This window comes from Buchnera aphidicola (Formosaphis micheliae) (assembly GCF_039403185.1).
Classification (GTDB): domain Bacteria; phylum Pseudomonadota; class Gammaproteobacteria; order Enterobacterales; family Enterobacteriaceae; genus Buchnera_C; species Buchnera_C aphidicola_B.
Window position 1 is genome coordinate 461,374 of record NZ_CP135047.1, and the last position, 57,671, is coordinate 519,044.

Genomic DNA, 57,671 nt, shown 5'->3' on the forward strand with positions numbered 1-57,671 from the left:
TGATTTAGACATTTTTTTATTTTTTATAATTACCATCCCTGAATGTATCCAATAATTAGCATAAATACTTTTATTAACACAAGTAGACTGAGATATTTCATTTTCATGATGAGGAAATAATAAATCTGATCCACCACCATGAATATCTAACGTTTTACCTAATAGATACCTGCTCATAGCAGAACATTCTATATGCCATCCAGGACGACCTTTCCCCCAAGGAGAACACCAATACGGTTCATTTTTTTTAGATACTTTCCATAATACAAAATCTAATTTATTTTTTTTGATAATCCCTTTATTACATATACGTTTACCAGATCTTAAATATTTCAAAAATTGTCCAGATAATACACCATAATTAATATCACTATCAACAGAAAAAAATACATTTCCTTCTTTTGATATATAAGCATGATTAGAATTTAATAATTCAGTAATCATTTGAATAATAACTGGTATATAATTAGTTACTCTCGGTTCTTTATCTGGTGGTAATATATTAAGTTCTGTAAAATCTTTATGCATTTCATTAATCATACTATTAACAAAAAAATTCATACATTTATGTTTCTTATAAGAAACATTAATTATTTTATCATCAATATCAGTAATATTACGTACATATGTAACTGTATATCCACAATATCTTAAATAACGCGCAATTAAATCAAATATAATAAACGTTCTTCCATGCCCAATATGACATAAGTCATATACAGTTACTCCACAAACATACATATTAACATGATTCAAAAAAACTGGTTTAAAATTTTCCTTTTTTTTAGTTAAAGAATTAAAAATTTTTAACATAAATAAATCTCTTCAAAAAAACTAATAAAAAATAAAATATGTAAAAGAACACCATAAATAATATATAAATTATTTGTATAAATAATTTATATATTATTTATTCATATAAAAAATAATCAAATATGTTAAATTGATTATTTTTTTATCTATTCTAATTTAATACTATTCCACTTATCATTTATATTATAGGATAATAAAAAATATATTTTAAAATAAAAATAGAGAAAATATGTCAAAAAAATCTTTTAATATAAAAATATGTAATATATTACATTTAGTAAAAGATAAAAACATTAGTAAGTTTTTATTATAAAATAAAATATTATCACGTTGTAATAAAAAGAAATTTTAATAGTATTTTTTATTCTAAAAAATACATAACAAGAGTCTTAAAAATGAAAACGAAATTAGAAAAAATGTTAAAATTTCCTTGCTCCTTTACTTATAAAGTAATAGGATTAGCTCAACCAGAGTTAGTAGATAAAATCGTTAAAGTAATTCAATTAAGACTACCAGGAGATTATGCCCCTAATATTAAATCAAGCAATAAAGGTAATTATTTATCTATTTCTATTACAGTATTCGCTAAAAATTTTTCTGAAATAGAAATTTTATACCATGAATTAAGTAAAATTAATTTAGTAAGAATGGTGTTATAATATTTTTTTGTAATAAAAGAGGTAACATATATTTTAAAAAATAAAATAAATATATAATATATTTTTATTAGTAAAATAGATTATATAATCTAATCAACCATACAAAAATAATAGTGCAGCACTTAATAGAACTGCACTATAAATTTTGCATTTGAAATAATAAATACATTATTCTTATAAGCTAACTACATTAGCAGCAGAAGGTCCTTTAGCTCCTTCAGTAATTTCAAATTCAACACTTTGACCTTCTGTTAACGTTTTAAATCCATTACTTTGAATTGCTGAAAAATGAACAAATACATCTTTACTTCCATCTTCAGGTGTTATAAAACCAAATCCTTTAGACTCATTAAACCACTTTACATTACCTTTAATCTTCGACATCTATATTACCTTTACATGAAAATATAAACTAACTCATTCAATAAGCTAGTAAAAAAAATTTTATTAAATTTAATCAAATTTTATTTAAAAAAATAATTTATTTTTTAATATGACTAATAAATTATAAGTATTGTACCTGATTAATCAAGATTTTAAATTATTAATAATAGTTTTAATAACTGTTAATTTATTTATAATATAATAAAATTTACATATTTAAAACATATACCTATTAAAACTTATCAGGCAACATATAAAAAACAACCAAGGATAAATTTATCCTTGGTTGTTTTTTATATGTTGCCTGGCAATGTCCTACTTTTACACGGAGAAACTCCGTACTATCATTGGCGTTGAAATGTTTCACTTCTGAGTTCGGAATGGTTTCAGGTGGTTCCATAACACTATTTTTACCAGGCATTATTAAACTAAAAATAAATATGTTTAAATTTAGATAATAAGAACAAAATTTATTCTTATTAATAAAACATCTCTGGTGTTGTAAGGTTAAGCCTCTCGGGTCATTAGTACTAGTTAGCTCAACATATCACTATGCTTACACATCTAGCCTATCAACGTCGTAGTCTACAACGTCCCTTCAGTAAACACACAATAATGTTTCAGGGAAGACTTATCTTGGGGCAAGTTTCGTGCTTATATGCTTTCAGCACTTATCTTTTCCGCATATAGCTACCGGGCAATGCCATTGGCATGACAACCCGAACACCAGTGATGCGTCCACTTCGGTCCTCTCGTACTAGAAATAGACCCCCTCAATCTTCCTACGCCCACGGCAGATAGGGACCGAACTGTCTCACGACGTTCTAAACCCAGCTCGCGTACCACTTTAAATGGCGAACAGCCATACCCTTGGGACCTGCTTCAGCCCCAGGATGTGATGAGCCGACATCGAGGTGCCAAACACCGCCGTCGATATGAACTCTTGGGCGGTATCAGCCTGTTATCCCCGGAGTACCTTTTATTTGTTGAGCGATGGCCATTCCATACAGAACCACCGGATCACTAAGACCTGCTTTCGCATCTGCTCGCGTTATCACGCTTACAGTTAAACTGGCTTATGCCTTTACACTAACATTACGATTTCCAACCGTAACTAGCCAATCTTTGTGCTCCTCCGTTACTCTTTGGGAGGAGACCGCCCCAGTCAAACTACCCACCAGACACTGTCTCTATACCGGATAACGGTATTAGATTAGAACACTAATGTTTAAAGGGTGGTATTTCAAGGGTGGCTCCAATTAAACTAGCGTTTAAAATTCATAGCCTCCCACCTATCCTACACAGTAAAAATCAACATTCAGTATCAAGCTATAGTAAAGGTTCACGGGGTCTTTCCGTCTTGCCGCGGGTACACTGCATCTTCACAGCGATTTCAATTTCACTGAGTCCTAGGTGGAGACAGCCTGGCCATCATTACGCCATTCGTGCAGGTCGGAACTTACCCGACAAGGAATTTCGCTACCTTAGGACCGTTATAGTTACGGCCGCCGTTTACCGGGGCTTCAGTTCAGAGCTTTAGGTTTCCCTTAACCCCTTCGATTAACCTTCCGGCACCGGGCAGGCGTCACACCGTATACTTCCACTTTCATGTTTGCACAGTGCTGTGTTTTTAATAAACAGTTGCAGCCAGCTGGTATCTTAGACTGAATTCAGCATTAGGAGTAAAATCCTGTTACCTACATTTCAGTGTGCCTTCTCCCGAAGTTACGGCACTATTTTGCCTAGTTCCTTCACCTAGGTTCTCTCAAGCGCCTTAGTATTCTCTACCTAACTACCTGTGTCGGTTTGAGGTACGATTTAATATTACCTGATGCTTAGAGGCTTTTCTTGGAAGTGTGGTATAGATTACTTCGTTACCGTAATAACTCGTCATCACGCCTCAGATTAAAAAAGACCGGATTTGCCTAATCTTTATACCTACACGCTTAAACCAGGAAAACCGTCTCCTGGATAATTTAACCTACTCCGTCCCCCCTTCGCAGTAATATCAAGCACAGGAATATTAACCTGTTTCCCATCGATTACGCCTTTCGACCTCACCTTAGGGGTCGGCTTACCCTGCCCCGATTACCGTTGGACAGGAAACCTTAGTTTTTCGGCGAACAAGTTTTTCACTTGTTTTATCGTTACTCATGTCAGCATTCGCACTTCTGATTCCTCCAATGCACTTCACAATACATCTTCAATGGTTTACAGAACGCTCCCCTACCCAGCAAAAAAATATATCTTCTTATTTGCTGTCGCAGCTTCGGTGTATAATTTAGCCCCGTTAAATCTTCCGCGCAGGCCGACTCGACCAGTGAGCTATTACGCTATCTTTAAATGATGGCTGCTTCTAAGCCAACATCCTGGCTGTTTATGCCTTCCCACATCGTTTCCCACTTAATTATAACTTAGGGACCTTAGCTGGCGATCTGGGTTGTTTCCCTCTCCACAACGAACGTTAGCACCCGCTGTGTGTCTCCCGTGATAACATTCTATAGTATTCGGAGTTTGCATCGGTTTGGTAAGCCGGGATGGCCCCCTAGTCGAAACAGTGCTCTACCCCTACAGATGAATTCACGAGGCGCTACCTAAATAGCTTTCGGGGAGAACCAGCTATCTCCCGGTTTGATTGGCCTTTCACCCCTAGCCATAGGTCATCCGCTGATTTTTCAACATCAGTCGGTTCGGTCCTCCAGTTAGTTTTACCTAACCTTCAACCTGCCCGTGGCTAGATCACCGGGTTTCGGGTCTGTATCCTGAAACTTAACGCCTATTTAGGACTCGGTTTCCCTTCGGCTCCCCTATACGGTTAACCTTGCTACAGAATACAAGTCGCTGACCCATTATACAAAAGGTACGCAGTCACTCTTTTAAATAATTTAAAAAAAGCTCCTACTGCTTGTACGTATATGGTTTCAGGTTCTATTTCACTCCCCTAACCGGGGTTCTTTTCGCCTTTCCCTTACGGTACTAGTTCACTATCGGTCAGTTAGGAGTATTTAGCCTTAGAGGATGGTCCCCCTATATTCAAACAGGATTTCTCGTGTCCCGCTCTACTTGTTGAACTCACAAAAAAATTTTTTTAATATACTGGGCTATCACCATGTACCGCTATTTTTTCCAAAATATTCTACTTAAAATTAATTTGATTCTAGTTCTAGGCTGCTCCCCTTTCGCTCGCCACTACTTAGGGAATCTCGGTTGATTTCTTTTCCTCGAGGTACTTAGATGTTTCAGTTCTCTCGGTTTGCTTTATTAATCTATAGATTCAATTAATAATGATACAATTATGTACCGGGTTTCCCCATTCGGATATCGTCAGCTATAACGTGTCATATCAACTTACCGACGCTTTTCGCAGATTAGCACGTCCTTCATCGCCTCTAACTGCCAAGGCATCCACCATATACGCTTATTTGCTTAACCTTACAACCCACAGATGTCTTAATTATAAGATTTTGAACTTATTTTCCAAATTTTTAAAGAACTTTATTCATAATTTATTTTTATATCAAAACCAAATTAAGAATAACATATAAATAAAATATAGTACAGAAATAATTTATTTTTTTTGGTGTCCCCTAGGGGATTTGAACCCCTGTTGCCGCCGTGAAAGGGCGATGTCCTAGACCTCTAGACGAAGAGGACTAAAAATTAAAATATAGTACACCATATAATATTATATATCTCTATGTTACAGAACAAGTTAAAAGAGTCAAGTTTTTTTTATTAATTTTATTACTTTAATATAAGTTTAAACTGCAAAATACAAACAAATATCTCAATATATATTATCTCAATAAATACATCCAAAATAAAAAACATTTACTTACTTTTTATATTTTATTTTTATTACATCAATAACCGAATTTATATCAGGTAACTTACCAAACCAAAGAAAAAAAGAATATGCAGCTTGTATTACTAACATACCTATTCCGTCAGAAATACCTGCTGATCCTATTTTTTTACACCACCGTAAAAATGGAGTTAAATTTAATTGATAATACATATCATAACAATATGTTGTAGGACAAATAATTTTTTCTGGTAAAATAGGTAATGTATTCTGTAATCCACTAGATGTAGCATTAATAATTAAATTAAAATGAATTTTATGTAACTCATTATTAGTAATCAATATAATATTTCCAAAAATTTTAAATTTATCTACTATGTTTCTTGCTTTATCCATATTTCTATTAGTAATAAAAATAGAACAATTTAATGACAATAAAGATAATATTATACCTCTTGCAGCACCACCTGCACCAACTAATAATATGACATCATTTTTTTTAATAAATCGTAATCTTTTTAAATCTTTTATTAAACCTATACCGTCAGTATTATCTCCTAATAATTTACCATTCTGTAATTTTTTTATAGTATTTACTGATCCTGAAATTTTTGCTCTTTTTGTTAAAATATCACATATATTGACCACTTCTTCTTTAAATGGTACAGTAATATTACATCCCATCCCACCTTGAGAAAAAAAAAATTTAAATATGATGTTAACTTACCTATAGGAACTAAAATAGCAATATAATTACTTTCTATTCCAATTTGTTTATAAAATAAACTATGAATTTTAGGCGATTGAGTATGATGAATAGGATTACCAAAAACTGCATATCTACTTTGTTTTATTATTTTCATAATAGTAATTACCTAATGAATATTTATAATATATCTAAAAAATATATTTAAATTTAAAATATAAACATTTAATAAATAATATTGATTAAATATAATTAAAAAAATAATAAAATATCTATTTATTATTTTAAAAAATATAAAAAATAATAAATTAATGTAATATAGACGAATTACTGACGTTAAATAATAAGTGTTCTAATTTATTATAAGCATCTTCACAACTAGGTATATTAAATAATACCATTAATACTACCCACTTCAGTTCTTCTATATTAATTTTTTGTATTTCAAGCGCCATTATACGTTCTATAACAATTTCTCTTGTTTCTATATTTAATACTTGTAAATGTTCTAAAAATAACAAAAAACCTTGACAATCAACATTCAATCGTTGCAATTCTTCTTCAGTATAAATTCTTATTGGTAATGGATTAGATAATACAGATACCGAAAACACTGATTTAATTTGATAATCAGCTAATTTTTTTAACCAAATTAACGCATTATAAATATCTTTTTTTTGAAATCCAATATCAAATAAATCATTTGCTAATCTATCATGATCAATAAAAACCTCTATAGCACTATGAATATACGTTTCAAATAAATATATTAATACGTCAAACATTATATCCTCTATTAAATATTTCTTATATAATATTATATATAACATTATAATATACATAAAAAATGCTAATTTAAATATATCTAATAAATATTAGTAATTAGTTCAGATTAATTTATACAAAAACTTCTATATATAATAAAAAATTAGTAAATTTAAAAAAATATATATATTTAAATAATATTATATATTAAAGTATATCAATTTTAATTTAATAAAATAAAATTCTATACATTTTTTATATAAAAAAACAACTAAATTAATGAAAATAAAATTATTACAAATATAAAAAATATAATTAATATAAAAAGATATGAATTATTTTAAAAATCAATATAATAAAATTTATATTACATTATCATACTAAAAATATAATAAATTATGACTATTTTAAAAATACTAAAATATCCCAATGTAAAATTAAGAAAAATCGCAAAACCAGTAAAAAAAATAAATAAAAAAATTCAAAATATAGTAAACGATATGTTTGACACAATGTACCATGAAGATGGAATTGGTTTGGCAGCAACTCAAATTGATATTCCATTACAAATAATTGTAATCAGTAAAATTACTGAAAAAAATAATCCTTTAGTCCTAATAAATCCAAAAATTATAAATCAATACGGAGAAAAAAAAGTAGAAGAAGGTTGTTTATCTTTACCAAAACAATATGCAATTATAAATCGATATGAATTTATTAAAATACAATATTTAGATTATTACGGAACCCATAATATAATCGAAACAAATTCTCTTTTATCTATATGTATTCAACATGAAATGGATCATCTTATTGGAAAATTGTTTATTGATTATCTATCTACACTTAAAAAAAACATCATTATAAAAAAAATCAAAAAAATGGCTAAAAAAAATGAATTACTATCTAGAAAATACATATAATAAAATAAATTCATCACTTAAAATTATTTTTGCTGGTACACCTAACTTTGCAGCACAACATTTACATGCTTTATTATCTTTAAACTACAATGTCATTGCTATATTAACTCAACCAGATCGCCCTTCTAACAGAGGTCAAAAAATTAATTCATCTCCAGTTAAAATAATTGCTAAAAATTATTCTATCCCTATACTACAACCTACTTTACTAGATTCCACTAAAATAATAAATCAATTAAATCAATTTCAAGCTGATATTATGTTAGTTATAGCTTACGGACTTATTATACCAGAAAAAATTTTAAATTTATTTCCATTAGGTTGTATCAATGTACATGCCTCTTTGCTTCCTCGTTGGAGAGGTCCAGCTCCAATTCAATGGACAATTATAAATGGAGATAAAGAAACTGGAATTAGCATAATTAAAATGAATAAAGGTATCGATACAGGAGACATTTTATATGCTATGAATTGTACTGTCTCATCTAATGATACTTATACAAGCTTAGAAAAAAAACTAATATTAATTGGAATAAAAGCAATATTAATTGTATTAAATAGATATAATAAAGAAAAAAATATACTTATTAAACAAAATAATATAAATAGTACCTATGCTTCCAAAATAAACAAAAAACAAGCAAAACTCGACTGGTATTGCCCTGCAAAAAAATTAGAACGATTAGTTAGAGCATTCCAACCTTGGCCAATAGCTTTTTTTTCTATTAAAGATATTTTAATTAAAGTTTGGAATGCAAATGTGATACATCATAATATAAATACAAAAAAAAAAATTGGAGAAATTATATCTGCTGACAGAAAAGGATTACAAATTAATACTATACAAGGTATACTAAATATAACAAAAATACAAATACCAAACAAAAAAATAATGACTGTTCAAGAATTTTTAAATTCTAAAAAAAATAGTTTATTATTCGATACAACTTAATACGTTATAAAAAATAAATATTAATATATTTTATATTAAACCGTTATATATTTTATGCCATCAATAATACATAAAAATAATATTTATATATTAAACAATACTATAGTTATACAACATTTAACATAAAATACTATTATATTATATTAATATGTTAATATTTAACCTAAATATTAGACAATGTATTAAATATTTTATCTAATTATTAATTAACAAAAATTATACTAATTACATAAAAAATATAGTAATAATTATATTATAATAATAACTATATTAAACTCATATTTATTCCATAAATATCATCATCTATATATTAACGACATAAATAAAATTACTTAATTTCGTAAATAATATCAAAACACTTATTAAAAATAATTTTTTATTGCATTAATTTTAAAAATATTATATCTCACGATATAAATTTATATTGTTACTAAAAAATATATATTAAAAAATAAATAAAATAAAATATTTTTTTTGTTTACCTCATATTTAACATCATTGGATTCTTTTCAATAAAAAAATATTTTTTATGTTACTATCACATATAATAAGTAACCTAATAATTTTATATATAACACATAGAGATCATTAATACGTGAATAACGTTAATAAAATTAAGTTAATTAAAACATATTAAAAAATATAAACTATCAAATAATTTATTTATAAAACAGAACGGCAATATATGCCGTTTGTTTATTGTAATAAGCAAAAAAAATATTTTTTATTTTCATAAAAAATATATTTACTTTTTTTCTATTTTTAACACATTATTTTTCAATCTATCAACAAATTGCATATAAGCAAGAGGAGCATTATCTCCTTTTCTAAAACCACATCTTAAAATTCTAATATAACCACCAGAACGATTAATAAAGTAAGGCGCAATATCTGTAAATAATTTTGAGACTATCTCATTATTTCTAATTTTAGAAAAAATTAATCTACGATTACCAACATTATCTATTTTAGCTCTAGTAACAAAAGGTTCTACTATACGACGTAATTCTTTTGCTTTAGCAACAGTTGTTTTAATTAATTCATAACGTAATAATGTACAAATCATATTCTTAAACATTAATTTAGTATGATCTGAATTTCTATTTAATCGACGACCAATTTTTCTATGACGCATTATACTCTCCTAACACACAAAATAATACAAAAAATCATATTACATTAATCATCTAAAATATTGTCTGGAGGCCAATTTTCTAAACGCATACCTAAAGATAGATCTCTAGCTGCTAAAACATCTTTAATTTCAGTTAAAGATTTTTTACCTAAATTAGGCGTTTTTAATAATTCAACTTCTGTTTTTTGTACTAAATCACCAATAAAATGAAGATTTTCAGCTTTCAAACAATTTGCTGAACGAACAGTTAATTCTAAATCATCAACTGGACGTAACAAAATTGGTTCAAATTTAGGTTTTTCTTCTTTTAATACTAGTTCCTTATTTGTATCACTTAAATCAACAAACGCTTCTAACTGTTCTGACAAAATAGTAGCAGCACGTCGAATAGCTTCCTCTGGATCAATAGTACCATTAGTCTCCATTTCAATAATTAATTTATCTAAATCAGTTCTCTGTTCTACACGAGCAGCTTCAACATTATATACAATTCTATCAATAGGACTATAACAAGCATCTAAAAATAACTTACCAATAAAACGATTATTATCTTCTAAAGATATTCTATTTATTGCTGGTACATATCCTCGTCCACGTTGTACTGTAATTCGCATACTAATAACAGCTGTCTCATCAGTTAAATTACAAATAACATGTTCAGAATTTACTATTTCAACATCGGAAGTATGAATAATATCTGATGCCATCACTGGACCTATCCCAGATTTATGTAAATTTAATATTACTTGATCTTTATCAAATAACTTAATTGCTAAACCTTTTAAATTTAATAAAATCTCTAAGATATCTTCTTGAACTCCTTCTTTTGTACTATATTCATGTAAAATACCATCAATCTCTACTTCTGTTACCGCGCATCCAGGCATAGAAGACAGTAATATTCTACGTAATGCATTTCCCAAAGTATGACCAAATCCACGTTCTAATGGTTCTAAAACTATCTTTACATGAGTAGAACTAATTTGTTGAACATTAACTAGACGCGGTTTTAAAAAATTCATTACAGAACTCTGCATGCTCTCCTCTTAAATTATCTATAATAACTTTATTTAGAATAAAGTTCGACTATCAAATGTTCATTAATTTCTGCAGATAAATCATCTCGTTCTGGATAACTCTTAAATATTCCTTCCATTTTATCACTATTAACTTCTAACCAACGTGATTTTTCCCTTTGTCCAGATAAATCCAATGCAGCTTTAATACGAGATTGATTTTTGCATTTTTCTCGAACATTAATTCGATCATTAGATGACAATTGATAAGAAGGAATATTAACAACTTTATCATTTACCAAAATAGATTTATGATTAATTAACTGACGAGCTTCAGATCGCGTGGAACCAAAACCCATTCTATAAACAACATTATCTAATCTATTCTCTAATAATCGTAATAAATTCTCACCTGTATTACCTTTCATACGCATAGCTAATGTATAATAATTCCTAAATTGACGTTCTAATATACCATATAAACGACGAACCTTTTGTTTTTCTCTTAATTGAATTCCATAATCAGACAATCGAGGTTTACGATTTCCATGTTGACCTGGCAATTGTTCTATCTTACATTTTGTCTCAATAGCACGTACACCTGATTTTAAAAATAAATCACTACCCTCACGACGACATAATTTTAATTTAGGTCCTAAATATTTGGACATTTTATTTATTTCCTCTATATACATATTTTTTGATTATACTCGACGTTTTTTTGGAGAACGACAACCATTATGAGGTATAGGAGTAATATCAGTAATATTCGTAATACGAAAACCAGCAGAATTCAAAGCTCTAATAGTTGACTCTCTTCCAGGACCTGGTCCTTTTACCATAACTTCTAAATTTTTTATTCCATATTCTTTAACTTTTTCAGAACAACGTTCAGCAGCAACTTGAGCTGCAAATGGAGTAGATTTTCTCGATCCTCTAAAACCTGAACCTCCAGATGTAGCCCAACCTAAAACATTTCCGAGCCTATCTGTAATTGTCACTATAGTATTATTAAATGAAGCATGAATATGAGCGACCCCATCTAATACCTGTTTTTTAATACGTTTCTTAGAACGAATTGAATTCTTTAACATTATTAATAAAATTCCTTTTGTTATATTATTTTTTTATCGCCTTACGCGGACCTTTTCTAGTACGAGCATTTGTTTTAGTTCTTTGACCTCTTACAGGTAAACCTTTTCGATGTCGTATACCTCTATAACATCCTAAATCCATTAATCTTTTTATATTTAAAGTAGTTTCTCTCCGTAAATCACCTTCAACTATATATTTACTAACTTGATTACGTATTAATTCTATTTCTAATTCATTTAAATTTTTTACTTTAACGTTTTCTTTTATATTAGTAATAGAACATATTAATTTAGAACGAGTTTTTCCAATACCGTATATCATTAATAATGCAATAACAACATGTTTATGATCAGGAATATTAATGCCTGCAATACGAGCCACTATTTACTACTCCTATAGATTTATAATATTTTTTTAACAATATATATATATATATATATATATATAAACTTATATAGTTTATATACTTATTAATATATTTAATTCTTAAAAACCTAAGTAAACAATTGTCATTTAACCTTGACGCTGTTTATGTTTTAATTCATTTGAACAAATTACCCGAACAACATTATTTCTTTTAACAATTTTACAATTACGACATAACCTTTTAACTGAAGTTCTTACTTTCATTTAATTCTCCAAAAAATATTAATTATCTATGAATATCTTTCATACTTAATTTAGATTTCTTTAATAAAGATTCATATTGCATAGACATTATTAGTGTTTGTATATGAGATATAAAATCCATAACAACTATTACGACAATTAATAAAGACGTACCTCCAAAATGAAATGGTATATGCATAGTAATCTTCATTAATTCTGGAATCAAACAAATAAAAGTAATGTACAAAGATCCAATTAACGTTAAACGTAGCATAATCGTATTAATATACTTAGATGTTTTTTCTCCTGGTCTAATACCAAGAATAAAAGCACCTGTTTTCTTTAAGTTTTCTGCCGTTTCTCTCGAATTAAAAACTAAATTAGTATAAAAAAAACAGAAAAAAATAATTGCACAAGCATAAATTAAAATGTATAAAAATGTACCAGGCTGTAAATACTCTATTACTTTTTTAAATACATTCCATTTACTATCCCTTCCAAACCAAGTTAAAATAGTTACAAAGAATAACACTACACTAGATGCAAATATAGAAGGCATTACACCTGACATGTTTATTTTTAACGGAAGATAACTACTTTGAGACATATATATTCTTTTTCTTTGCTGACGTTGAGCATAATTTACATGAATTTTTCTTTGACTACTTTCAATAAAAATTATCAAATAAATCAACGAAAGAATAAAAAAAATTACCAATAAAATAAATAAAAAATTATAATGATTTAATCTTACATATTCCAATGTACGACTAATAGAAATAGGTAACCCTGCTACTAGACCTGAAAAAATAATAATAGAAATACCATTTCCTAAACCCTGTTCAGTAATAAATTCACCTAACCACATTAAAAACATTGTACCAGTTACTAAACTAACAACTGCAAAAAAATAAAATATAAAACTAGGATTAATAATTAAAAAATGTAATCCAGGTAAAGAAGGTAACCCAATAGCTAAAAAAATAGATTGTATTATTGATAAAAACAAAGTACAACATCTAATGTATTGGTTTATAACACGTCTTCCATATTCCCCTTCTTTTTTAATTTCCATTAACTTCGGACAAATAAATGTTAATAACTGAATAATAATTGATGCTGAAATATATGGCATAATTCCTAATGAAAAAATAGATGCTCGACTTAGAGCTCCTCCAGAAAAAATATTAAACATTTCAACAATTGTAGTACCTGCTTGATGTTCCAGTAATTTAGATAATACTAATAAATTAATTCCTGGAATCGGAATAAAAGATCCAATACGAAAAATAATCAATGCTATAACAACAAAAAAAACTTTATTTTTTAATTCAGTTAATCCACTAGAATAATTCTTAAATTTTGATCCTATTTTTTTGACCATATTATATACTACTTATTCCTCTATTTTACCACCAAAAGATTCAATAACTGCACGAGCTCCTTTGGTAACACGCAGACCAGATATTGTAATTGGAGAAAAAATACTTCCTGACATAATAATTTTTACGGTGTTAATATGTTTTGCAATAATTTTTTCTGATTTTAATATATTCAAAGTAATAATTTGTTTCGAAAATTTTTCTAATGATGATAAACGTACTTCTTTTGTTAACCTTTTCTTTTTTGATACAAATCCAAATTTAGGTATTCTTCTATATAAAGGCATTTGACCTCCTTCAAAACCACGACTTATACTACTTCCTGTCCTTGATTTTTGTCCTTTATGCCCTCTGCCTGATGTTTTTCCTAAACCAGAACCAATACCTCTTCCTACTCTTTTTTTTTCTTTATGAGATTTTTTCTCTGAAATAAGATTATTTAAATACATCAATTACATTTCCTGTATTTTTAACATGTAAGACAATAGCTTAATCATACCACGTATAGCAGGTGTATCTTCACGTTCTACTGTATGCCCAATATAACGTAATCCCAAAGCAAGTAATGTAGCCTTATGTTTAGACAAACGACCTATCGAACTTTTTATTTGAGTAATTTTTATACTTTTTCCCATTTTATCTTATCCAATAAAATATTCTATACATTTATCTCTTTTTGCAGCTATCATTTCTGGAGATTTCATATTCTCTAAACCATGTATTGTAGCTTTGACTACATTAATAGGATTAGTAGAACCGTACGTTTTAGCTAATACATTACGTATACCAGCAACTTCTAATACAGCTCTCATAGCACCACCAGCAATAATACCAGTACCTTCTGATGCTGGCTTCATAAAAATACTAGAACCTGTATGAAACCCTATGACAGAATGTTGCAAAGTACCATTTTTAATTGATACATTAACCATATTCTTACGCGCTTTTTCCATTGCTTTTTGAATAGCTTCTGGTACTTCACGTGCCTTTCCGTATCCAAAACCCACTTTTCCTTTACCATCACCAACTACAGTTAAAGCTGTAAAAGAAAATATTCTACCACCTTTTACTGTTTTAGATACACGATTCACAGTAATTAACTTTTCTTTAAATTCTAAATTAACTTGTTTTACTAAATTTATCATATAAAAATTCCTTAAAAATATAATCCAAATTCACGTGCAGAATTTGCCAAATTCTTAATTCTTCCATGATATTTAAAACCAGAACGATCAAAAGAAACTTCTTTAATACCTTTACTTAATGCACGTTCAGCTATTAATTTACCAATTTCTGAAGCTCCAACTTTATTACCAGTATATACTAAATTTTTCTTAACATTTTTTTCTAACGTAGAAGCACAAACAATTGTCTTGGCATCTATAGAAGAAATTATTTGTGCATAAATATGACGAGCAGTTCTATGTACTACTAAACGTATTGCTCCTAATTTTTTTAACTTCATTCGTGTTTTATATGCTCGACGTAAACGAGCTATTTTTTTATTTTTATTGACCATCATTTTACTTCTTTTTAGCCTCTTTTAAACGTACAACTTCATTATTGTAACGAATTCCTTTACCTTTATAAGCTTCTGGTACACGATAAGAACGAAGATTAGCAGCTACTTGACCTACTAATTGTTTATCAGCACCAGTTATTATAATTTCAGTAGGAGACGTAATTTTTGCTTGAATACCATATGGTAATTTATATTTTATAGGATGTGAGTATCCCAATAACATATTGATAACAGTTTCATTAACTAACGATACACGATATCCTACTCCAATTAACTGTAATATTTTAACAAAACCACCTGTCACACCCTTAATCATCGAATAAATCAATGCTCTTGATGTACCAGCTTGCGACCAATTGTATGAATTATCTAAAACAACATTAAATATTAATATAGAATCCTTTCTTTCTATCATAACGTTTTTATGAATAATATACCTGAGTTCTCCATTTGTACCTTTTATAACAATTTTTCTACCTTTTAAATTTATCTCTACACCATCAGGAATAACAATAGGATTTTTGGCGATACGAGACATTTTATTCTCCAATTAAGAAATATAACATATAATTTCACCACCGAGACCTAATTTTCTTGCTTCTCTATCAGTAATTACACCTTTAGAAGTTGAAATAATAGCAATACCTAATCCAGATATAACAACAGGCAATTGATCTCTTTTTTTATATATACGTAAACTAGGACGACTTACCCGTTTAATTAAATCAATCACTCCTTTACCATTAAAATACTTTAAAATTATTTCTAATCTTAATTTAACTGTACCTGATAAAATAAAATCTTTAATATAACCTTCTTTTTTTAATACACGACTCATAGCAACTTTAAGTTTAGAAGAAGAAACTATTACTGATAGTTTATTAGATATTTGCCCATTACGAATACACGTTAACATATCTGAAATAGGATCTTGCATACTCATTTATTATATTCTCCTATCTATTTTAATAAATATCACTTTACCAACTTGATTTCTTTAATCCAGGAATTTCACCACGCATAGCTGCTTCTCTTAGTTTAATTCTACTTAAACCAAATTTACGTAAAAAAGCATGCGGTCGACCTGTTTGACGACAACGATTACGTTGTCTAGATGGACTAGAATCTCTTGGTAAAATTTGCAATTTTAATACTGCATTCCAACGTACATCTTTTGATTGAGTAATATCTGAAATAATATTTTTTAATTTAATACGCTTATGAAAATATTTTTCAGCCAATTTAATTCTTTTTATTTCACGTGCTTTAATTGATTCCTTAGCCATCTAACACCTTATTTACTTACGAAAAGGAAAATGAAAAGAAGATAATAAAAGATAACCTTCTTGATCAGAATGTGCTGTTGTAGTAATACTAATATTTAATCCACGAATTTTATCAATTTTGTCATAATCTATTTCTGGAAAAATAATCTGCTCACGAATACCTATATTGTAATTTCCTTGACCATCAAAAGATTTTTTAGATAACCCCCTAAAATCTCGAATACGTGGAATAACTATACTAATCAAACGATCTAAAAAATCCCATTTTCTCTTACCTCTTAATGTAACTTTACAACCAATAGGATATCCTTGACGAATTTTAAAACTAGAAATAGATTTTTTAGCTTTTGTAATTATAGGCTTTTGACCCGAAATTAAAGATAAATCTGATAATGCTCTATCTAATACTTTTTTATCAGATACTGCAACACCAATACCAATATTTAAGGTAATTTTTTCAATCTGAGGAACTTGCATAATAGTCTTATAATTACATTTACTCTTTAACGTTTTTATTACTGTACTTTTATAATAATCATATAGTCTTGACATGATCTAATTATGACTCCATATAATTTAATGTCTTTTTATTAGATTTAAAAAAACGTACTTTTTTCCCATCTTCAAACCTAAATCCTATACGATCTGCTTTATTTGTAGCTGAATTAAATATAGCAACATTAGAAACATGAATACCTAATTCTTTACTTATAATACCACCTATTTGATTTTGAGATGGATTAGATTTTTGATGTTTTTTAACTAAATTAATACCACTAATAATTACTTTATTAGATGATAAAACTTTTTTTACAACACCTGTTTTTCCCTTATCTTTGCCTGTTAATACAATTACAGTATCATTAGAACGTATTTTAGCACCCATATTATATATATTTTCCTTTTACCTTCAACAACCTAAAGTACTTCAGGAGCTAAAGAAATAATTTTCATAAACTTACTTACTCTTAATTCCCTAGTAACTGGTCCAAAAATACGAGTACCTATAGGTTGTTCTGTTGTATTATTTAAGATTACACATGCATTACTATCAAATCTAATAATAGATCCATCAGATCTTCTAATCCCTTTTTTTGTTCTTACTATAACAGCTTTCAAAACATCTCCTTGTTTTACTTTACCTCTAGGAATTGCTTCCTTAACAGCAACTTTAACAATATCTCCTATTACAGCATATCTTTTTTTTGAACCACCTAATACTTTTATACACATAGCATAACGTGCACCTGAATTATCTGCTACATTTAAAATACTTTGTTCTTGTATCATATTTATAATCCAATAATTATACAAAAATATTTATTAAAATAAATATTTATACCTTTATAAAAATTATACACTTTAATATTATTTTTTATATTTCTTATTAAAAAAACATATAATCAAATTTTATATTATCAGTTATACACACATGAAATATAATTGTTTACGAAATAGATCTTTCAACAATTTGTACTAACATCCAAGATTTTTTTTTAGATATTGGACGACATTCCCTTATCTCTATCAAATCACCTACAGAACATTGATTTTGTTCATCATGAAAATGTAATTTTGTTGTACGTTTTATAAATTTTCCATATAGAGGATGTTTGACAAAACGTTCAACAGCTACTACGGCAGATTTTTGCATTTTATTACTAATAACACGGCCTTGTAATACACGAATTTTTTTTGTCATAACCGAAACCTATTCAGATAACAACATTTTAATTTTTGCAATATTTCTACGTGATTTTTTTAGAAGATGAGATTGTTTTAATTTTCCAGAAGTAAATTGCATTCGTAAATTAAATTTTTCACGCAGTAAATTAGACAACTCCATATGTAAAAACTTATTATCCTTTTTACGTAATTCATTAATATTCATTACATCACCATTTTAGTTACAAATGTCGTTTTAATTGGTAATTTCGACGCTGCTAATTTTAATGTTTCTCTTGATAATGATTCAGATAAACCTGAAATTTCATATAAAATCTTACCAGGTTGAATTAAAGCAACCCAATACTCTACATTACCTTTTCCTTTTCCCATACGAACTTCTAATGGTTTTTGTGTAATAGGTTTATCTGGAAAAATACGTATCCACATTTTTCCTTGTTTCTTAACAGCTCGACTAATAGTAATACGAGCTGCTTCAATTTGACGAGCTGTCAATCGACCTCTTCCTATTGATTTCAAACCAAAACTACCAAAAACAACATTAGTATTAACAGATAATCCACGATTACGACCTTTATGCATTTTACGAAATTTAGTACGTTTAGGTTGCATCATATATCACAATTTCTCCTTATTTACGATGTTTACGATAATTTTTTTTAATATGAGAAAAAGGTTTATCTAAATTTTTATTTTCTATAGAAACTCCTCCTAAAATTTCTCCCTTAAACACCCATACTTTGACGCCAATAATACCGTAAGTGGTATATGCTTCAGAGGTATTATATTCAATATCTGCTCTTAATGTATGTAATGGAACACGTCCTTCACGATACCATTCTTTTCTTGCTATTTCAGCTCCTCCTAAACGTCCACTCATTTCAACCTTAATACCTTTCGCTCCATTTTTCATCGCATTTTGAACTGCTCTTTTCATTGCACGTCTAAACATTATCCTTCTTTCTAATTGAGAAGTAATATTATCAGCTATTAATTTTGCATCTAACTCTGGTTTTCTCACTTCTGCAATATTTATCTGAACTGACACACCTGTAATTTCTGAAATTGCAATTCGTAACTTTTCTACATCTTCACCTTTCTTGCCTATAACAATACCAGGACGAGCTGTATAAATTGTTATACGTACATTTTTAGTAGGTCGTTCAATAACAATACGTGATACAGACGCTTTTATTAATTCTTTTTTTAAAAATTGTCGAATTTTAAAATCACTGTCTAAATTATTAGCAAAATTTTTACTATTTGAAAACCATACAGAATTCCATGATTTTACGATACCTAAACGCATACCATTAGGATGTACTTTTTGACCCATTACTTATTTATCCCCATAATATTAACAATCCGACATAACTACAGTAATATGACTGGTACGTTTTAAAATTCTATCGGCACGACCTTTAGCACGTGGCATCATGCGTTTTATAGTTGGACCGTCGTTAACAAAAATTTTTTTTATTATTAAGTCATCAATATCGAGCCCATTATTATGTTCAGCATTTGCTATTGCCGATTCTACAACTTTTTTCACTAAAACAGCTGATTTTTTATTCAAATATATTAATTTTTCTAAAGCAATTTGTACTTTTTTTCCTCGAATTAAATCCACAACTAAACGTATTTTTTGAGCAGAAGAACGTGCTTGACAATACTTAGCTATAATTTCCATTTATTCCTCTTATTTTATAAATTAACGTTTTTTAATCTTTCTATCAGCAATGTGTCCTTTATAAGTACGTGTTACTGCAAATTCTCCTAACTTATGACCTACCATATCCTCAGTAATAAAAACGGGAATATGATGCCGTCCATTATGTATTGCTATAGTAAAACCTATCATACTTGGAAAAATAGTAGAACGACGAGACCAAGTACGTAAAGGTTTTTTATCATTTGTTCTAATAGCTTTCTCTATTTTTTTAAATAAACTCAAATCAATAAAAGGACCTTTTTTAAGAGAACGTGGCATAGTTTATCCTTAAATATTACTTCTTATTATGACTATGTAAAATAAATCGATCAGTGCGTTTATTTCTTCTTGTTTTTTTACCTTTAGTTTGTATTCCCCATGGAGTTACTGGATGTTTCCCAAAATTTCTACCTTCACCACCTCCATGCGGATGATCTACAGGATTCATAGCCGTTCCCCTTACAGTGGGTCTAATACCTCTCCAACGAGATACTCCGGCTTTTCCAAATCTCATAAGCATATGTTCTTCATTTCCAACTATACCAATAGTTGCTTTACAATTCCCTAAAATTTTTCTAATTTCTCCAGATCTTAATCTTATAGAAACATATAATCCTTCACTAGCTACTATTTGTACATAACTACCTGCTGAACGAGCGATTTGACCTCCTTTTCCTGGTTTTATTTCTACATTATGAACTGTTGTACCTATTGGTATACATTTTAATGGTAAAGAATTACCTATTTTAATTGATGCACCTATACCAGAAAAAATTAAGTCACCTACAGATAAACCTTTAGGTGATAAAATATAATTTCTTTTTCCGTCTTTATACAATACCAATGCAATATTAGCTGAACGATTTGGATCATATTCTATACGCTCTATTTTAGCTGGTATTCCATCTTTACTTCTTTTAAAATCAATTATCCTGTATGCTTGTTTACAACCACCTCCAATATGACGTGTAGTAATTCGACCATCATTATTTCTACCACCTGTTTTAGTTTTTTTTTTTGTTAATAAAGAATATGATTTACCTTTAAATAAATCTTTATTAACTAATTTAATCATATGACGACGACCAGGAGATGTTGGTTTACATTTTATAATAGTCATACTATTTATAATTTCCTCTAAACTGAATCTATATTACTAATTGAATCTAAATTATGACCTTTTTTTAAAGTAATATATGCTTTTTTCCAATTATTCTTTTTTATAACTTTATGATTTTTTATTTTCTTTTTGCCTTTAACTAATAAAGTATTAATAGATAATACTTCTACTTTTAATAGATTTTGTATTGCATGTTTTATAATTAATTTATTAGTATCACGTTTAACTTTAAATATTATAGTATTAGATTCTTTTAAACAAAAAGAAGATTTTTCTGATACTTTAGGAGCTAATAATATATCAAACAAATAATCTTGATTAATCATAAAAAACATTCCTCAATTTTTCTAATTGCTGTAGAAGTAATTATAACCTTTTCAAAAGAAATTAAACGAACTGGATTTATAGAACTCACATCACATACATCAACTTTATATAAATTACGAGCAGCAAGTAATAAATTATTATCTATTCCTTTAGTAATAATTAAGACTTGTTTTACATTTATAGATTTTAATTTATTAATTAACAATTTCGTTTTAGGTAGTTCTAAAAAAAAATTTTTAAAAACAATAATTCTATTTTGACGCAATAATTCGGAAAATATACTTTGTATAGCACCACGATACATTTTACGATTAACTTTTTGAACATAACTTTTTGGTTTAGCTGCAAAAGTTACTCCACCTGATCGCCACAATGGACTTCTTATTGAACCAACCCTAGCACGTCCCGTACCTTTCTGTCGCCATGGTTTTTTACCAGATCCAGACACTTCTGCTCGACTTTTCTGTGCTCGTGTTCCTTGTCGAGCACAAGATTGATACGACATGACTACTTGATGGACAAGAGCTTTATTAAAATGTTGATTAAACATTTCTTGAGATAAATTAAACTCAACTAACTCATCCTGAAGCAATAGTTTCATATAATAATTATCCCCTTAATACTTTAACAGCTGGTTTAATAATAAGATTACCACCAATTGAACCTGGTACAGAACCTTTAACTAACAATAAATTCTGATTGATATCAACTTTCACAATCTTTAAACTCTGAATTGTTATTTTAGAATTACCCAGATGCCCTGCCATTTTTTTTCCCTTAAAAACTCGACCTGGAGTTTGGTTTTGACCAATTGAACCAGGCGCACGATGTGATAAAGAATTACCATGACTAAAATCCTGAGTTCTAAAATTCCATCTTTTTACCGTACCACTAAAACCCTTTCCTTTGGAAATTCCTGTAATATCAACTTTATTTATATTAGTAAAAAAATTTACATTAATAGTTTCACCAACTTTGAATTCTTGATTATTATTGATACGAAATTCCCATAAACCACGACCAGCTACTACTCCTGCTTTTATGAAATGTCCAGATTCAGGCTTTTTTAATTTATTTAACCGTTTATTTCCGGTTGTTACTTGAATAGCATTATATAAATTATTTTTTATAGTTTTCACCTGAGTAATTCTATTTTCATGTACTTCAATAACGGTAACTGGAATAGAATCTCCTTCTTGATTAAAAATTCGTGTCATACCAATTTTTTTACCCACTAAACCTAACATTATTTACACCACTTAATAATTTAATTTCTAATTAACCTAGGCTAATCTGAACATCCACACCAGCCGCAAGATCTAAACGCATTAAAGCATCAACTGTTTTTTCAGTAGGTTCTACTATATCTATTAATCTTTTATGTGTACGTATTTCATATTGATCACGTGCATCTTTGTTTACATGCGGAGATATTAAAATAGTAAAACGTTCTTTACGTGTAGGTAGTGGTATAGGACCACGTACTTGTGCTCCAGTTCTTTTTGCAGTGTCAACTATTTCAGCAGTTGATTGATCTATTAATCGGTGATCAAACGCTTTAAGACGAATACGTATTCTTTGGTTCTGCATTAGTCAGAACTCCATTTATGTAAAAAACTAAAAAACACTTACTTACCATATTGAAAAAGTAAGTTAGCGTAATTAATTAAATTTATTACTCCTAATTTAGGAGAATTTAAAATCCTTAAACGATCATTATATATTAAAATAACATTACTTTTATAATAAAAATATTAATTAATATTGTTTATAAGGAGGGTATATTTAACATTAGAAAAACATGATAAATTATATTATTTTTTATAAAAAAAATCAATTTTACTTTATTAATAAATAACTAAAATATATAATAATAACTAAAAAATTTATTTATTACCCTTTTATTTTATATACTAATTATACATAATGATATTATTTATTAAAATAATTTAAATTCATTTAAAATATTATGTTTTTTTAAGAAAGAGCATCAGCGGCTCTTCCTTAAATATAATTCAAAAAAAATTAATTTATTGTTTAATTATATTATATAAAAAATTATCAAATAATTTTAACAACTACTCCAGCTCCTACTGTACGACCACCTTCACGAATAGCAAAACGTAATCCATCAGACATAGCAACAGGATGAATTAATGACACTACCATTTTAATATTATCTCCAGGCATAACCATTTCAACATTTGGAGGTAACTCTATCAAACCTGTGACATCTGTTGTTCTAAAATAAAATTGAGGACGATAACCTTTAAAAAAAGGAGTATGACGACCACCTTCTTCTTTCGATAAAACATATACTTCTGCTTCAAATTTCATATGAGGATGAATAGTACCAGGCTTGGCTAAAACTTGACCTCTCTCTATATCTTCTCGTTTAGTTCCTCTTAATAATACACCTACATTTTCACCAGCTCTTCCTTCATCTAATAATTTCCTAAACATTTCTACACCAGTACAAGTGGTTTTAATCGTATTTCTTATTCCTACAATTTCTACTTCTTCACCGACTTTTATTACACCTTGTTCAACACGCCCAGTAACAACTGTACCACGTCCAGAAATAGAAAATACATCTTCAATAGGTAATAAAAATGATTTCTCAATAGATCTTTTTGGTTCTGGAATATAACGATCTAATAATTCTGACAATTCAATGATTTTTTCTTCCCATTCTTGAACACCTTCTAATGCTTTTAATGCTGATCCTCTAATAATAGGCGTATCATCTCCTGGAAAATTATACTGAGTTAATAAATCTCTTACTTCCATTTCTACTAATTCTAGCAATTCTTCATCATCAACCATATCGCATTTATTTAAAAATACAATAATATATGGTACACCAACTTGTCTTCCTAACAAAATATGTTCACGTGTTTGAGGCATTGGACCATCACTAGCTGCTACTACTAAAATTGCTCCATCCATTTGAGCAGCTCCTGTTATCATATTTTTTATATAATCAGCATGTCCTGGACAATCAACATGAGCATAATGTCTATTACGAGTATCATATTCTACATGAGAAGTATTAATAGTAATACCTCTTGCTTTTTCTTCAGGAGCATTATCTATCTGATCAAATGCACGAGGAGATCCACCATATTTTTTTGCTAAAACAGTTGTAATAGCTGCTGTCAAAGTGGTTTTTCCATGATCAACATGTCCAATTGTACCTACATTTATATGAGGTTTGGAACGTTCAAACTTTTCTTTTGACATAAATTTATAATCCTACTCAAAATAAAATACATGGTAAAAATTTATTTTTCTTTAGAAAAAATGATATCTTTCGCAATAGATATAGGAGCTTCTGAATATTTTAAAAATTCCATAGAATAAGATGCTCTTCCTTGACTTTGTGAACGTAAACCAGTAGCATAACCAAACATTTCAGATAACGGTACTTGAGCACATATTACTTTAAAATTAACATTATTTTCCATACCTTCAATAATGCCTCTTCTACGATTTAAATCACCGATAACATCTCCCATATAATCATCTGGCGTTTCAACCTCTACTTTCATAATAGGTTCTAATAACACAGGATTAGCTTGTTTAAAAGCACTTTTGAAAGCCATGGATGCTGCTAATTTAAAAGCAATTTCAGAAGAATCTACATCATGATAAGAACCAAAATGTAAACGAACTCCTACGTTAACTACTGGATACCCAGCTAATGGACCAAATTTTAATTGTTCTTGAATACCTTTATCTATAGCAGAAATATATTCTCCTGGAATAACTCCACCTTTAATGTCGTTAATAAAACTATAATTCTCTCCATTGATATCTAACGGAAATAAATCAATTACTACATGTCCATATTGACCTCTTCCTCCTGATTGTTTTATATGTTTTCCTTCTATATTTTTTACTATTTTACGTATTGTTTCCCTATAAGCTACCTGAGGAGTACCCACATTACCATCAACATTAAATTCTCGTTTCATACGATCTACAATAATTTCTAAATGCAATTCTCCCATACCAGAAATAATTGTTTGATTAGACTCTGAGTCAGTCCATACTCTAAAAGAAGGATCTTCTTTTGCTAATCGACTCAAAGCTAATCCCATTTTTTCTTGATCACTTTTAGTTTTAGGTTCTACTGCAATCGATATAACTGGTTCAGGAAACTCCATTCGTTCTAAAATAATATTATGATTTTTATCACACAAAGTATCACCAGTAGTTACATTTTTTAAACCAATTGCAGCTGCAATATCCCCAGCTCTTACTTCTTTTATTTCTTCACGTTTATTTGCATGCATTTGTACAATCCTACCAAATCTCTCTTTTTGAGACTTAACAGAATTAAATACAGTATCTCCAGATTTTACTACACCAGAATATACTCTAAAAAAGGTTAAGTTTCCAACAAAAGGATCAGTTGCAATTTTAAAAGCTAAAGCAGAAAAAGGTGCATTGTCATATGATGAAATTTTATCATCATTTTTCAATTGATTTTTATTTAATAAAGAAGTATTAATTAATTTTACATCAATAGGTGAAGGTAAGTATTCAACAACAGCATCGAGTAAAGTTTGCACTCCTTTATTTTTAAAAGATGAACCACAAGTAATGAGCACAATTTCATTTTTTAATACTCTATGTCTCAAAGCACATTTAATCTCTTCTTCGCTTAATTTTTCTCCATTTAAATATTTATCCATAATATCTTCATTAGCTTCTGCAGCAAATTCAACTAAATTTTGATACCATTTTTGAGATAACTCTATCATATCGTTAGGAATATCCACATAAGTAAAGGTTACTCCTTGATCATCGTTATTCCAATATACTGCTTTCATTTTTATTAAATCAATTATACCTGAGAAATTATTTTCACAACCTATAGCTAATTGAATTGGAACTGGGCTAATATTAAAACGATTTTTAATTTGTTTTACTACTTTTAAAAAATTTGCTCCTATACGATCCATTTTATTTATAAAAGCAATCCTAGGAACTTTATATTTATTAGCTTGACGCCAAACAGTTTCAGATTGAGATTGAACTCCCCCTACTGCACAATACACCATAATCACACCATCTAGAATACGCATAGAACGTTCTACTTCTATTGTAAAATCTACATGTCCTGGTGTATCAATAATGTTAATTCTATGTGCATCAAACTGATTAGCCATTCCTGACCAAAAAGTTGTTGTTGCAGCAGAAGTAATAGTAATACCTCTTTCTTGTTCTTGTTCCATCCAATCCATTGTTGCAGCTCCATCATGCACCTCACCGATTTTGTGATTAATTCCTGTATAAAATAAAATACGTTCCGTAGTCGTCGTTTTTCCAGCATCTATATGAGCACTAATACCAATATTTCTGTAATTTACAATCGGTGTAATACGAGCCATTTTATCCTTCTTATCTTAATCTATTTTAAATATCTTTGCATATATACAACCTCAGATACCAACTAAATTGACTAATCATGAATACAAATAATAATTATAGAAAATACTGTTATAGTAATTTTACCAACGATAATGAGCAAACGCTTTATTAGCTTCTGCTACCTTATGAACTTCTTCTTTTTTTCTTACTGCATTACCTTTTTTTCCAATGGCATCGTAAAGTTCATTAGCTAACCTAAGAGCCATTGATTTATCTAATCTTTTACGTGCTGATTCTATAATCCAACGCATAGCTAAAGCATTTTTTCTAACAGGACGTACTTCAATAGGTACTTGATAAGTAGAACCGCCAACACGACGAGATTTAACTTCTACACTAGGACAAACATTCTCTAAAGCAAGATTAAAAATTTCAATCTCAGATTTATCCATACGTTTAGACAAAATATTTAATGCTGTATAAACAATAACTTCAGCAATAGATTTTTTTCCATCTACCATTAATATATTAATAAATTTAGCCAACATTTCAGATGAAAATTTTGGTTCTGGTAAAACTTTACGATAACCTATTACTCTACGACGAGGCATAAAATACTCCATTTTTGTAAAAAACTACTAAATAAATAATTAAAATACTAATTCTTATTAATAAAAAGAATAAAAAATTATACTTTAGATTTTTTTACTCCATATTTAGAACGACCTTGTTTTCTATTTTTTACACCAGCGCAATCTAAAGAACCTCTAATAATATGATAACGTACTCCAGGTAAATCTTTTACTCGCCCCCCTCTAATCAGAACTACAGAATGTTCTTGTAAATTATGACCTTCTCCACCAACATACGCTGTCACTTCGAAACCATTAGTTAATCTTACTCTACATACTTTTCTTAAAGCTGAATTTGGTTTTTTTGGCGTAGTAGTATATACACGCATACATACCCCTCTCTTCTGAGGACAACTATTTAATGCTGGTACATTACTTTTAGTCGTTTTAGATACGCGAGGTTTCCGGACCAATTGATTAACTGTGGCCATAAAACATACTCCTATTAAAAATATTATAAATTATTTTTCCAAAAAAAAATAAATTGAATATATGACATGTATAGAATTTCAAGGATAGATTAGATTTAACCATGAAAAAATTACTGACTTGTTATATTAATATTTTTACCAATTCATCTGCTGTTTATTTTTTTCAGTTAAAAATACAAAATATCTATAATTAATTAATTTAAATTCATTTGACACATGCTTAATAAGTCCACGTGCTTCAACATCTTCTTTTAAAACATAAAGATTTACTGATATCTTTAATATTTTTTTTAAAAAAATATTATTTATTGTAGAAATAATAACTCCATCTTGTAATGCCAATAAATCATCTGACTTATTTAATAGATTAAACAATAATTTCATATTACTATGAAAAGGAGAATTCATTAACGTATGTAACATAATTAAAAACTTCTTAAAAATTTATAATACCTTCGCATTGATTAATTTTTTTTTGAAAAGACATAGTATCCAAAATAGATATCTTTAATAAAAAAATATCATAATTTAAAATTCCTCTTTCAATTAAAGAATCATGACAAAAATAAAACTTATTAATTCCATACAGAGGTAAAATGCAAAATGAAGAAGCATAATCTCGAGATAAAATACTTTGAGGTTTTTGATGTTTTACAAACTGAAAGATACCATCTCCGATAAAAAATATAGAAATATCTTGAATCACTGAAGAAGTTGACAAAATAACATCTAAACCTTCTTTTCCAAAAGACGTTCCATGAGCAGCATGAGAAAATATAAAAGCAATCTTTTTCATAAAATTTAATTAAAATTGTATTATTCGATCACACATATAAATAGCTTCAGATAAACCACTTAACCCAATTAATTTAAAACTATTATTCAAATTTCCTACTGGCATACCCAATCTTAAAGCATTTTCATCGCTAATTACACCTCTTCTAGATGCAGCACTTATACAAACATTTAATTTTATCTTAAATTTAATACTAAAATTAGACCAACTTTTTACTAAGTTACATTCATCAATTGCAGGAAAAACCATTCTATTAGCATTTAATACACCAGAAAAATAAAAAAAAACACTATGCAATTTATGTCCACTATGCACTACTTCTTTACAAAATAAAAATGCTGTACTAGAATTTTCCGTTCCATATACAGAACCTGTTACAATAACTAAATAATGCATATATAATATACCAAAAAACTTATAACGTAAAAAAATATATCAAATATATATATTTTATATTGATTTAATATCTAATAATTCTATATCAAATATTAAAGTAGCATTACTAGGAATTCCAGGTGCACCTAAAATACCATAAGCTAATGTAGGAGGTACTATTAATTCAATTTGACCACCTTTTCCTATGTATTGTATACCTTCATTCCATCCTGGTATTACATTATGCAAAGATAACCATATTGGTTGTTTATTAGTATATGAATTGTCAAATTCTACACCATTAATTAATCTACCTTTATAATGTACCAATACTTTATCGTCACACTTTGGTTTATTACCAGTGCCTACTTTATTAATAATATATAATAAACCAGTTTTAGTTTGTTTTACTCCTGGTTTTTTTATTAATTCAGCTCTATATTTTTCTCCTTTTACAGAATTTTCATATGAATTTTGTTTTAATAACATTAATTCCCTTTGTTTTAATTTTTTTTCTAAAACATTAAGTCTATTAGAAATATCTTGATCAGATAATTTTAATGATCCTGAAATTGAATCTTTCATTCCTGACATAAATTCTTCTTTATTTAATAACACTCCTAATTTTTCTTGTACATCAAAGGAATGTTTAATATAACTACCTAATGAAACACCTAATGCATACGATGTTTGTTTATCTTCATGAGTAACTATAAACATATTATTACCATTATTTGATTCTATTTTTTTTGTATCTGTTGGTAAAATATTCGTATGTTCTGCAAATATATTAAACGTAAATAAAGGACAAAAAAATATAATAATAAATCTTACTAAATAAGATATTTTATTGAATAAAAAACGATTTTTTACATGTATATACATATTATTTTAATCCGTTTACAATAGAAAAATATAGTGAACTATTTAATAAAAATAAAATATTTACGATAGTTTTAAAAAATTAATGTAATAATATTTAGATATAAATTATTTTTTAAAATTTTAATTTATATAAATATTTAATATTCTTATTAAAAAATATGATAACTAATTATATACATTACTATAATAATAACGTACGATAATATCGTTAAATTATATAAAAATTATATCAAACTATACACATATACTATTTAAATACATATTCTAAAAAAATAGATTTTAAAAAATTAAAATTTCACAAAACATTCATAAATAAACTAAACATAAAGATAAAATCTCACATTTAAAATAACATAAAAAAAATAATTGAAGCACTACATTATACACTATAAATTTGATTATTATATTAAATGTAAAAAACACTCACTTCTATCATACTTATATGATAACAATATATAGTCTAATATATTCTATATATTTTTTATATAATAAAATATAATTTAATACTATATAATATAATTATTATATAAAAAATAATAAAAATTACAAATTTATAAATTAATAATTATCTCCTTATACAAATAATAAAAAAATATTATAAAATAAATTTACGATAAATATTACTATATTACTGCAGTATAAAACAAATATATTATACTAATAATAAAAAATAATAAACTATAAAATAATAGATATTTTTTATTCATTTTATATAGAATAACATTTACATAATCTATTAACCACAATAATTTATATATTAAATCTGAATAACTCATACATATCATTTACTCAAAACATACAATATTATTATAGAGTTAATCTATAAAAAAATATATATATTTCAATACATATTATCCATTCATATTAAATCATAAAAAGTTTTTATTAAAAAATAATCATGTCAAAATACATATTTTATGACAGGCATATCTTATTATTAAAATAATATTATTTTATTATTTTTACTTTAAAAATCATAATATTATCACTTACAAAATCATATTTTATAGATAAATTCATAAATTACATAAAAAATGTTAAAATTATACTCAATATATTGTCTATGCTTTATTATTATAAACTAAAATAGCAAAATTATATAAAAAATTTATAAATTATACAAAATATGCAATAATGACATTAATCAAAAATCATATTTATATAAAGGACTTATAATTAACATGTTAAAAAAAAATCGTATACGTCTTACTGGTATCAGTTTCTTATCCTATGCTTTAACAGGTGCGTTAATAATAGTAACTGGATTAGTTATGGGAAAAATATCAGAATATTATCATATTTCTCTTTCTAAAACTAGTAATATATTCACTTTTTTAAATGCTGGAATTTTAATATCAATATTTATTAATACCTGGTTAATGAAATTAATAACAATTAAAACACAAATCAATCTAAGTTTCTTATTAGTAATAATGTCTGTTCTCACATTAATATTTACTAATAATTTAATATTATTTTCACTAAGTATATTTTCATTAGGAATGATTAGTGGAATTACAATGTCTATTGGTACATTTTTAATTACTTATTTATACAAAGGAAATAAACGCGCAGCTCTACTATTAATAACAGATTCTTGTTTTAGTATGTCAGGTATGATTTTTCCAATTATCACTTCTACATTATTAAAGAATAATATCCAGTGGTATTGGATTTATGTTATTATTAGTATAATTTATGGAATAATATTTCTATTTACTTTAACTGTACAATTTCCAAATATAAATCTAAAAAATAAAGTTATTAATTATAAAAAAAAAGAAAACAATAAAATTAGCATTGTATTACTTTCATTTGCAGCATTATTTTATATCTTAGGACAATTAGGCTTTATTTTATGGATTCCTGAATTTTCCGTACATATTATCAAAGAAAACATAACTAATACAGGTATTTTAGTAAGTAATTTCTGGATGTCATACATGTTAGGTATGTGGTTTTTTAGCTTTATTTTAAAATTTTTTGATTTACATAAAATGTTAATATCTTTAACTGGCATCTCTTGTCTCTTAATGTATTTATTTATACATAATACTGATTATACTTATTTACAATGGATAATAATTTTATTAGGTTTTTTTTCCAGTGCCATATATACATTAATTATTACATTAGCATCATTACAAACTAACATTCCTTCACCAAAAAATATTAATTTTATTTTAACTTCAGGAACTACAGGTACATTATTAACATTTATAGTCACTAGTCCTATTGTTAAAACATATGGAGTAAAAGGTGCATTAATAACTGCAAACATACTATATATTATGGTTTTTGTATTATGTATTATATTAATTTTTTTTACAAAACATTATAGTAACAACATAAAAAAATAATTTTTTATATTAAAATAAATTCAAATCAATGATTACATCTCAAATTAAATTAATTTAAGTATAATAGTTTATATACTCTTCGTAATGTCTTTTGTGCATATTCTCGAGCTTTTTCAGCTCCTTTAACTACAATGTCTTTTAAATAAACTTCATCTTTACGATATCTACAATAAGACTTTTGAATTTGTTTAATTTTAATAGATAATACATCTGATAATTCATCTTTAAATTTTGAATACATAACATTAGAAAATTCTATTTCTAATTCAGAAATTGACTTACCTGTAATACCAGAAAAAATAGTCATTAAATTAGAAATTCCAGGTTTTTCCAAAACATTATAATAAATTTTTGAGCTATTATTTGAATCTGTTACAGCGCATTTTATTTTATTTTTAATACATTGTATATCTTCCAATAAAAAAATAGTATTTTTTGTATTCACATTAGATTTAGACATTTTTTTATCAGGTTCCAATAAAGACATAATTTTTGAACCACTTTGAGACAATAAAATTTCAGGAATAGTAAATATATTTTTTTTATAAATTTTATTAAAACGCATAGCAATTTTAGAAGCTAATTCCAAATGTTGTTTTTGATCACTACCCACCAATACTTTTTTTGTTTGATACAATAAAATATCAGATGCCATTAAAATAGGATAATTTAATAATCCAATATTAACATTATTATTATGACATTCTTTTGATTTACTCTTAAATTGAGTCATACGCATTAATTCTCCACAATAAGCATAACAATTCAATATCCAATTTAATTGCGCATGTTCATATACATGAGACTGTACAAAAATAATACTTTTTTTTGGATCAACTCCACAAGATAAATATAATGCTAACGTATCAAATATATTAATTTGTAAACTAGAATGATCTCTACATGTTGTTAATGCATGTAAATCAGCAATACAATAAATAGAATTATATTCTTCTTGAATTTTATCCCAATGACATAACGTACCTAAATAGTTTCCAAGTGTTAATTGACCAGTTGGTTGTATGGCACTAAATAAAATCGATTTATTTTTTTTCATAGCAAAATATTTTGTTAAACAATAAACATTAATTAATGAATTAAACCATAATTAACAGACTCTAATACAGTACGAAACTGTTTAATAATCTCTACATAATTACTAGAACCAAAAATTGCTGAACCAATAATAAAAATATCTGCTCCAGCTAATGCAATATTAGCAATATTATCTAACTTTATACCTCCATCTACTGCCAAACAAATATCATATACACTATTATCAATTTTATTTCTAATGTCACGTAACTTATCTAAAGAGGATTCAATAAAAGACTGTCCTCCAAATCCAGGATCAACTGACATTAATAGTATTACATCTAACTTATCCATAACATAATCTAAAAAATTAATAGGAGTAGATGGATTAAAACATAATCCAACTTTACAACCATGTTCTTTAATTAATTCCAATGTTCTATGTAAATGATCTGTAGATTCAGGATGAACTGAAATACAATTTGCTCCAGATTTAGCAAATTGTTGAATTAAATTATCAACAGGTTTGGTCATCAAATGAACATCTATTTGAGAACAAATATTATAATTTCTTAATGATTGTAAAATCATAGATCCCATAGTTAAATTCTGAACAAAATGATTATCCATAACATCAAAATGAATCATATCTGCTCCAGCATCTAATACTTTTTGTGTATCTTCTCCTAACCGAGCAAAATCGGCTGATAAAATAGACGGAGCTATTAAAAACTTTTTCACATTATATCCCATTCAAAATCTACAAACATTACTATATAATATAATAATAAAAAAAAAATACTACATAATAATTACTTAAAACATAAAAATTTTTAAAAATATGCTGTACCATATAACAAAAAATATTAACTATAGATATACAACACTCAAAAAAGATAATAAAATTAATAAAAATAAAACTATAGTTATCATTTTTAAAAAGTAAAACATAAAAATTAAAAACAGAAATAAAAATGCTAATCTTTTAATTTGATAACGCCACATTATAATATAATCACTTATTAAAATATAAATAAAATTTTAAGTTTACTATATATAGTAAATTTATATACTGATAAATATACTTATTGAAAATATATTAATATACATTGTTATTTATATATTTATTCATTAAATACATTATATAATATAGTAATATAATACACTATTCACTATAATTGCACCTATTATTAATTACCCATGATATGACATCTTTTTCAACACCAGTATATATTTTCACTTCTCCTATCCTTATTGGTAAAATCATTCTTATTTTATTAGATATTGATTTCTTATCCCTTTGCATATGAAAAAAATAAGCAGAAAATGGCATATTTTTTGGGCCTTCTATAGGCAAACCTATTTTTTTTATCAATTTAATAATTCTACATGTCTCTTTAACATTAAACTGACCTAATTTTTCAGAGGTACGAGCTGCCATTACAAGACCAACAGCTACCGCTTCACCATGTAACCAATTACCATATCCTACATACGACTCAATAGCATGTCCATAGGTATGTCCAAGATTTAGCACTGCTCGTAAATTTGTATCTTTTTCATCTAATTCAACTAATTTAGATTTTAATAAACAACACTTATATATACAATAATTAATTGCCGATTGATTTAATTCAATTATGTGAAATACATTATTTTCAAGCCAAATAAAAAACTCTTGATCAAAAATAATAGCATATTTTATAACTTCAGCTAGTCCAGAAATTAATTCTCTTTTAGGTAACGTTTGCAAAAATATTGTATCAATAATAACAGAAGATGGTTGCCAAAATGAACCAATCATATTTTTTCCTAGTATATGATTAACAGCAGTTTTTCCTCCTATTGCAGCATCTACTTGAGATAAAAAAGATGTAGGGATTTGAATATATCGAACACCTCTTTGATAAATTGCTGCACTAAAACCAGTTATGTCACCTATTACTCCTCCACCTAATGCAACCAACGTAGTATCTCTATTATGAGTATATTTTAATAAAGATGAGATAATTAATTCAATTGAAGATAAATTTTTATATTGTTCTCCATCTGATAAAATGACCTGATCTAATCTAATTTTAGCATTATTAAAATAAGACACCACTAAATCTTTCCAAATATTTGCTAAAATTTTATTAGTAATTAACATGGCCTGATCACCAGATTTTAAAGGAAAAAAAATATCATCTTGCTTTAATAAATTTGATCCAATAATAATCTTATAACTTTTTTCCCCTAAATTAACTCTCACTATTTCCATCTTTAAATACTCTCCTTTACATATATTGAAATGCAATCAACTGTGTTTTTCTAATAAATTTATAATTCTATTAGCTACGAATTTTGCACTTCTATCTTTTGTATTAACAACAATATCTGCTATTTCATTATATAAATTATCTCTTTCCATAGCTAATTTCTGTAATATTTCTCTTCGAGATGAAATGTCAGTTGTTAACAACGGACGTTTTTTATCATTTTTAGTTCTTAATAATTGTTCATCTATAGTCGTTTTTAAAAATACTACTATACCTCTAGATACAAGTTGCATACGAACTGATTTAGATTTTATAGAACCACCTCCAGTAGCTAAAACAATTCCATTATATTGTGTTAATTCATTAATAATTTTCTTTTCACGTTCTCTAAAACCTTGTTCACCTTCTATATCAAAAACCCAACTTATATCAGCACCAGTACGTTGTTCAATTTCATAATCAGAATCATAAAAATCCATACGTAATTGTTTAGATAACTGACGTCCAATAGTACTTTTCCCAGCACCCATTGGACCAATTAAAAAAATATTTCTTTTTTCTGTCATTTTCTTTAAAAGTAACTATATAGAATGTGTTTAAAATACTCAAGTAAATAAATACAATGGTATAACTATAATTTATATTCCAATTTTTATGCTGAAATAATATTTAAATGAATTATATATATTATCAATTTAAATTAAAAATATATTTATTATAACATTACAAAATATAACATCAATAAAAAATATTATAATATAACTAATACACTTTTATATAATAATTAGTATACCAAATAAACAAAATTTTATTTTATCTAATAATATTATATAATGAAATTATCAATAAATTTTATTTATTATAGACAACTATTTAACATTATTTCATATACAAAAAATACACATTAAATAAATATGAATATTAAATATTAACAAAACTCATTAATTAAAATTTTGATATATTGTCTTATTATAAAAAAAATAAAGATCGTTTTATTATTATATCATGACTTGACCAAAAATTATTTATAAATTATGATTATATTATAATAATCTCAAAGGTGAGGTGTCCGAGAGGATTAAGGAGCACGCCTGGAAAGCGTGTATTACGGAAACGTATCAAGGGTTCGAATCCCTTCCTCACCAAAAAAAATAATACTATACATAATTAATTAATTAATTAAACGATAATCATATATAACAATATTTTTAAAATATAATACAATAAGTACATTAACCATTAATTATAATAAAGTAGATTCTAAAGCAATATTAATCATATTATCTAAAGTAAATTGTCTTTCTTCAGAAGTTAACTTTTCTTCTTTTTTAAAATGATCAGTAACTGTACAAATAGAAACAGATTGTACTTTATATTCAGCTGACAATGCATAAAGTCCAGCTGTTTCCATTTCAATACCAATAATTCCATATTTTTCTATTATATCTAATAATTCTGAATTATATGAATAAAATAAATCAGTTGTAAAAAAATTACCTATAGAAATTTTAATATCTAATCTTTTAGAAACTTTAACTATATTATTTAATAAATTAAAATCCGCAATAGCTGCAAAATCATTATCTCTAAAACGTATTCTATTCGTTTTTGAATCAGTACATGCACCCATTCCAACTACTATATCCGATACATTAATATCTCGTCTTATAGCACCACAAGTACCTATGCGAATAATTTTTTTTACATGATATTCAGTAATTAATTCTTTAATATAAATAGAACACGACGGTATTCCAATACCATGTCCCATAACTGATATTCTATTTTGTTTATATTCTCCTGTAAAACCAAACATAGCTCTTACATTATTAACTTCAACTATATTTGTCAAATATCTATCTGCTATATATTTTGCTCGCATAGGATCACCAGACATAATTACTATATCTGAAAAATCACCATATTTCGCATTGATATGAGGAGTAGTCATACTAATTTTAGATTCCTTGTATAATTTAAATTTTATTAATGAACTAATAATAAAAAAATATAATTACTGTAACATATTTACACCATAAGACATTTTAGACAAATTAAAATAATAAGCTAATGTTTGTCCTATATCTGAAAAAGTTTTTCGATGTCCTAAATATTTTACTGGCATACCTAATTGATAAATTAATATCGGTACATTTTCACGTGTATGATCTGTTCCTTTCCAAGTAGGATCACATCCATGATCAGCAGTTAAAATTAATAAATCTTCTTTTTTGATTAATTTTAAAATATCAAATAAATATTGATCAAATAACTCTAATCCTTTAGCATAACCAAAAACATCACGTCTATGCCCCCAATATGAATCAAAATCAATAAAATTAGTAAAAACAATTGTATTATCTTTAGCTAATGTAATTTGTTTTTTAGTCTCTAAAAATAAATTTTCTAATCCCATAGATTTAATACTTTTAGTAATTCCTGTTCCAGCATAAATATCAGAAATTTTTCCTATACCAATTACTTCACCTTGTTTTTCATTTATTAACTTTTCTAAAACAGTTATAGACTCAGGAGAATTCGAAAAATCACGTCTATTATGTGTGCGTATAAATTTACTAGTTTTAAATCCAAGAAATGGTCTCGAAATTACTCTACCTATTTTATAAATACTATCATTTAAAATATTTCTTATTATATAAGAAATATTATTCAATTTTTGTAAACCAAATATCTCTTCATGACATGCGACCTGGAATACAGAATCTTTTGAAGTATAAAATATAGGTTGACCTGTTTTAATATGCTGCTCACCATATTTATCTAATATCTCTGTTCCAGAAGAATGACAATTACCTAAAGATCCATTAATCTTACAATTAATATAAATATCACTTAATAATTTTTCAGGAAAACTATTTACTCGATTATTAAAATAATCCCAATTAAATAAAACTGGTGCTCCTACTATTTCCCAATGACCAGAAATAGTATCTTTTCCTGAAGAAATTTCACTAGCATAAGCATAACTACCTATAATATTAACGTTATTTACAGAATAACTTAATAACAATTTTTCTAATGAACTATCTATTAATTTACCTAGTCCCAATGACAGTAAATTAGGTATTTTTAATATATTTAATGGATATGTAATATTTTTATTATTATAATAAGAAGTAATTATATGACCAAAAGTATTTGCTCCACTATCACCATATTTATCAGCGTCTCTACTATATCCAATACCAAATGAATCTAATACTAAAATAAATGCACGTTTCATATTTTATCTTACTCTAATGATATTCTCGCTTTTTAGAAAAAATTATTTCTGGATAACGAGCTGATATAATATTTAAATTAACCATACTTGGAGCAAGATAAATTAAATTATTATTACAATCTACAGCCAAATTAGACGAATTATTTAATTTAAATTGTGATATTATATTAATATCTATACAAGAAATCCATCTTACTGTAAAAATATTGACATACTCATAAACAGCTTCTATTTTATATTCCTGATGTAATCTATCTGAGACCACTTCAAATTGTAATTCCCCTATCACACCTAAAATTATATTATTATTCAATAATGGACGAAATATTTGAATCATACCTTCTTCTGATAATTGTGTTAACCCTTTTAATAATTGCTTTTGTTTTAATGGATTTTTTAATCTAATACAACGGAATAATTCAGGTAAAAAATTAGAAATACTTATAAAATTTATTAATTCTCCTTCAGTAAAAGTATCACCTATCCTTATTGTACCATGATTATATATCCCTATAATATCTCCAGGATAAGCATTACTTATTAAAAATCTATCTCTAGCTAAAAAAACTACCGCATCATTTAATATAAAATACTTTCCTGTACGAACATGTCTTAATCGCATACCTTGATAATATTTTCCAGATACTATTCTCATAAAAGCAATTCTATCTCTATGTTTAGAATCCATATTCGCTTGTATTTTAAAAATAAAACCAGAAAAATTATCTTCATTTGGATATACAATTCTACAATTAGTTTTCCGATATGTAGGACATGGCCCCCAATTAATTAAAGCTTGTAAAATATGACGTACGCCAAAACCATTTAAAGCACTACCAAAAAAAACTGGAGTAATAGCACCATTTAAAAAATTAGTATGATTAAATTTTAAACAACACTGATTAATTAACTCTATATCTTCACGTAATGTTTTTACTTCATCTATTCCAATATATTTGTCTAATAAAGAATTATATAAATTTGGTATATTCACTATTTGTGTTTTAACTAAATTATACATAATATGTTTTTTATATATACAAGTAATACCATCTTTTAAATGATATACTCCTTTAAATAATCTACCACAATTTATTGGCCAAGTAATAGGAATACAAGATATTTTTAATTTCTTTTCAACATCATCAAATAACTCTATAGGATTTTTTGAATCTCTATCTAATTTATTAATAAAAGTAATTATTGGAGTATTTCTTAGTCTAGCAATATTTATTAATTTTTTTGTTCTTTCTTCTACTCCTTTAGCGGCATCTATAATCATTAAACAACAATCTACAGCAGTAATAATACGATATGTATCTTCTGAAAAATCTTCATGACCAGGTGTATCTAACAAATTAATCAAAAAACATTTATAATTAAATTGCATTGCAGACCCAGTAATAGAAATTCCTCTCTTCTTTTCAATTTGCATCCAATCAGATGTTATATGTTTACCAGATCCTCTTGCTTTAATAGTACCGGCTGCCCTTATAATATTACTAAATAATAATATTTGTTCAGTAATAGTTGACTTACCTGCATCAGGATGAGAAACAATCGCAAATGTTCTTCTTTTTTTAATTTCTTCAATTAAACTAGAATTTATTTTATTTTTATCCATTATCAATTTAAAAAAATAAATATGAACTATTATTCTACAAATTATAAAATTAATATTTATGATTAAAAAAATATTTTAATATTTTTATTAACATTGTTATATAAATATACAATATATATTATATTACCACATTAAAATATATGAAAAATATATTATTATTTATTTATTTATTAATTTTTTATTCAATACGAAATATACGAAAAATTATTATACATATAATTATAATTTTTTATATATGCATGATATATACAAATAGTTGATAATAAAATCAATAAAAATGATAATCACAAATTCCATAATATATAGTTATACTATTTAAAATATATTTTTTTACATTACAAAACAAGTAAAATATAAAAATAACATCATAATATGTCTTACGAAAAATAAAAATCGTGTTACATTAACATATTTATTCAATATATTTTTTTTAATAAATAAAACTTTTTAAATATTTTTATAAAAATATTATTATTTTTTGTTTACTTTTTTATTTGATCTAATTTAATAAATACATGAAATAAAATAATAAAATATCTAAATAACTAATAATTATACATAAACCTTAATAATCACATTACACTTAAAAATATTTTTATTAGTTTATTAATATTTGATTCCAATAAAATCATTTAATATTCCTAAATATTATATAAGTTTTATTATATATTACTTATTTACAAGTAATATAAAAATAATGTACTTGTTTAAAATAACATATTATATATTATTAAAAAAATAATATTTTATTGTAACTACTTTAAAATAATAATACTATATTTTGTCACTGATTTATTTTAAAAAACTATTACTTCATTTCTTTTAAATATAAAATTATATTTTCAATGAAACTAAAAAATACAATTTATACCAAACAAAAAATAATAATTCAATATATTTTATTACTAAAATTATTTTAATGTAAATTTATTAATAATAAGAATGTTGACCAGATTGATGAACAGTATTATCTATCACACCTTTTACTTCAGGAAAAGCAAGTAATATTTTTTTCTCTATTCCTTCTCTTATAGTGGTACCAACCATAGAACATCCATTACAACCACCACTAAATTGTATTACAATATATCCAATATTTGTAATTTCTACTAAATTTACTTTACCACCATGTTGAGATAAATATGGATTAATATTTTTATTAAAAAATAATTGAATACGTTCATGTAAAGATAATTCATTTTGGTTAGGATGGCGTTTAGCAAACGGAGCAATTAGAGTAATATGAGAGTTAGCACCTTCTATTTTAATATCAATTTTTACATCTTTTAAATAACAAACATCTGATTTATCAATATATACATTAAAATTATTAAATTTAATTTCTACATCATTCTGTTTAATTTCAGTGTTATCATAATATGAAATACCACATTCTGCCATTAACGTACCTGGATTAGTTATAAAAATACGAATATGTGTTTCCGATTTTTGTTTCAATAATAATTTTTCAAAATGTTTTTGTGCAACTTTAGAAATATTAATCATAGAAAATAATCACTATAAAAAAACAACTTATTGTAACAATAATGATTATTATAACTTTAATTATTTATTTTCTCAATAATATTATATTAGAATATACGTCAATAAAAATTAAAAAATAAAAAACATATTAAAAAAAACAGATTATGAATAATTTATACTGGGAAAAAACAGGATTTGGAAATATAGATTTAATTTTGTTACATGGATGGGGATTTAATATTAAAGTATGGAATAATATAATACCATTGATAAATCCTTATTTTACTTTATATTTAGTAGATTTACCTGGATATGGACATAGTAATAATTGTTTAGCAATAAAAATAAACGATATTATTCAAATATTATCTGATTATATGCCAAATAATGCCATTTGGTTAGGATGGTCTTTAGGTGGTTTAATTACAAATTATATAACTATTTATGGCAGCAAAAACATAAAAGCTATAATAAATGTAGCTTCTTCTCCTTGTCTAATAGAAAAACCACAATGGCCTGGCATTAATACTACTAAACTATATAATTTTTATATTGATTTAAGAGACAATTATTCAACAACTATTTCTAGATTTATCGATACACAAACAAATAATATTTATTTTTCTAAACAATATAATTTAAAATTAAAAAAAAATATATTAACCTACCCATATCCAAATTTATTAGCATTAAAAGAAGGTTATAATATAATTAGTCAACTTGATTTACGGAAAGACATGTTAAAAATAAACATACCTATCCTTGGAATATATGGATATCTTGACATTTTAATTCCAAAAAATATAGCAAATATTCTAGATAAAAAATTATTAAATAGTCACTCTATTACACTAAAAAAATCAGCTCATGCACCTTTTATTTCACAACCTAAAAAATTTTGTCAACATTTATTAGAATTCAAAAAAAAATTTTTCAAATAAAATATAAGTACCATTAATTATAAGATATATACTTAAAATATATATTGTTTATTATAATTATATTTAAAAAGGTATGTCATCATCATCAAAATTAACTTGAGATGCTTCTTCATGAATAGATTCATCATTTTTATGAAAAGGTGTTAATATATTATCATTATTTATAACATTATTATTCTTTAATTTATTTTTTTCTAATAAATTATTTTGATTATTTTGAATATCATTATTAGATGTTGTAACATTACTAGTATTTCTATGTCCTAACATATGCATCGTTCCACTAATGTTTACTATTATTTCTGTAGTATATCTATCGATACCATTTTGATCTTTCCATTTTCTCGTTTGTAAACAGCCTTCAATATATACTTGAGCACCTTTTCTTAAATATTCTCTAGCAATTTCTGCTAATTTACCGAATAAAACTACCCGATGCCATTCCGTTTTTTCCTTCATAATCCCAGTATTTTTATCTTTCCATGTTTCTGAAGTTGCTAATGTAATATTAGCTACAGCGCTACCATTTGGCATATAACGAACTTCTGGATCTTGTCCTAAATTACCTACAAGAATAACTTTATTAATTCCTCTACTTGCCATAATATTAATACCTATTTAATAAATGTTCAGAAACAAAATTTTATATCTAAACTACTATTATAAAATATACAATTAATTTACTAATATTAAAAATATATCATCTATAATATATTATATAATTAAATAATTAAAATTAATAACTATATACTATTTATTTATATCTCTATAGCTAGTAATTTTATTAATTAAATAAACATACAATAATAATGTTTATATACTCTATATTTTCAAATTAATAAATAAATATACTTAAATTCAGTGTAGTTTTTTTTAATAAAAATCTATTTTATAATAAAACAAATATAAATTATATATAGTATATAAATATATATACTATATGTATTTTACTTTAACATAAATATATTCAATATTATATAATATATTTCCTATTATTTATAATAATATTTCATTATTATAAATAAAATAATAAAATATATTTAAACAATAAAATTAATCACTTATAAAAAAACAAAAAATTATAATTTATTATTTGCCATCCAAAAAAAATATTTTCACTAAAATTATATTATGATATACAAATACCAATTACAGTTTATTGTTTAAAATAAACATATCAAAAAAATAATTTAAAATGAATATAAATAGATCAATTATCACATAGTGTCTTATATTATAATTAGGTTATAATTACAAATCTATTAACTAAATTATAATATACTATTAAAATGTCAGAAAATAAATTTGATAAAAAAAAAATTAAAGAAAATTACACACATACATTTAAAATACCTCCTCATTCGTTAGAAGCAGAACAATCTGTATTAGGAGGATTAATGTTAGATAACGAACGATGGGATACCGTTTCAGAACGGATTGTAGCTGATGATTTTTTTAGTTTACCTCATCGTTTAATTTTTCGTGAAATGCAAAAATTACTTGATCTCGGTAACCCTATTGATTTAATTACATTATCTGAATCATTGGAACAAAAAGGAAAATTAGACAGTGTAGGTAGATTTTCTTATTTAGCTGAGTTATCAAAAAATACACCCAGCACAGCTAATATTACTGCTTACGCAGATATAGTTCGAGAACGTGCTATAGTAAGGGAAATGATTTTAGTAGCAAACAAAATTGCTAATGCTGGATATTATCCTCAAGGTAGAAATAGTGAAGAATTATTAGATTATGCTGAATCTAGTGTATTTAAAATTGCCGAAAAAAGATATAAAAAAGATGTAGGACCTAAAAATATTGAACAAATACTTACTCTAACTATAGAAAATATAGAAAAACTTTTTCAAAATCCACATGATGGTATCACAGGAATTAATACAGGATATCAAGATCTAAATAAAAAAACATCAGGCTTACAACGTTCTGATTTAATTATTATTGCAGCACGACCTTCTATGGGTAAAACAACTTTTGCTATGAATTTATGCGAAAATTCAGCCATGATTTATGATAAACCTGTTTTAATATTTAGTTTAGAAATGCCTGTAGAACAAATTATGATAAGAATGCTAGCATCTTTATCTAGAGTTAATCAAGCGAATATTCGTACTGGACAATTAACAGATGAAGATTGGTCCCGTATTTCTAGTACAATGAATATCTTATTAAAAAAGAAAAATATGTATATTGATGATTCGTCTGGTTTAACTCCTAGTGAAATTCGATCAAGAGCACGTCGTATATATCGTGAAAATAATGGATTAAGTCTAATAATGGTAGATTATTTACAACTCATGCGTGTTCCATCTCTTTCAGATAATAGAACATTAGAAATAGCAGAAATTTCTAGATCTTTAAAATCTTTAGCAAAAGAATTACAAGTACCAGTAATAGCATTATCTCAATTAAATCGATCTTTAGAACAAAGATCAGATAAAAGACCAATAAATTCTGACTTAAGAGAATCTGGATCACTAGAACAAGATGCTGACCTAATTATGTTTATATATCGTGATGAAGTATATCATGCGGATAGCGATTTAAAAGGAATTGCTGAAATTATTATTGGAAAACAAAGAAATGGTCCTATCGGTAGCATTAGATTAACTTTTAATGGACATTGGTCTAGATTTGACAATTATTCTGGAACTCAATATAACGAAGAATAATACAATTATATATAAAAAAATATAGTAAACGATATATTATGTATATTTATTTCTACATTTCTAAAAAATATATTTAATAAATAAATTACTATTAAATAATAATACATATCTATTTACATTTTATTATAATTAATAGTATAAGAAATAATATCTATCAAAAAAATAAATTATAATTGACATTTAATTTAATCCAAATATTAATTTATCATGCATGCACTGTCTTACTGCATAAATATATAAAATTAATATTTATCTTAAGTAAGAACTACTAAATATAAATATTAAAGTAAAATATATTTTTTATTATTATTTTATAAAAAATATAAAATTATTATTAAATATTATATTCAAATCAAACATAATTTTATGATCACATGTAGAACATAAAAAATTAAATTAATTAAATAAATTTAGTAAAATTTAATAATTTTTTATCACTTACATAAATACTAAAATAAGCATATCAAAAATGACAATTAAACTCGGTATAGTAATGGATTCTATTAAAAATATTGATATTAAAAAAGATTCCAGTTTTGCTATTTTATTAAAAGCACAAGAAAAAAAATATCAAATTTACTATATGGAAATAAATGATTTGTATTTAATAAAAAATAAAAGTTATGCTAGAACAAGATTGTTAAAAATAGAAAAAAATAAAACGAAATGGTTTTATTTTATATCAGAACAATATATTAAATTATCTCAATTAAATATTATTTTAATGAGAAAAGATCCTCCTTGCGATAGTAAATTTATTTATGCTACGTATATATTAGAATCAGCAGAAAAAGAGGGGGTACTCGTTATTAATAAACCTCAAAGTTTAAGAGATTGTAATGAAAAAATATTCGCAACATCATTTCCTGATCTCACTCCTGATAGTTTAGTAACAAGTAATTCTTTATTAATACGAAAATTTATAAAACAACATAATGATGTAATTATTAAACCAATTAATAGTATGGGAGGAAACTCTATTTTTCGCATTAATAAAAATGACCATAATATTTCAGTTATTCTTGAAATTATGACTAAAAAAAATAACTCTTATTGTATGGTACAAAACTACTTACCTGAAATTAAATTAGGAGATAAACGAATTTTAATTATAGATGGTAAACCTTTTCCTTGGTGTTTAGCTAGAAAACCACAAAAAGGAGAAACAAGAGGAAATTTATCTGCTGGAGGTATAGGTATAACTCAAAAATTAAGTGAAGATGATTATAAGATTGCTAACTATGTTGCATTAAAATTAAAAAATATGGGATTATTTTTCGTCGGTATTGACATTATTGGTAATAAATTAACTGAAATTAATATCACTAGTCCAACATGTATATGTGAAATTGAATCTTACTGTAAAATATCTATAACTGAATTAATTATAGATGGAATTGAGAAAAAATTGTCTCAGAAAGACAAACACATTTAAAAAAAAAATGTTAATTAAAATAAAATTCATTGAAAAAATCAGAATTAATCTATATTAAATTCTAATATTTAAAATATGTTAAAAATAACTATTTTAATATTTTACATCAAAAAATTAAAATGTTTTGTTATATAATATATATTTTAATATATTAAATGAGATTTGTGACATGATTATATTATCTTTTGACTTTGGTACAACAAATATTGGAGTAGCTGTTGGGCAAGAATTAACGCATACAGCTAATGCCTTAACATCTATTCGATCTAAAAATGGTGTACCAAATTGGTATCAAATAAAAAAAATTATAAAACAATGGAAACCAAAATATATTATAGTAGGATTGCCTTTAAACATTGACGGCACTAATCAAAATATAACCATAAAAGCTAGGAAATTTGCTAAATCACTTCAAAAAATGTCTATAAATGTAAAATTACATGATGAACGCTTAAGTACAGTAGAAGCAAAATCTATATTGTTTCAAAAAGGAGGTTTTAAATCATTGACTAAAAATAACATAGATTCTTTTTCTGCCGTATTAATACTAGAAAGTTGGTTTTTAAATAAAAATAAATTATAAAAATTTTTTTATAATTATATAAAAAATATTATTTAATAATAAAAATAAATTCATTAAATTAATACAGAAAAATAATATAAATAAATTAAATAGTAACAATCTAAATTGTAAATAAATAAATAAAAAAAATTAAGCAATAATAAAATATATTAAATACATATCCGAAACAATGTTTAATATAAGTTGATACCATTTTAAAACGCGTATAATTTATAATTAATTTATCATAACTGTAATACCATCAACTATTATTATTAATTATTATTAATAAATATTGATTTTAAAAAAAAAGTATAATATTATGAAAACTTTACCTCCTTTAAGCTTATATATTCATATTCCTTGGTGTACACAAAAATGTCCATTTTGTGATTTTAATTCCTGTATAAAAAAAAAAGAAATTGAAGAAAAAAAATATATTAATCATCTTATATTAGATTTAAAACAAGATATTCATCTGACGACTAATAGAACTATTAATACAATATTTATTGGAGGAGGAACACCTAGTTTATTTAACTATAAATCTATCAATTTTTTACTTCAAGAAATTAAAAAAAATGTACCAATTGTTCCATTAGCAGAAATATCAATAGAAATGAACCCTTCTACAGCTACATATCAAAAATTTTTAAACTTTCAAAAAATAGGAATTAATCGATTTTCTATAGGTGTACAAACATTTAATAAAAAATTATTAAATATATTACAAAGACAAGACGAACAAATTAGTATTAAAGAAATGAAAAACATAATTATTTCTCTAAAATTAAATAACATAAATTATGATATAATGTATGGATTACCCTATCAATCTATAGATGATGCGTTATCAGATCTAAAAAAAATAATTTCTTTAAAACCACAACATATTTCTTGGTATCAATTAACTATTGAACCAAATACAATTTTTTATGTTAAAAAATTAAACTTACCAAACACTAACACAATATGGAAAATGTGGAAAGAAGGTAATAAATTATTATCTAAGTCTGGATATAAACAATATGAAATTTCTTCATATGCTCAAAAAGGATATTTTTGTCAACATAATTTAAATTATTGGAATTTTGGAGATTACATAGGCATAGGCTGTGGTGCTCATGGTAAATTAACACAAAAAAATGGCAATATAATTAGAATAATTAAAAATAAAACAACATTTGATTATACTCATGGAAAATATAGAAATAAATTATATATGGTACCAAAAAAACATCAACCATTAGAATATTTTATGAATATTTTAAGAATATTTAAACCAACTCTTAAAAAAAAATTAGCCCAATATACATGTGTCACAGAACATCACATTCAACCTATTATTCAAAAAGCTATTACACAAGGTTACTTAAAAGAAACATTATATACATGGGAAACAACTGAAAAAGGAAAAAACTTTTTAAATGATTTATTAGAATTATTCTAATGTAATTAAATAATTAAATAACTTTATAAAAAAATAAATCAAATATATTTCTATTATAAAGGTAAGCTTTTTTTTCAAATTTAGTCATAGAAGAATTTATGAGCAATGAAGAATTATGATTTTTTTTTAATACATGTCGGTAATTTTTTATATCTTTTAATATATAAATAATACTCTCAGCATATTGATTACAATCAGTAATAATATGTAATAATCCTCCTATACATAATTTTTTTAAAATTAATTTAACAAAATATTCATTGATAATTCTTCTTTTATGATGTTTTCTTTTGTTCCATGGATCCGGAAAAAATAATTGAACTATAGATAATGATTGATCAGAAATCATAAAATGAATAACTTCAACAGCATCGTGATAAATTATTTTAAAATTTTTTATTTTTTTAGAATATGCATATTTTAAACATTTTACTATGCTAGATTTATGAACTTCTATTCCTATAAAATCTCTATTAACATTAGTAAATGCTGTATCTACTAAAGTATTTCCTGTTCCAAAACCAATTTCTAAAATTACAGGGGCAGATCTACCAAAAATAGATAAACAATCTAATATTTTTTTTTTAAAAGGTATTTGAAATAACGGGAAAATAGTTTCAAAAAATTTTTTATCAGTATCACTTATTTTTTTTTCTCTAATAACAAAACTACGAATTTGTTTTAAAAATATACCCTTATTACTATATTTTGGTGTAATAATATTAGAAATCATTTTTTTCCTTATCATTTTATTGATATTTACAATAAAAAAATAAAAATGTAATATAAATAATATTTTATATTAATTAATTTTTAATTTTATATAAATTAAATATAAAATATTTATTTTAATTAAGATATATTATAAAATCATCATATTTATAATAATAAATAATAAATGATTATAGACCCTTTTTTTTCACAACTAATTATTAATTGGTATCATATTTTCGGTAGAAAAAAATTACCATGGCAAATACAGAATACACCATATAAAACTTGGTTATCTGAAATTATGTTACAACAAACTCAAGTAAAAACAGCTATCCCCTATTTTAAAAAATTTATTAAAAAATTTCCAAATATAATAAGTATCAGTAAAGCATCAATACAAGATGTCCTACATATATGGAGTGGGTTAGGATATTATCAAAGAGCACATAATTTACATAAAACATCTAAAATAATCGCAGAAAAATACCAAGGTAATGTACCAGATACATTTGCAAATTTAATTCAATTACCAGGCATAGGTCGTTCAACAGCCGGAGCTATTTTATCTTTAGCATTTGGTTACTATTATCCAGTATTAGATGGAAATATCAAAAGAATTGTTTCTCGTTATTATGGAATTAATACGTCAATAAATAAGTATAAAACAGAAAAAAAATTATGGAATATTATTAACTATTTAATACCTTTATATAATACTGGAATATTTAATCAAGGTATGATGGATTTAGGTGCTATAATTTGTACAAAAAACAATCCAAAATGTAATATCTGCCCAATAAAAAAAAATTGCATTTCATTTTCATTGAATAATTTTACATCATATTTCAAAAAAAGTAAAATTTCTTATTTAAGAAAAATATATTTTATTATTATACAAAATAATCAATTAATTCTATTACAAAGAAGATCATTATATGGTATATGGGCTAATTTATTTTCTTTTCCAGAATTTGATAAAAAAAATAATGCCATATTATGGATAAAAAAATTAAATGTATCATATAAAAAACAATTAATCATTCATCCTTTTTACCATCAACTAACTCACATTAAGTTTCATATTATTCCTATACATATCAAATTAATAAAATTTAAAACAAATATAATTAATATTAAAAATAATATTTGGTATAATTTAATACATCCACAAATAATAGGATTACCATCCCCAGTAAAAAAAATACTACACTTTATTAAAAAAAACACATTATCTAATATTTAACTGAGAAAAATAAATAATGAATCGTATTATTTTTTGCACCTATTTAAAAGAAAAATCTGAAGGACAAGATTTTCAAGTTTATCCAGGACCCCTGGGAAAACGTATTTACAATGAAATTTCAAAAATAGCTTGGAAAAAATGGATTTCTCAACAAACTATTCTAATCAACGAAAAAAAATTAAATATGTTCAATGTGGATGATAGAATAAAATTAGAAAAACATATGATAAACTTTTTATTTAAAAACAAATAAACAAAATACACTTATTATACATAAATAATTATAAACCTATAATTTATATAAAATTACTGATTAATAACAATATATACATAATATTTTATGAGTATTATTTTTGCTAACCAATATATATTTCTAATTCCTTTAAATATAATAAAATAGATTTTAACAAAAAAATATTTTTTTTATTATGTTTATTTTGCATTAAAAATTTTTTAATTTTTACTTTATAATTATCTATCTTTATAGGATGTAATACTTGATGACAATGCTTTAACCATTTTTGTTTTTCATAATGTGTTAAAAAATAAGGGAAATTACGAGCTTTACATCGAAATAATATGTCATTTATTTTTTTGTCATAAAATGATATTGAATTTATATTACAATTTAATGGTAATTTTTTAGATATAAGTTTTATATTTTTTTTATCATTATTACAAAAAAAAGATTCATAAATTCTTAAATCTATATCATTAGTAGTTGACGAATTATAGACGTTATTATCTAACAATAATTTAATTTTATATAAAACATGTTGCTGTTTACGTAACACGTTTAAATTTTTAATACAATATGAATAATTAATACCTAAACGATTCATCTCATAATTAGATAAACAATTTAAAGGCGCTAGAATAGGACACTTATTAACATGAATAAACAATATACCTACTGAAAAAAAAAGATTAAAATCTAATATTATGGAATTACTATCATGCACAAATTTAATTAAATTAGTAATATCTTTATTTAAATCAAAACAAATAAATATATTATGATTTTTAGGATGAAGCACAAAAGGTGTTATTAAACTAATATTATTTCGTTTAGTACCAAAAAATCCGGTGATATAGAAAATAGGTGATAAAATCTTATTATTAATAATATTTAATACCATTTGTTTATTTTTATTTTTAAGCAAAAAATTAAATAATTTTGGTTGCTTAAATTTTAATAATTTAACTAATTCAATAGTTGCATATACATCAGATAACGCATTATGAGAAAGACGATGAGAAATATTATTAGCTTTACTCATATCCTCTAATTTAAAACTTGGAAAACCATCGCTATTAGATAACCAATTAATACCATAAGGTCTCAATGCATAATACGCACGTAATATACTTAACACATCCCAACGAGAATTTCCATTTCTCCAACTCCAATCATATGGATCAATGAAATTTCTATAAAATATATTACGTGTAATTTCATCGTCAAAATTAATATTGTTATAACCTATAATACAAGTATTTCTAACACTTAAAATATTATAAATATTCCTAGCAAAATAAAATTCATTTAATCCATTTAAATAAGTATATTGTGGAGTAATACCTGTAACTAAAATTGATTCAGGGTTTGGTAAATAATCTAAGGGAGGATAACAGAATAACGTTTTTGATGTTTCAATAATGTTGAAATCAATATCAGTTCTAATACATGAAAATTGATTGGGTTTATCTAACGCAGGATGTGTTCCAAATGTTTCGTAATCATAAAAAAGAAAAGTAAAAGTATTTTTTTTACGGTTACTCATTTTAATTAAAAAATTACTAAGATATTAAAGTTCATATATATATTACTCGAATTTTTTATAGAATACGAAATAAAAAAACAATAATAAAAATATGCTCCTCTGACTGGATTCGAACCAGTGACATACGGATTAACAGTCCGCCGTTCTACCAACTGAACTACAGAGGAATAAACTCATTATAACACTAATTATATTAATATCAATATATAATTTAATACTTAAATAATTTTTTATTATGATTATTTACTTAATTTTAACAAAATTACTTGAAATAATTTAATTAAAATAATATCATAAGATTTATATAACAATATATAATAATGTATAGGCCCTTTAGCTCAGGGGTAAGAGCAAGCGACTCATAATCGCTCGGTCGCTGGTTCAAATCCAGCAAGGGCCAAAAAAATTTTTATGAAATAAATTAAAAAATATCATTTTTATACACTATAATGTTATTGTTTTTAACAATATAAACTATATTTAAAAAATAATGAATAATAAAACAAGTAAAATAATTAGTTGGAAACAAGAATTCATTCATTTTTCAATTAAAAGAAAAGCATTAATATTTGGAGAATTTAAATTAAAATCAGGAAGATTTAGTCCTTATTTTTTTAACTCTGGATCATTTTATACAGGACATGATATATGTAAATTAGGTTATTTTTACGCTCGTGTAATGGTAGAATCTAAAATAAAATTATCTACATTATATGGATTAGCGTATAAAGGTATTCCAATAGTAACTGCTACTATATTTTCATTATATAAATATTATAATATTAATCTTTCATTTTGTTTTAATAGAAAAAAAACAAAAGAATACGGTGAAGGTGGTAATTTAATCGGATATAATTATGAAAAAAATATAATTATGATAGATGATGTTATTACTGCAGGAGTGGCAATAAGAGATTCAATTAAAAGTATTAAAAAAAATACAACAAAATTAAATATATCTACTATAGTAGTTGCATTAGATCGACAGGAATTAGGATGTAATAACATTTCTGCTGTACAAGAACTAGAAAAAGAAAATAATTGTAAAATAATATCTATTATTAATATTCAAGATTTAATTCAATACCTATCAGATAAAAAAGATATGAAAACCAACCTAGAAAAATTACATAAGTATAGAATTAACTACGGAATTTAAAAAATAAAATATATTATATATTACCAGAATGACCAAAACCTTTTTTACCACGTTTAGTTTCTTCTTTAAAATGATCAACTATTTTAAACACTGGACGAATAACAGGTAAAAACATAATTTGAGCAATTCTATCCCCTGGGTTAATATAAAAAGTATCTTTACTTCGATTTAATAATGAAACCATAATTTCTCCTTGATAATCTGAATCTATTAATCCCACTGAATTACCTAATATAATACCATGATTATGACCTAATCCAGAACGAGGTAATATGATTGCAGAAATATTAGGATCATTTATATATATTGATATTCCAGTTGATAATAATATAGTTTGAAAAGATTCAAATCTTAAAGTTTTATTTATACAAGCCCTAAGATCTAAAGCTGAAGAACCTTTGGTGGCATAACTTAAAACAGAACACTTATTATCTGTTTTAGTGTTGATCATTTTTATATATATTTTTTTCATTTTAATAAAATTTATTATAATTATAATGCAATTAATAAATAGATAAATTAAATTATTAATTAGTAATAACTTAACTTTAATTTATAAAATACAGATAAATTGTATGTACAAAAATATACCAATAAAAAATAAAGATATATATAATATATAGTAATCAAATTAATTTAAAATATCAATTTATAACGTATCAATTAAATAATAAGATTATAAAAAACTCTCTCTATATTACATTATTCTTAAACAATAATATATACTTCTAATTATAACGATTTAAATTAACAAAAAATAATAGATTACATTTACATATTTTTTTTTAAATTAACATAAAAAATATAAAACTTTATTCAAAAGTAAAATTAACAAATAATTAATAATATTAAATATTAAACTTAACTAAAAAATACAATTTTATATATTTTAAATAATTAATTAAATATAAATATTAAAATATCACAATTAATTAATTACTGTATATAAAATATACAATATTTTTTTAAAAATAAAAATATAAAAAATAAAAAATTATAATTTTTATTAATTAAATTAAAAATTACATTAATTCATAAAAAATTAATAAAATACATAATTTTAAGATTCAGCTATAACATTAATTGTAATGTCTATACTTACTTCATGATGAGGATTAAATTTTACTATATGTGTTCCTAAGCTTCTTAATACTCCATTAGGCAAACGAATTTCATTTTTATTAACAGTTACTCCTAAGGATGTAATCTTATCGGCTATATCTCGAGCGTTAACAGAACCGAATAATTTCCCTTCTTCTCCAGATTTCGAAGAAATGATAATTTTACCTTCAAGTAACTGAATGTTATAAGCTCTATCTTGTGCTTTTTTAAATTTGTTAGCTATTTTTTTTGTTAACTCTATTTTTTTAGATTCTACAATGTCAATATTAACTTTAGTTGCTAATACTGCTTGTCCCTTTGGTATTAAAAAATTTCTAGCATACCCTGAATGTACATATACTAACTCACCTAAATTTCCTAAATTTTTTACTTTAGTAAGTAGAATAATCTTCATATATTCATCCTATAAAAAAAACAATACTATATTATTTATGTTGATCAGTATATGGTAATAATGATAAATAACGTGCTCTTTTTATAGCACAAGATAGTTGACGTTGATATTTTGCCCGTGTACCTGTAATTCTACTCGGAACAATTTTACCACTTTCAGTAATATAACTTTTTAATGTACAAACATCTTTGTAATCTATTTCTATTATTTTTTCTGCAGTAAATTTACAGAATTTCCGACGACGAAAGTAACGTGCCATTGTTATATGTTCCTAATTATATTTATTAATAAATATACAATTTTTCTGAAAAAACATTATTAAAATAATTAAAAAAATAAATTAATTATAACTTATAAATAATTATATCTATTTATTTATCTTTTAAATCTTCCTTTAATTTAGTCATAGGAGATGGTTCATTAATGATCCTTTTTACATTGATAACCATATTACGAATAATAGAAGAATCAAATTTAAAATTATTTTCTAAAATTTTTACTATACTAGGCATAATTTCAATATTCATTAATATATAATGGGCTTTATGTAATTTATTAATAGAATAAGCTAATTGGCGTCTACCCCAATCTTCTAAGCGATGTATATTTCCATTATTTTGTACAACTAATAATTTATATTTTTCTATAATACTTTGTACATTTTCGCTTTGATCTGGATGAATCATAAATATGATCTCATAATGACGCATAAAATACTCCTATAGAAATATTAAATTTTTATATTTTAAAAAAATAATTTATTTAAAACACCAATATCATGGATATGTATAATATATCTTAATAGAGTACAATGTTCAATATATATGATTTTATCCTATATTATAAACATAATAAAATATTTATATTAACTATTATTAAATTCAAAATAATATAAAAATTACATTATGTACATAAAAATAAAATTAATTAATATTTTTAAAATAGTTTTTTAAATAAAAATAATAATATTCATAATTTTAAATAATATTTTTTATAAAAATACTATATCTATATAACATTAATAACAAAATATAACTATATAAAAAAATTAACTTAAATTATTAATATAATAAAAATATACTACAACATACATGCTCTATGTCATTAATATATACTTAATATCATATTAAATTCAATCAAAAAAAATAAATAACTTTACATAAAATAGTTATATAACTAAATAAATATTTTGTGTATTTAATAGGGCTGAATATAATTCAACAGCCCTGACAATTTAAATATCAAACAAATTATTAAGTATTATTATATGCTTTCTATCAGGACCAGTAGAAATAAAATGAATAGGTAACTCTAAAATTTCTTCTATTCTTCTAATATAATTTTTAGCAGCATAAGGTAAATCAGAGAAACTATTTATTCCCATAGTACTCACATTCCAACCTGGCAAAGTTTCATAAATTGGAGTTACTTCGTTCCAGTTATCAATAAATAAAGGTGTAGTAGTACTAATTATGTCATGATTCTTTCGGTAAGCTACACAAATTTTAATATCCTGTAGATAATCTAATACATCTAGTTTCGTTAAACATAAACCTGAAAATGAATTTATACAAATTGCTCTTTTCAACATAATTAAATCTAACCAACCAGTTCTCCTTTTTCTCCCTGTAGTAGAACCAAATTCTTTTCCTTGTTTACAAAAATAATCATCTAACTTGTTAAAAACTTCTGTAGGAAATGGTCCAAAACCAACACGTGTTGAATAAGCTTTAAATACTCCTAATATATAATCGAAATTAAGAGGACCAATTCCAGA

The 57,671-nt window shown here is 25.2% G+C and carries 67 protein-coding genes, 4 tRNA genes, 2 rRNA genes and 1 pseudogene (2 of these 74 only partly in view); 14 read left to right on the top strand and 60 right to left on the bottom strand.

The window, feature by feature from the left end:
• Positions 1–813, bottom strand: partial view of a cysteine--tRNA ligase gene (cysS, locus tag RJX12_RS01925; RefSeq protein ID WP_343192075.1) — the 5' portion only. The gene continues 585 nt to the left of window position 1, outside the view; the window shows 813 of its 1,398 coding nt (coding positions 1–813); the start codon lies at positions 811–813; its stop codon lies beyond the left edge, outside the window.
• 395 nt (positions 814–1,208) lie between these two features.
• On the opposite strand from cysS, the gene ybeD reads away from it, so the two are divergent.
• Positions 1,209–1,472 (top strand): DUF493 family protein YbeD, encoded by a 264-nt coding sequence (ybeD, locus tag RJX12_RS01930; protein ID WP_343192076.1) that lies wholly within the window; start codon positions 1,209–1,211, stop codon positions 1,470–1,472.
• Positions 1,473–1,646: 174 nt separating this feature from the next.
• Here the strand turns inward: ybeD and cspE are convergent, their stop codons facing one another.
• The 6 genes and pseudogenes from cspE to RJX12_RS01960 form a co-directional block, all read right to left on the bottom strand.
• Complete coding sequence (gene cspE, locus RJX12_RS01935; RefSeq protein WP_343192078.1) at positions 1,647–1,856, bottom strand: transcription antiterminator/RNA stability regulator CspE; 210 nt, start codon at positions 1,854–1,856, stop codon at positions 1,647–1,649.
• Positions 1,857–2,158: 302 nt separating this feature from the next.
• Positions 2,159–2,274, bottom strand: a 5S ribosomal RNA gene (rrf, locus tag RJX12_RS01940).
• 85 nt (positions 2,275–2,359) lie between these two features.
• Positions 2,360–5,288: ribosomal RNA gene (locus tag RJX12_RS01945) — 23S ribosomal RNA — on the bottom strand.
• A gap of 146 nt (positions 5,289–5,434) precedes the next feature.
• Positions 5,435–5,510, bottom strand: a tRNA-Glu gene (locus RJX12_RS01950).
• Between the two features lie 181 nt (positions 5,511–5,691).
• Positions 5,692–6,524 (bottom strand): annotated as a pseudogene (gene aroE, locus RJX12_RS01955) (shikimate dehydrogenase).
• Positions 6,525–6,675: 151 nt separating this feature from the next.
• The gene (locus RJX12_RS01960) at positions 6,676–7,152 is read right to left on the bottom strand and encodes a DUF494 family protein (protein WP_343192079.1); all 477 of its coding nucleotides are present in this window, start codon (positions 7,150–7,152) and stop codon (positions 6,676–6,678) included.
• A 378-nt stretch (positions 7,153–7,530) separates the two neighbouring features.
• Between RJX12_RS01960 and def the strand changes: the two genes are divergently transcribed.
• Both def and fmt read left to right on the top strand, forming a co-directional pair.
• Complete coding sequence (def, locus tag RJX12_RS01965; RefSeq protein WP_343192080.1) at positions 7,531–8,055, top strand: peptide deformylase; 525 nt, start codon at positions 7,531–7,533, stop codon at positions 8,053–8,055.
• The gene (gene fmt / locus RJX12_RS01970) at positions 8,027–9,007 is read left to right on the top strand and encodes a methionyl-tRNA formyltransferase (RefSeq protein ID WP_343192081.1); all 981 of its coding nucleotides are present in this window, start codon (positions 8,027–8,029) and stop codon (positions 9,005–9,007) included. Before def ends, fmt begins: the two co-directional genes overlap by 29 nt.
• A gap of 745 nt (positions 9,008–9,752) precedes the next feature.
• On the opposite strand, the gene rplQ is transcribed toward fmt, so the two are convergent.
• From rplQ to fkpA, 36 genes are all read right to left on the bottom strand, one after another.
• Entirely contained in the window at positions 9,753–10,142 is a 390-nt protein-coding gene (rplQ, locus tag RJX12_RS01975; RefSeq protein ID WP_343192082.1) for a 50S ribosomal protein L17, read from the bottom strand.
• 44 nt (positions 10,143–10,186) lie between these two features.
• Positions 10,187–11,179, bottom strand: a complete 993-nt coding sequence (locus RJX12_RS01980) for a DNA-directed RNA polymerase subunit alpha (RefSeq protein ID WP_343192083.1) — start codon at positions 11,177–11,179, stop codon at positions 10,187–10,189.
• 29 nt (positions 11,180–11,208) lie between these two features.
• Positions 11,209–11,829: a 30S ribosomal protein S4 gene (gene rpsD, locus RJX12_RS01985; RefSeq protein ID WP_343192084.1), complete on the bottom strand. Its 621-nt coding sequence runs from the start codon at positions 11,827–11,829 to the stop codon at positions 11,209–11,211.
• 33 nt (positions 11,830–11,862) lie between these two features.
• Positions 11,863–12,252, bottom strand: coding sequence for a 30S ribosomal protein S11 (rpsK, locus tag RJX12_RS01990; RefSeq protein WP_343192085.1), 390 nt, complete (start codon positions 12,250–12,252; stop codon positions 11,863–11,865).
• A gap of 25 nt (positions 12,253–12,277) precedes the next feature.
• Entirely contained in the window at positions 12,278–12,634 is a 357-nt protein-coding gene (gene rpsM, locus RJX12_RS01995; RefSeq protein WP_343192086.1) for a 30S ribosomal protein S13, read from the bottom strand.
• Between the two features lie 132 nt (positions 12,635–12,766).
• Positions 12,767–12,883, bottom strand: coding sequence for a 50S ribosomal protein L36 (gene rpmJ / locus RJX12_RS02000; RefSeq protein ID WP_343192087.1), 117 nt, complete (start codon positions 12,881–12,883; stop codon positions 12,767–12,769).
• Between the two features lie 22 nt (positions 12,884–12,905).
• Positions 12,906–14,246 (bottom strand): preprotein translocase subunit SecY, encoded by a 1,341-nt coding sequence (secY, locus tag RJX12_RS02005; RefSeq protein WP_343192088.1) that lies wholly within the window; start codon positions 14,244–14,246, stop codon positions 12,906–12,908.
• A gap of 12 nt (positions 14,247–14,258) precedes the next feature.
• Positions 14,259–14,693 carry a 50S ribosomal protein L15 gene (rplO, locus tag RJX12_RS02010; RefSeq protein ID WP_343192089.1) on the bottom strand — a complete coding sequence of 145 codons (435 nt, stop codon included), beginning with the start codon at positions 14,691–14,693 and terminating at the stop codon, positions 14,259–14,261.
• Positions 14,694–14,696: 3 nt separating this feature from the next.
• Entirely contained in the window at positions 14,697–14,879 is a 183-nt protein-coding gene (gene rpmD, locus RJX12_RS02015; RefSeq protein ID WP_343192090.1) for a 50S ribosomal protein L30, read from the bottom strand.
• 6 nt (positions 14,880–14,885) lie between these two features.
• A complete protein-coding gene (gene rpsE / locus RJX12_RS02020) occupies positions 14,886–15,389 on the bottom strand; it encodes a 30S ribosomal protein S5 (RefSeq protein ID WP_343192091.1) in 504 nt (167 codons plus the stop codon).
• A gap of 11 nt (positions 15,390–15,400) precedes the next feature.
• Positions 15,401–15,763: a 50S ribosomal protein L18 gene (gene rplR, locus RJX12_RS02025; RefSeq protein ID WP_343192395.1), complete on the bottom strand. Its 363-nt coding sequence runs from the start codon at positions 15,761–15,763 to the stop codon at positions 15,401–15,403.
• Between the two features lie 4 nt (positions 15,764–15,767).
• Positions 15,768–16,304 carry a 50S ribosomal protein L6 gene (rplF, locus tag RJX12_RS02030; RefSeq protein ID WP_343192092.1) on the bottom strand — a complete coding sequence of 179 codons (537 nt, stop codon included), beginning with the start codon at positions 16,302–16,304 and terminating at the stop codon, positions 15,768–15,770.
• 12 nt (positions 16,305–16,316) lie between these two features.
• Positions 16,317–16,709, bottom strand: a complete 393-nt coding sequence (gene rpsH / locus RJX12_RS02035) for a 30S ribosomal protein S8 (RefSeq protein ID WP_343192093.1) — start codon at positions 16,707–16,709, stop codon at positions 16,317–16,319.
• A gap of 37 nt (positions 16,710–16,746) precedes the next feature.
• A complete protein-coding gene (rpsN, locus tag RJX12_RS02040; protein WP_343192094.1) occupies positions 16,747–17,052 on the bottom strand; it encodes a 30S ribosomal protein S14 in 306 nt (101 codons plus the stop codon).
• Positions 17,053–17,064: 12 nt separating this feature from the next.
• Positions 17,065–17,604: a 50S ribosomal protein L5 gene (gene rplE / locus RJX12_RS02045; protein ID WP_343192095.1), complete on the bottom strand. Its 540-nt coding sequence runs from the start codon at positions 17,602–17,604 to the stop codon at positions 17,065–17,067.
• 7 nt (positions 17,605–17,611) lie between these two features.
• On the bottom strand, positions 17,612–17,938 hold the full coding sequence (gene rplX / locus RJX12_RS02050; RefSeq protein ID WP_343192096.1) for a 50S ribosomal protein L24: 327 nt from the start codon (positions 17,936–17,938) through the stop codon (positions 17,612–17,614).
• 32 nt (positions 17,939–17,970) lie between these two features.
• Complete coding sequence (gene rplN, locus RJX12_RS02055) at positions 17,971–18,342, bottom strand: 50S ribosomal protein L14 (RefSeq protein WP_343192097.1); 372 nt, start codon at positions 18,340–18,342, stop codon at positions 17,971–17,973.
• 157 nt (positions 18,343–18,499) lie between these two features.
• A complete protein-coding gene (rpsQ, locus tag RJX12_RS02060; protein WP_343192098.1) occupies positions 18,500–18,754 on the bottom strand; it encodes a 30S ribosomal protein S17 in 255 nt (84 codons plus the stop codon).
• A gap of 9 nt (positions 18,755–18,763) precedes the next feature.
• Positions 18,764–18,943, bottom strand: coding sequence for a 50S ribosomal protein L29 (gene rpmC / locus RJX12_RS02065; RefSeq protein ID WP_343192099.1), 180 nt, complete (start codon positions 18,941–18,943; stop codon positions 18,764–18,766).
• Positions 18,943–19,353, bottom strand: a complete 411-nt coding sequence (rplP, locus tag RJX12_RS02070; RefSeq protein WP_343192100.1) for a 50S ribosomal protein L16 — start codon at positions 19,351–19,353, stop codon at positions 18,943–18,945. Before rplP ends, rpmC begins: the two co-directional genes overlap by 1 nt.
• Positions 19,354–19,369: 16 nt before the next feature.
• Entirely contained in the window at positions 19,370–20,074 is a 705-nt protein-coding gene (rpsC, locus tag RJX12_RS02075; RefSeq protein ID WP_343192101.1) for a 30S ribosomal protein S3, read from the bottom strand.
• A gap of 21 nt (positions 20,075–20,095) precedes the next feature.
• Positions 20,096–20,428: a 50S ribosomal protein L22 gene (gene rplV, locus RJX12_RS02080; RefSeq protein WP_343192102.1), complete on the bottom strand. Its 333-nt coding sequence runs from the start codon at positions 20,426–20,428 to the stop codon at positions 20,096–20,098.
• 21 nt (positions 20,429–20,449) lie between these two features.
• A complete protein-coding gene (gene rpsS, locus RJX12_RS02085; RefSeq protein ID WP_343192103.1) occupies positions 20,450–20,728 on the bottom strand; it encodes a 30S ribosomal protein S19 in 279 nt (92 codons plus the stop codon).
• Positions 20,729–20,744: 16 nt separating this feature from the next.
• The gene (rplB, locus tag RJX12_RS02090) at positions 20,745–21,569 is read right to left on the bottom strand and encodes a 50S ribosomal protein L2 (RefSeq protein ID WP_343192104.1); all 825 of its coding nucleotides are present in this window, start codon (positions 21,567–21,569) and stop codon (positions 20,745–20,747) included.
• 17 nt (positions 21,570–21,586) lie between these two features.
• The gene (gene rplW / locus RJX12_RS02095; RefSeq protein WP_343192105.1) at positions 21,587–21,895 is read right to left on the bottom strand and encodes a 50S ribosomal protein L23; all 309 of its coding nucleotides are present in this window, start codon (positions 21,893–21,895) and stop codon (positions 21,587–21,589) included.
• Complete coding sequence (gene rplD, locus RJX12_RS02100; protein WP_343192106.1) at positions 21,892–22,497, bottom strand: 50S ribosomal protein L4; 606 nt, start codon at positions 22,495–22,497, stop codon at positions 21,892–21,894. Before rplD ends, rplW begins: the two co-directional genes overlap by 4 nt.
• Positions 22,498–22,504: 7 nt before the next feature.
• Positions 22,505–23,143, bottom strand: a complete 639-nt coding sequence (rplC, locus tag RJX12_RS02105) for a 50S ribosomal protein L3 (RefSeq protein WP_343192107.1) — start codon at positions 23,141–23,143, stop codon at positions 22,505–22,507.
• A 31-nt stretch (positions 23,144–23,174) separates the two neighbouring features.
• Entirely contained in the window at positions 23,175–23,486 is a 312-nt protein-coding gene (gene rpsJ, locus RJX12_RS02110; RefSeq protein ID WP_343192108.1) for a 30S ribosomal protein S10, read from the bottom strand.
• A 471-nt stretch (positions 23,487–23,957) separates the two neighbouring features.
• A complete protein-coding gene (gene tuf, locus RJX12_RS02115) occupies positions 23,958–25,139 on the bottom strand; it encodes an elongation factor Tu (protein ID WP_343192109.1) in 1,182 nt (393 codons plus the stop codon).
• 41 nt (positions 25,140–25,180) lie between these two features.
• Positions 25,181–27,295: an elongation factor G gene (gene fusA, locus RJX12_RS02120; protein WP_343192110.1), complete on the bottom strand. Its 2,115-nt coding sequence runs from the start codon at positions 27,293–27,295 to the stop codon at positions 25,181–25,183.
• 120 nt (positions 27,296–27,415) lie between these two features.
• Complete coding sequence (gene rpsG / locus RJX12_RS02125; protein WP_343192111.1) at positions 27,416–27,886, bottom strand: 30S ribosomal protein S7; 471 nt, start codon at positions 27,884–27,886, stop codon at positions 27,416–27,418.
• 77 nt (positions 27,887–27,963) lie between these two features.
• Positions 27,964–28,338 carry a 30S ribosomal protein S12 gene (rpsL, locus tag RJX12_RS02130; protein ID WP_343192112.1) on the bottom strand — a complete coding sequence of 125 codons (375 nt, stop codon included), beginning with the start codon at positions 28,336–28,338 and terminating at the stop codon, positions 27,964–27,966.
• Between the two features lie 135 nt (positions 28,339–28,473).
• Positions 28,474–28,761: a sulfurtransferase complex subunit TusB gene (gene tusB, locus RJX12_RS02135; protein ID WP_343192113.1), complete on the bottom strand. Its 288-nt coding sequence runs from the start codon at positions 28,759–28,761 to the stop codon at positions 28,474–28,476.
• 13 nt (positions 28,762–28,774) lie between these two features.
• Positions 28,775–29,134 carry a sulfurtransferase complex subunit TusC gene (tusC, locus tag RJX12_RS02140; RefSeq protein WP_343192114.1) on the bottom strand — a complete coding sequence of 120 codons (360 nt, stop codon included), beginning with the start codon at positions 29,132–29,134 and terminating at the stop codon, positions 28,775–28,777.
• Between the two features lie 9 nt (positions 29,135–29,143).
• Positions 29,144–29,530, bottom strand: a complete 387-nt coding sequence (gene tusD / locus RJX12_RS02145; protein ID WP_343192115.1) for a sulfurtransferase complex subunit TusD — start codon at positions 29,528–29,530, stop codon at positions 29,144–29,146.
• 54 nt (positions 29,531–29,584) lie between these two features.
• The gene (fkpA, locus tag RJX12_RS02150) at positions 29,585–30,394 is read right to left on the bottom strand and encodes an FKBP-type peptidyl-prolyl cis-trans isomerase (protein WP_343192116.1); all 810 of its coding nucleotides are present in this window, start codon (positions 30,392–30,394) and stop codon (positions 29,585–29,587) included.
• 1,181 nt (positions 30,395–31,575) lie between these two features.
• Between fkpA and tsgA the strand changes: the two genes are divergently transcribed.
• Positions 31,576–32,754 carry an MFS transporter TsgA gene (gene tsgA / locus RJX12_RS02155; RefSeq protein ID WP_343192117.1) on the top strand — a complete coding sequence of 393 codons (1,179 nt, stop codon included), beginning with the start codon at positions 31,576–31,578 and terminating at the stop codon, positions 32,752–32,754.
• A gap of 49 nt (positions 32,755–32,803) precedes the next feature.
• On the opposite strand, the gene trpS is transcribed toward tsgA, so the two are convergent.
• From trpS to aroK, 4 genes are all read right to left on the bottom strand, one after another.
• Positions 32,804–33,811 (bottom strand): tryptophan--tRNA ligase, encoded by a 1,008-nt coding sequence (gene trpS / locus RJX12_RS02160; RefSeq protein WP_343192118.1) that lies wholly within the window; start codon positions 33,809–33,811, stop codon positions 32,804–32,806.
• A 32-nt stretch (positions 33,812–33,843) separates the two neighbouring features.
• A complete protein-coding gene (gene rpe, locus RJX12_RS02165; RefSeq protein ID WP_343192119.1) occupies positions 33,844–34,530 on the bottom strand; it encodes a ribulose-phosphate 3-epimerase in 687 nt (228 codons plus the stop codon).
• 424 nt (positions 34,531–34,954) lie between these two features.
• Positions 34,955–36,049 (bottom strand): 3-dehydroquinate synthase, encoded by a 1,095-nt coding sequence (gene aroB / locus RJX12_RS02170; RefSeq protein WP_343192120.1) that lies wholly within the window; start codon positions 36,047–36,049, stop codon positions 34,955–34,957.
• 36 nt (positions 36,050–36,085) lie between these two features.
• Positions 36,086–36,613: a shikimate kinase AroK gene (gene aroK / locus RJX12_RS02175; protein WP_343192121.1), complete on the bottom strand. Its 528-nt coding sequence runs from the start codon at positions 36,611–36,613 to the stop codon at positions 36,086–36,088.
• A 493-nt stretch (positions 36,614–37,106) separates the two neighbouring features.
• On the opposite strand from aroK, the gene RJX12_RS02180 reads away from it, so the two are divergent.
• Positions 37,107–37,192: transfer RNA gene (locus RJX12_RS02180), tRNA-Ser, on the top strand.
• A 98-nt stretch (positions 37,193–37,290) separates the two neighbouring features.
• Here RJX12_RS02180 and deoD read toward each other — a convergent pair.
• The 4 genes from deoD to RJX12_RS02200 all read right to left on the bottom strand — a co-directional run bounded on the left by deoD (position 37,291) and on the right by RJX12_RS02200 (position 42,421).
• A complete protein-coding gene (gene deoD / locus RJX12_RS02185) occupies positions 37,291–37,998 on the bottom strand; it encodes a purine-nucleoside phosphorylase (RefSeq protein WP_343192122.1) in 708 nt (235 codons plus the stop codon).
• Between the two features lie 63 nt (positions 37,999–38,061).
• Positions 38,062–39,291 carry a phosphopentomutase gene (locus RJX12_RS02190; RefSeq protein ID WP_343192123.1) on the bottom strand — a complete coding sequence of 410 codons (1,230 nt, stop codon included), beginning with the start codon at positions 39,289–39,291 and terminating at the stop codon, positions 38,062–38,064.
• A 13-nt stretch (positions 39,292–39,304) separates the two neighbouring features.
• Positions 39,305–40,915 (bottom strand): peptide chain release factor 3, encoded by a 1,611-nt coding sequence (locus tag RJX12_RS02195; RefSeq protein ID WP_343192124.1) that lies wholly within the window; start codon positions 40,913–40,915, stop codon positions 39,305–39,307.
• Positions 40,916–41,845: 930 nt separating this feature from the next.
• On the bottom strand, positions 41,846–42,421 hold the full coding sequence (locus RJX12_RS02200; RefSeq protein WP_343192125.1) for a NifU family protein: 576 nt from the start codon (positions 42,419–42,421) through the stop codon (positions 41,846–41,848).
• A gap of 143 nt (positions 42,422–42,564) precedes the next feature.
• Between RJX12_RS02200 and bioH the strand changes: the two genes are divergently transcribed.
• Positions 42,565–43,341: a pimeloyl-ACP methyl ester esterase BioH gene (gene bioH / locus RJX12_RS02205; protein WP_343192126.1), complete on the top strand. Its 777-nt coding sequence runs from the start codon at positions 42,565–42,567 to the stop codon at positions 43,339–43,341.
• Positions 43,342–43,404: 63 nt separating this feature from the next.
• Here the strand turns inward: bioH and ssb are convergent, their stop codons facing one another.
• Complete coding sequence (gene ssb, locus RJX12_RS02210) at positions 43,405–43,944, bottom strand: single-stranded DNA-binding protein (RefSeq protein WP_343192127.1); 540 nt, start codon at positions 43,942–43,944, stop codon at positions 43,405–43,407.
• 686 nt (positions 43,945–44,630) lie between these two features.
• On the opposite strand from ssb, the gene dnaB reads away from it, so the two are divergent.
• The 4 genes from dnaB to hemW all read left to right on the top strand — a co-directional run bounded on the left by dnaB (position 44,631) and on the right by hemW (position 49,478).
• A complete protein-coding gene (gene dnaB / locus RJX12_RS02215) occupies positions 44,631–46,031 on the top strand; it encodes a replicative DNA helicase (RefSeq protein ID WP_343192128.1) in 1,401 nt (466 codons plus the stop codon).
• Positions 46,032–46,500: 469 nt separating this feature from the next.
• Positions 46,501–47,466, top strand: coding sequence for a glutathione synthase (gene gshB / locus RJX12_RS02220; RefSeq protein WP_343192129.1), 966 nt, complete (start codon positions 46,501–46,503; stop codon positions 47,464–47,466).
• Positions 47,467–47,635: 169 nt separating this feature from the next.
• Positions 47,636–48,049, top strand: coding sequence for a Holliday junction resolvase RuvX (ruvX, locus tag RJX12_RS02225; RefSeq protein ID WP_343192130.1), 414 nt, complete (start codon positions 47,636–47,638; stop codon positions 48,047–48,049).
• Positions 48,050–48,350: 301 nt separating this feature from the next.
• Positions 48,351–49,478, top strand: coding sequence for a radical SAM family heme chaperone HemW (hemW, locus tag RJX12_RS02230; protein ID WP_343192131.1), 1,128 nt, complete (start codon positions 48,351–48,353; stop codon positions 49,476–49,478).
• A 13-nt stretch (positions 49,479–49,491) separates the two neighbouring features.
• Here hemW and trmB read toward each other — a convergent pair whose 3' ends face one another.
• Positions 49,492–50,211 carry a tRNA (guanosine(46)-N7)-methyltransferase TrmB gene (gene trmB / locus RJX12_RS02235; protein WP_343192133.1) on the bottom strand — a complete coding sequence of 240 codons (720 nt, stop codon included), beginning with the start codon at positions 50,209–50,211 and terminating at the stop codon, positions 49,492–49,494.
• 165 nt (positions 50,212–50,376) lie between these two features.
• Here trmB and mutY point away from each other — a divergent pair, with 165 nt between their 5' ends.
• Together mutY and RJX12_RS02245 are read left to right on the top strand one after the other, a co-directional pair.
• Entirely contained in the window at positions 50,377–51,435 is a 1,059-nt protein-coding gene (gene mutY, locus RJX12_RS02240) for an A/G-specific adenine glycosylase (RefSeq protein WP_343192134.1), read from the top strand.
• A 16-nt stretch (positions 51,436–51,451) separates the two neighbouring features.
• Positions 51,452–51,688 (top strand): oxidative damage protection protein, encoded by a 237-nt coding sequence (locus tag RJX12_RS02245; protein ID WP_343192135.1) that lies wholly within the window; start codon positions 51,452–51,454, stop codon positions 51,686–51,688.
• 103 nt (positions 51,689–51,791) lie between these two features.
• Here RJX12_RS02245 and sbcB read toward each other — a convergent pair whose 3' ends face one another.
• Entirely contained in the window at positions 51,792–53,219 is a 1,428-nt protein-coding gene (sbcB, locus tag RJX12_RS02250) for an exodeoxyribonuclease I (protein WP_343192136.1), read from the bottom strand.
• A 94-nt stretch (positions 53,220–53,313) separates the two neighbouring features.
• A tRNA-Asn gene (locus tag RJX12_RS02255) sits at positions 53,314–53,386 on the bottom strand.
• Positions 53,387–53,546: 160 nt separating this feature from the next.
• Between RJX12_RS02255 and RJX12_RS02260 the strand changes: the two genes are divergently transcribed.
• Both RJX12_RS02260 and pyrE read left to right on the top strand, forming a co-directional pair.
• A tRNA-Ile gene (locus RJX12_RS02260) sits at positions 53,547–53,619 on the top strand.
• 114 nt (positions 53,620–53,733) lie between these two features.
• Entirely contained in the window at positions 53,734–54,378 is a 645-nt protein-coding gene (pyrE, locus tag RJX12_RS02265; RefSeq protein WP_343192396.1) for an orotate phosphoribosyltransferase, read from the top strand.
• A 13-nt stretch (positions 54,379–54,391) separates the two neighbouring features.
• Here the strand turns inward: pyrE and dut are convergent, their stop codons facing one another.
• The 5 genes from dut to RJX12_RS02290 all read right to left on the bottom strand — a co-directional run.
• A complete protein-coding gene (dut, locus tag RJX12_RS02270) occupies positions 54,392–54,850 on the bottom strand; it encodes a dUTP diphosphatase (RefSeq protein ID WP_343192137.1) in 459 nt (152 codons plus the stop codon).
• Positions 54,851–55,438: 588 nt separating this feature from the next.
• A complete protein-coding gene (gene rplI, locus RJX12_RS02275; RefSeq protein ID WP_343192139.1) occupies positions 55,439–55,894 on the bottom strand; it encodes a 50S ribosomal protein L9 in 456 nt (151 codons plus the stop codon).
• A gap of 31 nt (positions 55,895–55,925) precedes the next feature.
• Positions 55,926–56,153, bottom strand: a complete 228-nt coding sequence (gene rpsR, locus RJX12_RS02280) for a 30S ribosomal protein S18 (protein ID WP_343192140.1) — start codon at positions 56,151–56,153, stop codon at positions 55,926–55,928.
• A 112-nt stretch (positions 56,154–56,265) separates the two neighbouring features.
• Complete coding sequence (gene rpsF / locus RJX12_RS02285) at positions 56,266–56,604, bottom strand: 30S ribosomal protein S6 (protein WP_343192141.1); 339 nt, start codon at positions 56,602–56,604, stop codon at positions 56,266–56,268.
• 524 nt (positions 56,605–57,128) lie between these two features.
• Positions 57,129–57,671: the final stretch of an adenylosuccinate synthase gene (locus tag RJX12_RS02290; protein WP_343192142.1), read on the bottom strand. It continues 756 nt past the right edge of the window; the window shows 543 of its 1,299 coding nt (coding positions 757–1,299); its start codon lies beyond the right edge, outside the window — the gene reads right to left on this strand; the stop codon is at positions 57,129–57,131.

Excerpts from the sequence above, each read along its gene's own strand:
- ybeD (WP_343192076.1), top strand. The coding sequence starts at position 1,209 with ATGAAAACGAAATTAGAAAAAATGTTAAAATTTCCTTGCTCCTTTACT.
- cspE (WP_343192078.1), bottom strand. The coding sequence starts at position 1,856 with ATGTCGAAGATTAAAGGTAATGTAAAGTGGTTTAATGAGTCTAAAGGA.
- RJX12_RS01960 (WP_343192079.1), bottom strand. The coding sequence starts at position 7,152 with ATGTTTGACGTATTAATATATTTATTTGAAACGTATATTCATAGTGCT.
- def (WP_343192080.1), top strand. The coding sequence starts at position 7,531 with ATGACTATTTTAAAAATACTAAAATATCCCAATGTAAAATTAAGAAAA.
- fmt (WP_343192081.1), top strand. The coding sequence starts at position 8,027 with ATGAATTACTATCTAGAAAATACATATAATAAAATAAATTCATCACTT.
- rplQ (WP_343192082.1), bottom strand. The coding sequence starts at position 10,142 with ATGCGTCATAGAAAAATTGGTCGTCGATTAAATAGAAATTCAGATCAT.
- RJX12_RS01980 (WP_343192083.1), bottom strand. The coding sequence starts at position 11,179 with ATGCAGAGTTCTGTAATGAATTTTTTAAAACCGCGTCTAGTTAATGTT.
- rpsD (WP_343192084.1), bottom strand. The coding sequence starts at position 11,829 with ATGTCCAAATATTTAGGACCTAAATTAAAATTATGTCGTCGTGAGGGT.
- rpsK (WP_343192085.1), bottom strand. The coding sequence starts at position 12,252 with ATGTTAAAGAATTCAATTCGTTCTAAGAAACGTATTAAAAAACAGGTA.
- rpmJ (WP_343192087.1), bottom strand. The coding sequence starts at position 12,883 with ATGAAAGTAAGAACTTCAGTTAAAAGGTTATGTCGTAATTGTAAAATT.
- secY (WP_343192088.1), bottom strand. The coding sequence starts at position 14,246 with ATGGTCAAAAAAATAGGATCAAAATTTAAGAATTATTCTAGTGGATTA.
- rplO (WP_343192089.1), bottom strand. The coding sequence starts at position 14,693 with ATGTATTTAAATAATCTTATTTCAGAGAAAAAATCTCATAAAGAAAAA.
- rpmD (WP_343192090.1), bottom strand. The coding sequence starts at position 14,879 with ATGGGAAAAAGTATAAAAATTACTCAAATAAAAAGTTCGATAGGTCGT.
- rpsE (WP_343192091.1), bottom strand. The coding sequence starts at position 15,389 with ATGATAAATTTAGTAAAACAAGTTAATTTAGAATTTAAAGAAAAGTTA.
- rplR (WP_343192395.1), bottom strand. The coding sequence starts at position 15,763 with ATGGTCAATAAAAATAAAAAAATAGCTCGTTTACGTCGAGCATATAAA.
- rplF (WP_343192092.1), bottom strand. The coding sequence starts at position 16,304 with ATGTCTCGTATCGCCAAAAATCCTATTGTTATTCCTGATGGTGTAGAG.
- rpsH (WP_343192093.1), bottom strand. The coding sequence starts at position 16,709 with ATGAGTATGCAAGATCCTATTTCAGATATGTTAACGTGTATTCGTAAT.
- rpsN (WP_343192094.1), bottom strand. The coding sequence starts at position 17,052 with ATGGCTAAGGAATCAATTAAAGCACGTGAAATAAAAAGAATTAAATTG.
- rplE (WP_343192095.1), bottom strand. The coding sequence starts at position 17,604 with ATGTCAAGACTATATGATTATTATAAAAGTACAGTAATAAAAACGTTA.
- rplX (WP_343192096.1), bottom strand. The coding sequence starts at position 17,938 with ATGGGTGCTAAAATACGTTCTAATGATACTGTAATTGTATTAACAGGC.
- rplN (WP_343192097.1), bottom strand. The coding sequence starts at position 18,342 with ATGATACAAGAACAAAGTATTTTAAATGTAGCAGATAATTCAGGTGCA.
- rpsQ (WP_343192098.1), bottom strand. The coding sequence starts at position 18,754 with ATGACAAAAAAAATTCGTGTATTACAAGGCCGTGTTATTAGTAATAAA.
- rpmC (WP_343192099.1), bottom strand. The coding sequence starts at position 18,943 with ATGAATATTAATGAATTACGTAAAAAGGATAATAAGTTTTTACATATG.
- rplP (WP_343192100.1), bottom strand. The coding sequence starts at position 19,353 with ATGATGCAACCTAAACGTACTAAATTTCGTAAAATGCATAAAGGTCGT.
- rpsC (WP_343192101.1), bottom strand. The coding sequence starts at position 20,074 with ATGGGTCAAAAAGTACATCCTAATGGTATGCGTTTAGGTATCGTAAAA.
- rplV (WP_343192102.1), bottom strand. The coding sequence starts at position 20,428 with ATGGAAATTATAGCTAAGTATTGTCAAGCACGTTCTTCTGCTCAAAAA.
- rpsS (WP_343192103.1), bottom strand. The coding sequence starts at position 20,728 with ATGCCACGTTCTCTTAAAAAAGGTCCTTTTATTGATTTGAGTTTATTT.
- rplB (WP_343192104.1), bottom strand. The coding sequence starts at position 21,569 with ATGACTATTATAAAATGTAAACCAACATCTCCTGGTCGTCGTCATATG.
- rplW (WP_343192105.1), bottom strand. The coding sequence starts at position 21,895 with ATGATTAATCAAGATTATTTGTTTGATATATTATTAGCTCCTAAAGTA.
- rplD (WP_343192106.1), bottom strand. The coding sequence starts at position 22,497 with ATGAAACTATTGCTTCAGGATGAGTTAGTTGAGTTTAATTTATCTCAA.
- rplC (WP_343192107.1), bottom strand. The coding sequence starts at position 23,143 with ATGTTAGGTTTAGTGGGTAAAAAAATTGGTATGACACGAATTTTTAAT.
- rpsJ (WP_343192108.1), bottom strand. The coding sequence starts at position 23,486 with ATGCAGAACCAAAGAATACGTATTCGTCTTAAAGCGTTTGATCACCGA.
- tuf (WP_343192109.1), bottom strand. The coding sequence starts at position 25,139 with ATGTCAAAAGAAAAGTTTGAACGTTCCAAACCTCATATAAATGTAGGT.
- fusA (WP_343192110.1), bottom strand. The coding sequence starts at position 27,295 with ATGGCTCGTATTACACCGATTGTAAATTACAGAAATATTGGTATTAGT.
- rpsG (WP_343192111.1), bottom strand. The coding sequence starts at position 27,886 with ATGCCTCGTCGTAGAGTAATAGGTTATCGTAAAGTTTTACCAGAACCA.
- rpsL (WP_343192112.1), bottom strand. The coding sequence starts at position 28,338 with ATGGCCACAGTTAATCAATTGGTCCGGAAACCTCGCGTATCTAAAACG.
- tusB (WP_343192113.1), bottom strand. The coding sequence starts at position 28,761 with ATGTTACATACGTTAATGAATTCTCCTTTTCATAGTAATATGAAATTA.
- tusC (WP_343192114.1), bottom strand. The coding sequence starts at position 29,134 with ATGAAAAAGATTGCTTTTATATTTTCTCATGCTGCTCATGGAACGTCT.
- tusD (WP_343192115.1), bottom strand. The coding sequence starts at position 29,530 with ATGCATTATTTAGTTATTGTAACAGGTTCTGTATATGGAACGGAAAAT.
- fkpA (WP_343192116.1), bottom strand. The coding sequence starts at position 30,394 with ATGTATATACATGTAAAAAATCGTTTTTTATTCAATAAAATATCTTAT.
- tsgA (WP_343192117.1), top strand. The coding sequence starts at position 31,576 with ATGTTAAAAAAAAATCGTATACGTCTTACTGGTATCAGTTTCTTATCC.
- trpS (WP_343192118.1), bottom strand. The coding sequence starts at position 33,811 with ATGAAAAAAAATAAATCGATTTTATTTAGTGCCATACAACCAACTGGT.
- aroB (WP_343192120.1), bottom strand. The coding sequence starts at position 36,049 with ATGGAAATAGTGAGAGTTAATTTAGGGGAAAAAAGTTATAAGATTATT.
- aroK (WP_343192121.1), bottom strand. The coding sequence starts at position 36,613 with ATGACAGAAAAAAGAAATATTTTTTTAATTGGTCCAATGGGTGCTGGG.
- deoD (WP_343192122.1), bottom strand. The coding sequence starts at position 37,998 with ATGACTACTCCTCATATCAATGCGAAATATGGTGATTTTTCAGATATA.
- RJX12_RS02190 (WP_343192123.1), bottom strand. The coding sequence starts at position 39,291 with ATGAAACGTGCATTTATTTTAGTATTAGATTCATTTGGTATTGGATAT.
- RJX12_RS02195 (WP_343192124.1), bottom strand. The coding sequence starts at position 40,915 with ATGGATAAAAATAAAATAAATTCTAGTTTAATTGAAGAAATTAAAAAA.
- RJX12_RS02200 (WP_343192125.1), bottom strand. The coding sequence starts at position 42,421 with ATGATTAATATTTCTAAAGTTGCACAAAAACATTTTGAAAAATTATTA.
- bioH (WP_343192126.1), top strand. The coding sequence starts at position 42,565 with ATGAATAATTTATACTGGGAAAAAACAGGATTTGGAAATATAGATTTA.
- ssb (WP_343192127.1), bottom strand. The coding sequence starts at position 43,944 with ATGGCAAGTAGAGGAATTAATAAAGTTATTCTTGTAGGTAATTTAGGA.
- dnaB (WP_343192128.1), top strand. The coding sequence starts at position 44,631 with ATGTCAGAAAATAAATTTGATAAAAAAAAAATTAAAGAAAATTACACA.
- gshB (WP_343192129.1), top strand. The coding sequence starts at position 46,501 with ATGACAATTAAACTCGGTATAGTAATGGATTCTATTAAAAATATTGAT.
- ruvX (WP_343192130.1), top strand. The coding sequence starts at position 47,636 with ATGATTATATTATCTTTTGACTTTGGTACAACAAATATTGGAGTAGCT.
- hemW (WP_343192131.1), top strand. The coding sequence starts at position 48,351 with ATGAAAACTTTACCTCCTTTAAGCTTATATATTCATATTCCTTGGTGT.
- trmB (WP_343192133.1), bottom strand. The coding sequence starts at position 50,211 with ATGATTTCTAATATTATTACACCAAAATATAGTAATAAGGGTATATTT.
- mutY (WP_343192134.1), top strand. The coding sequence starts at position 50,377 with ATGATTATAGACCCTTTTTTTTCACAACTAATTATTAATTGGTATCAT.
- RJX12_RS02245 (WP_343192135.1), top strand. The coding sequence starts at position 51,452 with ATGAATCGTATTATTTTTTGCACCTATTTAAAAGAAAAATCTGAAGGA.
- sbcB (WP_343192136.1), bottom strand. The coding sequence starts at position 53,219 with ATGAGTAACCGTAAAAAAAATACTTTTACTTTTCTTTTTTATGATTAC.
- dut (WP_343192137.1), bottom strand. The coding sequence starts at position 54,850 with ATGAAAAAAATATATATAAAAATGATCAACACTAAAACAGATAATAAG.
- rplI (WP_343192139.1), bottom strand. The coding sequence starts at position 55,894 with ATGAAGATTATTCTACTTACTAAAGTAAAAAATTTAGGAAATTTAGGT.
- rpsR (WP_343192140.1), bottom strand. The coding sequence starts at position 56,153 with ATGGCACGTTACTTTCGTCGTCGGAAATTCTGTAAATTTACTGCAGAA.
- rpsF (WP_343192141.1), bottom strand. The coding sequence starts at position 56,604 with ATGCGTCATTATGAGATCATATTTATGATTCATCCAGATCAAAGCGAA.